Source organism: Martinezella miluonensis (assembly GCF_900094545.1).
Taxonomy (GTDB): Bacteria; Pseudomonadota; Alphaproteobacteria; order Rhizobiales; family Rhizobiaceae; genus Rhizobium; species Rhizobium miluonense.
In genome coordinates, this window is record NZ_FMAH01000013.1 from 1 (window position 1) to 57,259 (window position 57,259).

The window sequence follows — 57,259 nt, forward strand, 5'->3', positions numbered from 1 at the left end:
CCCGATCAGTCCCTGAAATGTATCCCATGAAAATGGCCGCATCGTTTCCAATGCGGCCACCTTAATTGATTTGCCGGACTTCTCACACAGGCTGGTTTCGCCGGCCTTTTTCGCTTGTGGGCCTAAGATTTCGTTGATTCCAAAGAGCCTTGACGGCTCTCGCATCCGCTGCAGATGCGAGGACTGATCTTAGAGGCTATCCAGCTTGCTCTGCATGGCGCGGAGCTGTTCCTTCAGTTCGTCGATGTCCTTAGCTTCGGCCTTGCGGCTTTCTTTGGCCGGCGGCTTCATGAAGGGTGAGAACATCTGCATGGCTTGCTGGAACATCTCGGTGTTGCGGCGAACCTGTTCCTCGACCATCTGCATCGGCAGTTGCAGGTTCTTGCCGAGCGGCGTTTCACCGAAGGCGCGGTTCATCTGCTCGCGCATCTGTGTTTGCTGCTCGGTGAAGGCGCGCATGGAATGTTCCAAGAAGCTAGGCACGACCATCTGCATCTGATCGCCGTAATAGCCGATCAACTGCCGAAGGAAGGAAATCGGCAGTAGCGTGTTACCGGTCTTCGATTCCTGTTCGAAAATGATCTGCGTCAGGACCGAATGCGTAATATCCTCGCCGCTTTTGGCATCCTGGACGGTAAATTCCTCGCCCTTCTTCACCATCTCCGCCAGGTCGTCCAGCGTCACGTAAGTGCTGGTGCCGGTATTGTATAGGCGGCGATTGGCGTATTTCTTGATTACGATCTGGCCGTCATTCTTCGCCATTATCAGTCTCCTGGCCCCGTCTGATTGTATGGAATACTCCTCCACCGCTGAGTGTAGACGCAAAAGAAGCTTGGTGACAATCGGTTTGTGCGATGCGGCAAGCCCTTTCCTTTGATTGGATTTTTGTGAGCGATGACGGCTTCATGAAATCTGCGCACCGGAAATTCTTGCAGTTTGACTCTGGCGCAAAGCTTTGACAGTTTCGACTTATATACACGTTCGTTCAGTGAGGAGGCTTTCATGACCAGTTCATCTATCGTCGTCGCCAGCGCGGCTCGCACCGCCGTCGGCTCCTTCAACGGCGCGTTTGCGACCGTCCCGGCTCATGAGCTTGGAGCCGTCGCCATCAAGGGCGCGCTGGAGCGTGCTGGCGTCGATGCCAAGGAAGTCGACGAAGTGATCCTCGGCCAGGTCCTGCAGGCCGGCGAAGGGCAAAACCCGGCTCGCCAGGCTGCGATGAAGGCCGGCATTCCACAGGAAGCGACCGCATGGGGCGTGAACCAGCTTTGCGGCTCCGGCCTGCGCGCCGTCGCACTTGGCATGCAGCAGATCGCGACCGGCGATGCGAAGATCATCGTCGCCGGCGGCCAGGAATCCATGTCGATGGCCCCGCACGCCGCGCATCTTCGTGGCGGCACAAAGATGGGCGACATGAAGATGATCGACACCATGATCAAGGACGGCCTGACTGATGCCTTCTATGGCTATCACATGGGCATCACGGCGGAAAATGTCGCGCGGCAGTGGCAGCTTTCGCGCGACGATCAGGACCAGTTTGCCGTGTCCTCGCAGAACAAGGCCGAGGCTGCGCAGAAGGCCGGGCGTTTCAAGGACGAGATCGTTCCTTTCACGATCCAGTCACGCAAGGGCGACGTGATCGTCGATGCCGACGAATATATCCGCCACGGCGCGACGCTGGACGGCATGGTCAGGCTGAGGCCTGCCTTCGACAAGGAAGGTACAGTGACCGCCGGTAACGCTTCCGGCCTCAATGACGGCGCTGCCGCCGCCGTTCTGATGACCGAGGCTGAAGCCTCGCGCCGTGGCATCCAGCCGCTTGCCCGCATCGTCTCCTGGGCGACTGCCGGCGTCGATCCGCAGGTCATGGGCACAGGCCCCATTCCGGCCTCCCGCAGGGCGTTGGAGAAAGCCGGCTGGTCCGTCGGCGATCTCGATCTCGTCGAGGCCAATGAAGCCTTTGCAGCCCAGGCTTGCGCCGTCAACAAGGACCTCGGCTGGGATACGTCGATCGTCAACGTCAATGGTGGCGCGATCGCCATCGGTCACCCCATCGGCGCCTCCGGCGCCCGTATTCTCAACACGCTGCTGTTCGAAATGAAGCGCCGTGGCGCCCGCAAGGGGCTTGCTACGCTCTGCATCGGCGGCGGTATGGGTGTCGCAATGTGCTTCGAGGCGCTCTGAGCGTCTCAAGCGAGAATTCCTGAAGACGTGGTGAAAGTGGAGAGGGCGCTCGATGTAGGAGCGTCCCGTCTCCGCAGCAACAAAAGGGGAGTGGCACATGAGCAGAGTGGCATTGGTAACCGGAGGGACGCGCGGCATTGGAGCGGCTATTTCGATGGCGCTGCACAATGCGGGCTATAAGGTGGCGGCAACCTATGCCGGCAATGACGAAAAAGCCCGGGCTTTCCACGATGTGACTGGCATCTCCGTCCACAAGTGGGATGTGACCGACTATGAGTCCTGCGGCAAGGGCATCGCCAAGATCGAGCACGATCTCGGCCACGTCGAAGTCCTGGTCAACAATGCCGGTATTACTCGCGATGCCATGTTCCACAAGATGACGCCGCAGCAGTGGCACGAGGTCATCAATACCAACCTCACCGGCCTGTTCAACATGACGCACCATGTCTGGCAGGGGATGCGCGAGCGCAGCTTTGGCCGAATCATCAACATCTCTTCGATCAATGGTCAGAAGGGGCAGATGGGGCAGGCGAACTACTCTGCCGCCAAGGCTGGCGATCTCGGCTTCACCAAGGCGCTTGCCCAGGAAGGGGCCAACAAGAACATCACCGTCAACGCCATTTGCCCAGGCTATATCGGCACGGAAATGGTGCTTGCGGTGCCGGAAAAGGTGCTGAACGAGCGGATTATCCCGCAGATCCCCGTGGGACGCCTCGGCGAACCGGAGGAAATCGCCCGCGTCGTGGTCTTCCTTGCCAGTGACGATGCCGGTTTCATCACGGGATCGACCATATCAGCCAATGGCGGACAGTTCTTCGTCTGAGCGGATTTCTATATCTAGAGCGTTTCCGCTTTTCTTCGTTCGAATCGCGAAAATGCTCTATCTTCTTGTTTCGTTACGCATCCGGACGGAAAACTGCTGTGCGCTTTTTCTGGAAATGCTCTCAGGGATTGCCGGGTAAGCCCGGCAATCATCCCCGGCCCGAGCCGGCCGATTGCCGTTGTCGCGGCTTGAATTCCAGGATGACGGCTTCCGGCGCCATGCGCTGTTTTTCCTTGTTGCAGGCCCTGACCGCGCAGCCGAGCGCGTAAAAGGTCGTGCCGACGAGTGCGAATGCTGCAATGCTTGCGATAATTGCGGCCATGACGCCGGTCCTTTCTCAAAACACTGCTTCATCCCCGCAAACAGGCTGGTGCGGGAAAGGAATCGTCTCTCAAATTGCCGCTTCAAGCGTCCGGTGTGCCAAGCTTGAATGTCATGACCGGCCGACAAGTCGGCCGGTCATGAAACTTGGTCTTAGCGGCAACGAGCCTCATAGCGGTTGCCATAGCGGTCGCGGTAGATGCAGTAGCCGCGGCGTTCATGCGACTGGCCGATGAGGTTGCCTACGAGGCCGCCGGCGACTGCGCCAACAGCTGCGCCACCCCAGCTATGAGTGGCAACGCCGCCGATCAGAGCGCCGGTGCCAGCGCCGATGGCTGTGCCTTTTTCCGTTGCCGTGCACGACGCCAGTGCGCCGACGATGGCGATCGCGACGATGATCTTCTTCATGATGTTAGCTCCTGGTGCTTCGAAGTTTTCAACAATGATCTGCGGATCAGATCCGCCCCATCAATAGCAGAATAAGAACAATGACGAGAACAAGCCCGAGACCACCCGACGGGCCATACCCCCAAGCGCGACTGTAGCCCCAACTCGGAAGTGCGCCAATCAGCAGCAGAATCAGTATCACAAGCAATACTGTACCAAGCATGATATGTCTCCTCCATGTCCGTGCCCGAATATTCCCAACGCCTTGAGCCATCCAGCGACACGCTTCAGAACCTCTACCGTGACCGCTCGCGATGCGCGCAGACGGTGTTCCCAGCACTTCTGCCTTAGAAACTTGCGTGGCATAAAATTGTTCCGGCTAAGAAATAAAAATCCCGACGCCGAGGGCATTCATGGTCTGCGAAATCTTAACGCGGTGGCGCGAGCCGGCAGGAACCGCGGGTAAGGCGAGACTTAATCTTATGGTTAAAATATAATTAAAATACAATAGGTTGCGGTGAACAAAACGGGAAAAAGCCCATGTCTGCGATTCGTCGACGATTCGTTCTGCATTTGAGCCTTGGTTAATATGGAAGCCGCTGGAGCACGATGGCGATCCCTCCGGACGAAGGGAACAGCGGGAAGCCGCCATGGGCGGAGGCCGCCAATAGTCGCCGAAAAGTAGCGTTTGGGAGGGCTCGATCGGTTAACGCAAGGGTGTTTGCGGAGGAGTTCGCGAACATGCTGGTTCTTCATGTCGCGATGTCGCCCCATCCGCGCCACCATATATAGCCGTGAATAAATGAAATACATGCATGAATCAGCGATTCGTCGCCGAATCGTTCGAGCTTTGATCGAAGCGTTAATGTCTGCAATCTATGAATGTAAATATCGATTTTTATATTTGCGCTCGCCGAAAGACTGATCGCAATCCACGATTCGGCTCGAATCGCGACTTCAACCATCGAGAGTCCAGTATGAATCGCTGGCGAAGACGCTACATATTGTGGGGAACAAAGGTAGAATCGGCCGAAATCAGCGATTCGTCGCCGATTCGTTCCGGCTTTGACCCGAATCTTAACAAGGCGGCTGGAATCGGAAAAATAGTTATCCTTTACAAATGATTAACCATGGTCGCTTGCGAAAAGCGGCTTCGTTCGGATTCATCACTTGACTCGTTTTCACATGGAGAGGCCGGTGAAATCGCGATTCAGTATCTGGTGGGAATCTATGATTCGAATTCCATATGTAGTAGCGAACACATGGGGAACACTATCGAGTCAGCGATTCGTCGCCGATTCGTTCTCAGGCTGTTCCGGAATCCGCTGGACTCGTATGGGATGTAGGGGCAATGTATCTTCCAGTTGAAACGACCCATTGCGAAATCGATTGTTCCGGCTACTGTTTTTTCATTCAGGTCTTGCCTTTGTCACATATGGTCGTCATCTCTTCCTTTCTTCCAAGAGGAGCTTGCTGATCGGAAGACGGTAGTTTCTCGCCCATACACGGACCAATGACTAAAATCTCGCAGCCTATGATCCTGAGCGGACGCGGCGTAACCGCGGTGCTCGGACCGACCAATACCGGCAAGACCCATTATGCCATCGAGCGTATGGTGGCGCACGGCAGCGGCGTTATCGGCCTGCCGCTGCGGCTGCTGGCGCGCGAGGTCTATACTCGCGTGGTCGAAAAGGTCGGGGCTCAGAATGTCGCCCTCGTCACCGGCGAGGAAAAGATATCGCCGCCCAATGCGCGCTATTCGGTCTGTACGGTCGAGGCCATGCCGCGAGAGACGCGGGCCTCTTTCGTCGCCATCGATGAGGTGCAGTTGGCTGGCGACCTCGAGCGCGGCCATATCTTCACGGACCGCATTTTGCATTTGCGCGGCCGGGATGAGACGCTGCTGCTCGGTGCCGGCACGATGCGGCCGATTCTCGAGCAGCTTCTGCCCGGCATTACCGTTCTCGAGCGGCCGCGGCTTTCGCATCTCTTTTATGCCGGTCAGAAAAAGATCACGCGACTGCCGCAGCGCACCGCGATTGTCGCCTTCTCTGCCGACGAGGTCTATGCCATCGCCGAGCTCATCCGTCGCCAGCGCGGCGGCGCCGCCGTCGTGCTCGGGGCGCTCAGCCCGCGGACCCGCAATGCGCAGGTCGCACTCTATCAGGCCGGCGATGTGGAGTATCTGGTCGCGACCGATGCGATCGGCATGGGTCTCAATCTCGATGTCGATCACGTGGCCTTCGCTCAGGACCGCAAATTCGACGGTTACCAGTTCCGCAATCTCAATCCGGCCGAACTCGGGCAGGTCGCGGGTCGGGCCGGGCGCCATCTTAAGGATGGCACTTTCGGCGTAACGGGCCAGGTCGATCCCTTCGACGACGAACTGGTGCGGCGGATCGAGGGACACGAGTTCGATACGGTGAAAGTGCTGCAATGGCGCACCAAGGATTTCGATTTCTCCTCTATCGCCGCGCTGCGCGCCAGTTTAGAAGACGCGCCACGCGTGCAGGGCTTGACGCGGGCGCTGCCTGCGGTAGACCAGCAGGCGTTGGAATATTTGTCACGCGACCTGGAGATTGTCGATCTTGCCAGCAACCCGGCCCGGGTTGAGAAATTATGGGAAGCTTGTGCGCTTCCGGACTATCGGCGCATAACGCCCACACAGCACGCCGATCTCATTGCTACCCTCTTTTCCGATCTTGTGCGCTATGGCACGGTGAAAGAGGACTTTCTTGCCGAACAGGTGCATCGCGCCGATCGGACAGATGGCGAGATCGACACGCTTTCGGCACGAATCGCGCAGATAAGGACTTGGACCTATGTATCGAATCGGCCCGGCTGGCTTGCCGATCCGACACACTGGCAAGAAAAGACGCGGGAAATCGAAGATCGATTGTCCGACGCGTTACATGAGAGGTTGACGAAACGCTTTGTTGATCGCAGGACATCTGTGCTCATGAAGCGCCTGAGAGAGAATGCGATGCTGGAAGCTGAAATCAGTGTAAATGGGGATGTCTTCGTTGAGGGGCATCATGTGGGACAGTTGACCGGATTCCGGTTCACGCCTATCTCGGGAACCGAGGGGCCGGACGCCAAGGCTGTCCATGCTGCCTCGCTGAAGGCGCTCGCGCTGGAATTCGAGGCGCGTGCCGCCCGCATGCATGCGGCCGGCAATGGAGATCTTGCGATCAGCGCCGATGGTCTGGTGCGCTGGCTGGGCGATCCCGTGGCGCGCCTGTCGGGCAGCGAGCATATAATGCGGCCGCGTGTCATCCTGCTCGCCGACGAGCAGCTGACGGGCAATGCGCGCGATCATGTCGCCGCCCGTATCGAGCGCTTTGTGAATCATCACATCAGCACAATCCTGAAGCCGCTGGACGACCTGTCGCGCGCCGAGGATCTGCAGGGGCTTGCCAAGGGGCTGGCCTTCCAGCTGGTGGAAAATCTCGGCGTTCTGTTCCGCCGCGACGTTACCGAAGAGGTGAAGTCGCTGGATCAGGATGGACGCGCCTCCATGCGCCGCTACGGCGTCCGCTTCGGCGCCTATCATATTTTCGTGCCCGCACTGTTGAAGCCGGCTCCGGCCGAACTCATCACCCTGCTCTGGGCATTGAAAAATGATGGCCTCGACAAGCCGGGCTATGGCGATCTGATCCCCGTGCTCGCCGCCGGCCGTACGTCTGTTGTCACCGATCCAAGCTATGAGCGCATGTTCTACAAGCTTGCAGGCTTCCGGTTCCTCGGCAAGCGTGCGGTGCGTATCGACATTCTCGAGCGTTTGGCGGATTTGATCCGTCCGCTTCTGCAGTGGAAGCCGGGCCAGGCTTCGCGTCCCGAAGGTGCGTATGATGGCCGCCGGTTCACGACGACGACGGCGATGCTCTCCATCCTCGGCGCGACGCTGGAGGACATGGAGGAAATCCTCAAGGGTCTCGGCTATCGCGCCGATTCCGTAAAGCCGGAGGAGGCTTCAGCCTTCCTCGCTCAGCAGGATACGAATGCCGCACCGGCGCCGGCTGCTGAAGCCGCTGCCGAAAAGGCGGATCACGACGATGCCGACGCCGCTGGCGAAGAGCCGGCTAAGGAAACGGAAGCCGCTGCGCAAGAGGCAGCTCCGGCTGCCGAGGTTGCGGCAGTTGAAGTTGCCGCAGTCACGGAAGCAGCACCAGATGCCGTTGCCGCCGAACCTGTTGAGCCAAAGCCGGTTCTGCTTTGGCGTCTTGGCGGCCGCAGCGATCAGCAGCAGCGTCAGGGCGGCCGTGGTCATCATGGCGATCGCCGTGGCCAGCAGGGTGAGGGCCGCGGTCAGCAAGGCAATCGTCGCGGTGGCGGCGAGCAGGCAAGCGGGGAAGGTAATCGCGAAGGCCGCGATCGTCGTGACGGGCGTGAAGCTCGTGGCGGAGACAAGGGCCCGCGCGGCAACAATCGCGAGGGCGGACGTCCGCAGCAGCAGGGCGGCCGTGGCGAGCGCAACGACCGTCAGGAGCGTGGCGACCGGAACGACCGCAACAATCGGAACGACCGCAACAACCGCGGCGCGTCGCAGCCTTTGCGCTTCGAAGCCAAGCCGCCGCGCAAGGAAAAGCCGATCGATCCGGATTCTCCTTTCGCAAAGCTCGCTGCCCTGAAGGAGCAGATGAAGAAATAAGCCATGAAGGACGAGAAGCAGCCATTTTCCGGTTCGCGCCAGCGCATCGACAAATGGCTCTTCTTCGCCCGCATGGTGAAATCCCGCTCGCTGGCCCAAGTTTATGTGCAGAACGGCAACGTGCGAGTCAATGGCGAGCGGGTTGTGCAGCCAAGCTACAACCTCAAGGCCGGCGATCGAATAGAGCTTTCTCTCGAACGCCGCGATGTCATTCTCATCGTGCGGGCAACCGGCGACCGCAGAGGCCCCTTCGAGGAAGCCAAGCTGCTCTACGAAGACCTGACGCCGCCGCCGAGTGAGACAAAACACCTCACCGCTTTAGAGCAGGCTCAGCGAGCGCCGGGCAGCGGCAGGCCGACAAAGCGCGACCGGCGCGCAATCGATCGCCTGATCTCGGATGATGATTAGAAAACTCTGTCTTTCGTTCGTTGTTTTGAAGATTGTTTGTCCTTGAAATTGGGCAGCAAAGTCGATACCTCACGATCAACCTGCCGGTAACCAGCCGAGCGGCGAGTCTGCGCGTGGCGCATTCGTCTGTTCGTTCGGCTCCGTGGAAGGGTGCGACGTTCCAGGTTGCACAGCCGCGGAAGCTAGAGTCATTCCTGGAGTGCTTCATGACATATGTCGTGACCGATAATTGCATCCGCTGCAAGTATACCGATTGCGTAGAAGTCTGCCCCGTCGACTGCTTCTACGAAGGCGAGAATTTCCTCGTTATCCATCCTGACGAATGCATCGATTGCGGCGTCTGCGAGCCGGAATGTCCCGCCGAGGCGATCAAGCCCGATACGGAGCCGGGCCTCGACAAGTGGCTGAAGATCAATGCCGAATATGCATCCATCTGGCCGAACATCACCGTCAAGCGCGATGAGCTGCCGGAAGCCAAGGAAATGGATGGAGAGCAGGGCAAGTTCGAGAAATACTTCTCGACGAAGCCCGGCGCGGGCGATTGATCTGAGGCGGTGACAGGCCGCCCATAAAGGTGTAGTCGATATCGTACGGAGCGAATCACCTCGCTTGAGCCGCAAGGCTGTCAACGTGGCCTTTTTGGCGTGCGTGAAGCAAATTATTGATTTCCTCAGATTTTTGTGATACCTTGCTCACACTGATCCACAGCGGCATTTCGCATGCCCAAAACCATCACGAAAGCAAATCACCAATCCGTACGCGGTTTCCCTGACATATCAACGTTTTGTGTGTCGGGTCTAAGGTCGCGATGGGCGGGTTTCTTTTTGCATGAGTCTGGCTGGACCAGAATTGAAGTCACTTGACGGTACTCCGTCTCATCCGGGCCTGACTGACCCGGCCCCGGCCCTTGACGGGCGCGTAACAGGGAGTTTTTGAAAAGAATGACGATCCAGCAGAAAAAACCTTCAGCAGCACGCCATGGCTTCAAGACTGGTGAAGCGATCGTTTATCCGGCCCACGGTGTCGGCACGATCACCGCAATTGAAGAACAAGAAGTCGCGGGCATGAAGCTCGAGCTGTTCGTAATCGACTTTGAGAAAGACAAGATGCGTCTGAAGGTGCCGGTGGCCAAGGCCATGAGCATCGGCATGCGCAAGCTTTCCGAAACGGATTTCGTCGATCGGGCGTTGAAGGTCGTGCAGGGCAAGGCTCGCGTGAAGCGCACCATGTGGTCGCGTCGCGCCCAGGAATACGATGCCAAGATCAATTCCGGCGATCTGATCTCGATCGCAGAAGTGGTTCGCGATCTCTATCGCGCCGAGAACCAGCCCGAGCAGTCCTACTCCGAACGTCAGCTTTATGAAGCTGCGCTCGACCGCATGGCGCGCGAAATTGCCGCAGTCAACAAGATGTCGGAAACCGAGGCCGTTCGCCTTGTCGAAACCAATCTCAACAAAGGCCCGAAGCGCGGCAAGATCGTCGAGGACGACGATTCCCAGGACGAAGCCGCATAAAGCCAAGGCATAAGCTACTGCTTTCAAAAACCCGGCCATCGCGCCGGGTTTTTTCTTTGGAACCTTTTTCGTCCTGCCGCGTTTAAAGCTTCGTGTTGGCGGTCCGTGTGGGTGCACTCCGGTGGGAGAGTTTTCCAAACAGGCCGTTTATGGACATTCACGAGGACCGGCCTATGCGTTGTCATTCGAAGCCCCCCGGCGATCTGAAGATGCTTCAATCGTCAGACCCATTCGCTGAGATCGAACTAGACTAGTCATCGATCATCCGGCGAACCGGATATCGGTCTCCAATTTGAAATTTCATTCATTGATTTCCATCCGAACAGCGATGTTCGGAAACGATGCTTGTTGCCCTTTTCGTCGACCGCGGCATTAGAGACGATTTGAGGCCGAACCTAGGAGATACATATGACGAATATGTCTGCAGATCGGCGTATGATCAAAGTTGCGATGGCTGCTCCCTATCTCGATCGCGACGAGGAACATGACCTTGCCATCCGCTGGAAGGATCATGACGATCGTGGCGCGCGCAATCAAATTGCCACTGCCCACATGCGCCTTGTCATTTCGATGGCAGGCAAGTTTCGCAATTTCGGACTGCCGATGAGCGATCTCGTGCAGGAAGGATATGTGGGCCTGCTGGAAGCAGCTGCCCGCTTCGAGCCGGAGCGCGAAGTGCGCTTCTCGACCTATGCCAGCTGGTGGATCCGTGCCTCGATTCAGGACTATATATTGCGTAACTGGTCGATCGTACGCGGTGGCACGAGTTCGGCGCAGAAGGCGCTGTTCTTCAATCTCCGCCGCCTTCGCGCCAAGCTCGCCCGCAGCAATTCCGGCGTCACCGTCCAGTCCATTCACGAAGAAATTGCAGTAACGCTTGGCGTCAGCCTTGCCGACGTGCAGACCATGGATGCGCGCCTTTCGGGTAGCGACACCTCGCTGCAGGCCCCTTCGATCGCGGGCGATTCCGAAAGTGCCGAGCGCATCGATTTCCTCATTAGCGCCGAGCCGCTTCCCGATGAGCAGGTGTCCGACATGATCGACGGCGAACGCCGTCGCGTGTGGCTGGCATCGGCGTTGAAGCATCTCAACGAACGGGAAATGAAGATCATTCGTGCCCGCCGCCTTGTCGAAGATGGGGCGACGCTTGAGGAGCTCGGTGCCGATCTCGGCATTTCCAAGGAGCGCGTGCGGCAGATCGAAAGCCGCGCCATGGACAAGCTCCGCATCGCGCTGGTCGATGCCGATCCGGGCATGGCAAGCTACGCCTGAAAGCAACCTTCTCCCGCTCGGGAGAAGGCAAAGGTTCTTAATCAGCTATAATCTTGACCTTGTCGCCCACGGCAATGCTCGCACCGGTCGGCATTGCATTGATCAGCTTGAATAGGTCGAGCTTGCGGTCTGTACCCATCATGCGGGCGGCAAGCGTGGTGATCGTGTCGCCCGGCTTGACGGTGACGACGCGGACGCGCAGCGGCTTCAGAGATGCTGCCTCTTCCGGCGTCATGTGACGGAAGCTCGAGCGCAGCACATTGGCCGTCTGATTGAGCTGGGCGATATTTCCCTTCGGAACGGCCGTTAGGAAACGGAAGATCTGCGTACGGTCACGGATGACAGTGACGTCGAAATCCCAGCGATCGGCGGAGGCGCGCGCGGTGGCTGCCGGCATGCCGTTGACGGTGATCGATTTGATCGACGAGGGGTCTAGGCCGGTCACCCAGCCGCTGGAAATATAGTTCGTCAAATTCTGGTTCTGGGTATCGGCAACGCCGTCGAAGCGGATGGCGATGTCGCCTGGACCGGTCGCCATGACGGCCTCGACCTTGTTGTCGATGCGGAAGTCGGGCGGCACGTCGAAGCGGATGCCGAGGCCGCCATGCAGGAAGGTCTGGCCGCGCACATAGCCTTCCTCGGGGCTGTCGCCATAAAGCAGGCCGTCGATGCCGTTCAGATAATAGTCCCGACCGCTGTCGCCGACCTTGCGTTCTTCGCCGAATTCGCGGGCATGGGCCTTGGCGAGATCGATACGCTGCGGGGTACTCGGGTGGCTCGAAAGGAAGTCCAGGCTCTGGTCGGCGTCGGAATTGGCCGACATGAAGCGGCTGTAGTCTTCCATGGCGTTCAGGAAGCGCGCAGCCGCATAGGGGTCGTAGCCGGCCTGGCCGAGCGTGCGGATGCCGATCTCGTCGGCCTGCAGCTCCTGCTGGCGCGAGAAGGCGGCGAGGCGCAGCTTGCCGCGCGCGAGCGCCTGCTTGCCGGCAAGATCGCTCGATAGGACTTCGGCAACGACGCGGCTGGCGATAACTTCCGCCTCTTCGCGCTTCTGCCGTTCGATGCCGTGATTGGCTGTCACGTGCGCCATTTCGTGCGATAAGACGGCAGCGACTTCCGAGGCGTCGTTGGCCAATGCCAGCAGGCCGCGCGTCACGTAGAGATAGCCGCCCGGCAGTGCGAAAGCGTTGATCGACGGCGAATTGAGAATGGTGATGCGGTAGGACTGCTGCGGATTTTCCGACACGCTGGTCAAGGCGCCGGCGATACGGGCCACCAGGCGCTCGGTCTTTGCGTCCTTATATTCACCGCCATAGCTCGCGAGAATGCGCGGATGCTCGCGAGCGCCCATTTGCGCGCGCGGATCGTTCTTCTGCACCTCGGATACGATCTGCGGATTTGCCGATGGCGAGACGCTCGGCTGATAGGACTGATCCATCACAGACTGGCAGCTGTTCAGGATCGTCGCGGCGACAAAAAGCGGGGCCAGGTGACGCAAACGGGCTGCGGCGGTCACCCTGATCCTTCGTTCTGCTCGTTCGCTGTGCTTCTTTACCAGTGTCTCGCTCATTTCGCTGCCATGCCGGCTCGGCGCCAAATCCGGTTGATCGTTACCGGGCAGGTCGATCATCGCCGCGTGCCGATAAAGCTTGCCTTTATCCCGGCGATCCGCATTTGCCCGGACGGTCTCTACCCCTTGCTGTAGCCGATTTTGGCACCGGTTGCATAGCGAGACTCCGTTTAAATGTGGCAGCGTTGTATTTTAGCAAGCATTTCCCTGGACTTTCAGCCGCTCGGCGCGACGAAATTAAGGCAAAGCCGACAGCAAGATGCTGCGCCGCACTCAATGTTGTAGGAATGTGGCCAATGCAGGGATACCTGCGGCTTTCAGGAAGGTTTCGATAGGCGCCGAAAGCTCGATTCTGCCGCCATCGATGAAAGCGGCGTGATCGGCAAGGCGCCGCACTTCGGCCGGATCGTGCGAGACGATGAGGACCGTGTTGCCGGTTTCATGGTGCAGGGTTTTCAACAGCTCGACCATGCCGGAGCGCAGGCCGGGATCGAGCGCGGCAAAGGGCTCGTCGAGAAGCAGGATCGGCTTGTCGCGCACCAGCGCTCTGGCGAAGGCGGCGCGCTGGCGTTCGCCGCCGGACAGCGTTCCCGGCTTGCGCTTTTCGAAGCCGGAGAGCCCGACACGCGCCAACGCCTCCGAGACCCTTTGCCGATCTTGCTTAGAGAGCTTCAGCGAAGGGCTGATGCCGAGGCCGACATTGGTGAAGAGATCGAGATGGGTAAAGAGGTTGTTGTCCTGGAAGACGAGCGACACTGGCCGCTCGGCGGGATGCTTGCCGGTCACATCCTGTCCGGCGAGCAGGACACGGCCGCGATCGGGCCGTTCGAAGCCGGCGACGAGATTGAGGAAGGTCGACTTGCCCGAGCCGGAAGGGCCGGCGACGGCAATGATCCTGCCCTGCGGCAAGGCGCACTCGAAGCGGAAATCATGCGTTCCGAGCCGCAATTCGACGCCGGTCATAACGATGCTGCGTCCGATCATGTTGCTGCCGTCAGTCATTTTGCTTGCCTTCGCCGTCGCGGGTGCCTTGGCCCGCAGTGCCGGCGATGGTGAGGAGAAAGCATACCAAGCCGAGGATCAAGGCGAATCCATTGGCGTCGTTGGTGCGGTAGCTGCCGAGCTTGCTATAGACCAGCCATGGCAGGGTCATCAGACTGTCGGAGCCGAAAAGAGCCACGGCGCCGAGATCGCCGAGCGAAAGGGCCATGGCGAAGGAGAGCGACGTGAAGAGCGGCTTGCGAAGGCCGGGCCAATCGATCAATCGTAGGCGGGAGATCCCCTGAAGGCCGAGGCTTGCGGCCAGTCGCTCTGTGCGGCGTCGGTGGACGGCATAGGCCGGTTCTAGGACGCGGATGACGAAGGGAAGCGCCATCAGGGCATTGATAACGACAATCAGGCCTGCGGCAAATCGGCTGGGGTCGCCGAGCGGCCTCAGCGCCAGGAACCAGCCGGTTGCCAGCACGATCGGCGGAACCAGCAGGATGAGGGAGGAGGTTCCGGTCAGGGCCGCTGCCAGGCCGCGCAGGCTCGATGTCTTCTTGCGATCGGCTGAGATGACCGAGCGAGCGTGAATGATGGCGAAAGAAATCGCGACGGCCAGAAGGCCAGCGGCGAAGGCGATTGCTAGGCTTGTCACGGCCGCATGCTGGAAGATCGCCTGACCGGCGAGCTTGAGAAGATCGGCTTCGAGACCGGAGAGGATGACGGATGCGAGCGGCAGGCCGATGAAGAGGGCGGCGGCGAGCAGCAAAGCTGCATCGACCCATCGCGCGGCGCGAAGCTGTCCGTCGATACGCAGCAGAGCACGGCCGCTCGTCAGCCCGTGATCGTCCGGCGATGGAAACAGCGTCATCGCCCCGAGGATTACGGCTGTGACGACGATCTGCAGCAGCGACAGCATCACGGCGCGACCGGGATCGAAGTCGAAGCGCAGCGCCTGGTAGATCGCGACCTCCAGCGTCGTTGCGGCCGGGCCGCCGCCAAGGGTCAGCACCAGCGTGAAGCTGGTGGCACAGAGCATGAAAATCAGGCCGGCAATGCCTGGAATGAGGCCACGCAGCACCGGCCACTCGATGAAGCGGAAGACCGAGGCAGGCTTCATGCCGAGGCCACCGGCCACGAGCCAATATTCCGCCGGCACGCGCTCCAGCCCGGCCAGCATCAGCCGGCAGGCGAGAGGCATGTTGAAGAAGACATGTGCCAGCAGAATGCCGACAAGGCCGTAGATGCTGACGGGCTGCGCGTAGCCGAGTGCCGCCAGCGCCTGGTTGAGCAATCCCCGCTGTCCCCATATGCCGAGTAGGCCGAGCGCGCCGATCAGCACCGGCAGGCCCATGGGCACGGCCATCAGCCGGATCAGCCACAGCCGACCGGGAAAGCGTGGCTGGCGCGCTAAGGCGCGGGCGACCGGTATGGCAAGCACGATGGAGAGCAGCGTCGACAAGATCGCCTGCAGCAGCGTGAAGCGCAGCACGCGCAGCAGATAGGGATCGGTAAGCGGGTTGTCGCCGCCGGACCCGATACCGGCGACAAGCAGGATTACGACGGCGATCCCGACAAAAGACGCGATGCCTGCAAGGCTGAGCGCCCCACCGGAAATGGCGCGTCTTCTTTCGGATGCCGTAAGCATGGGCGAGATATCAGTTGCCGCTGGTGGCGGCGAGCCATTCGTCGATCCAGGCCTTGCGGTTCTTTTCGACCACGTCCGGGCTCATCAGAAAGGTCTTCGTCGGGCTCACGAGCTTGCCGAAGGCGTCCGGCAGCGGCGCCGATGTGGCCGAGACCGGCATCATCCAGTTGCTGGTGGGGATGATGTCCTGGAAGCCGGGCGAGATCATGAATTTCAGGAAGTCGCGGGCGAGATCCTTGTTCGGTGAGGATTTGACGAGGCCGGCGACCTCGATCTGGATGTAATGTCCTTCCGAGAAGGCGGCCGCCTGGTAGCGGTCGGTCTTTTCCTCGATCACATGATAGGCCGGTGACGTCGTGTAGGAGAGCACCATCGGCGCTTCGCCCTTGGTGAAGAGGCCGTAGGCTTCCGACCAGCCAGGCGTTACCGTCAGGATCCTGCCCTTGAGCTTCGTCCAGGCATCGGCTGATTTGTCGCCGTAGATCGATTTGATCCAGAGCAGCAGGCCGAGACCCGGTGTCGAGGTGCGCGGATCCTCGATGACGATCTTCTGCGAGGGGTCGCCCTCGATGAGATCCTTCATGCTCTTGGGCGGATTCTTGACGGTCTGGGTGTCATAGATGACGGCGAAATGGCCGTAATCATAGGGCACGAAGGCATCGTCCTTGAAATCGCCGGGGACCTTGAGTGCCGATGTGTTGACGCCGCTGGCATCGAACAGGCCTGTATCCTTTGCCTCGTCGACGAGATTGGTATCGAGACCGAGGACAACATCGGCCTTGGTGCCGGCGCCTTCGAGCTTCAGGCGGGACAGAAGCGCGACGCCATCGGTGACGCTAACGTAATTGACCGTGCAGCCGCAGGTCTTTTCGAAGGCGGCCTTGACCTTGGGGCCAGGACCCCAGTCGGAGGTGAAGCTCTCATAGGTATAGATGGTCAGCGTCTTCTCGGCCGCTGCGGCAGGCTGGGCGGCGAAAAACGTTGTTCCGGCAGCAAGCGCCAGGCCGGTGAAGAGTGACAATAGCGAACGGTCGTGCATGGCAGCGCCTCCTCTTAGGTTTCGTCTTGAAGGGGAAAAGGGCGCTATGATTTCGTCACGCGTCTAATCCCTCCGCCGGTGTTAGCCGGATCAGGTTCCGCGGGTTGGCCGGTAAAAGCCTCTCAGCCACATGTCCGATAGGACGTGAGGCACCCCGTTAGAGCGTCGGCAGATTTAGCCCTGTGACGAAGGGATGACAAGGGAAATGATTCCCTTGTCGATTGCAGCATGTGCGATCTACTCGGCAGCTTGAGCGGCAGGCGCGCTTTCGAATTTCTTCGTTGCGCCGGGAAGCTGCACGTTCTTCAGCGTCAGCGAGGTCAGGAGGCCGAACAGGCAGATGCCGGCGGCCGTCATGAACAGCGGACCGAAGGCGCCTGCATAGGCGTTGGCGACGGCTTCGCGGGTTGCTGCCGGCAAGGCGGCCATCATCTTCGGCGTCAATTCCTCGATGTCGGCGACGCCGGCGATGGAAGCGCCGACATTGCCGAGTTTGGCGGCGATGATCGCGCCGTAGATTGAGATGGCGATCGAGGCGCCGCCCATGCGCGATAGGGTGACCGCGCCGGTGGCGGCACCGACGTCACGGCTTCCGGCGGCGTTCTGCACGCCGATGACGGGCACCTGTTGGGCAAGGCCGATGCCGATGCCATGCAGAAGCATCAGGCCGCCGATCAAGACGATGGGCGTGCCGGCATGAACAAAGGCGAGCGAGGTGAACGCAATGGTGCTGCAGGCGGCGCTGGCGACGGCAAAAGGCTTATAACGGCCCTTTGCGGCGATCAACCGGCCTGCCGACAGCGAACCGCAGACGATGCCGCCGGTCAGGAGGATGAACAGCAGCCCGGCCATCGAGGGGGACAGGCCCGTCGTCGTCTGCAGAAAGAGTGCGAAGTAGTTGACCATGCCGATGGCGACGGCGCCGCTGGTGATCGAGATCATCAGGAGCAGGCCGAATGTCGGATTGCGGAACAGCGTCATCGGCACGATTGGCTCGGGCGCGCGCCGCTCGATGAAGACCCAGGTCACGGCGCAGATCATGCCGAAGGCGATGATGCCGAGGCATTGCGGCGATAGCAGCGATCCGAAGAGTTCGGTGCCATCGGCGGCGAGCACGATGCTTGTCGTCGTCAAGGCAAGAACGATCGCACCTGCATAGTCGATCTTCGGCCGGCGGGCTGGCTTGCGGTAGGGCAGCATGAGCGCGAGGCCAGTCAAGACGACGAAGCCGATCGGCACGTTGACGAGGAAGATCGAGCGCCAGCCGAACAGATCGCTCATCGTCCCGCCGAGAACGGGTCCGATGGCGCCCGACGCCATCAGCACGAGGCTCGAATAGCTTTGATAGCGGGCGCGCTCACGCGGCTCGAAGAGGTCGGCGTTGACTGCGAAGATCGATACCATGATGCCGCCGCCGCCGAAGCCCTGCAGCACGCGAGCGGCGATCAGCGTGTTCATCGAAACGGCAAGGCCGCAGACCGCGGAGCCGATGGTGAAGATCGCGATCGCCGTCATCATCACATATTTGCGGCCGAAGAGATCGCCGAGCTTGCCATAGACGGGCATGACGGCTGACAGCGAGAGAAGATAGGCCGATCCGATCCAGCCGAAGCGTTCCAGATGCCCAAACTCGCCGACGATGGTGGGGAGCGCTGTCGATACGATCTGGTTGTCGAGCGTCGCCATGAACATGGCGGTCATCAGGAACAGGAAGAGAATAAGCCGCCGTTTATGATCCGCCACGAGCGGCTTGAACGTTGTCTGCATATCCATGGAGCAAGAAATCCGAGCTTGGCCGAGACGTTGCGCTATCGAGCGAATGCGCGGGACGCCCAGTCTTCATGGGTGGAACATATGTGCTATTAGCATATAATTGTCAATGGCAAGTGAATGCCATTTGCATGTTTTGTTTCTTCTCGACCTCTGCTATGGTGGAGGGATGACATCTGCGACGAATACACGTGACGTTGAAGCTCCGACGCCGGCCGAAGACGAGAAGTTCCTGCGCATCGGTCAGGCGATGATGCGCATGCGCCTGCTGACGGGCCGTCGCATGATCGGCAGGCTTGCCATTCAGAATGTTGCCCCCGGGCTCGAGCTTTCGCATCTCGATGTGCTCGACGTGGTGCGGCGGGCGGAGGGCACGGGCGAAGTGACCGTCGGCACGATCGCCGAGTTGCTGCGTATCGATCCGTCGCGGGCGAGCCGCATCGCTGCCGACATGGTGGCCCGCGGGGTGTTGCGTCGCAAGGCATCGCAGGCCGATGCACGGCGTATCGTCGTGGTGCTCACCGCGCTCGGGCAGCGCTTGCTGTCGGAAATCCAGGTGCAGAAGTATGCCGTTATCGGAAGCATCTTTGCCGATTGGTCGCCCGAGGATATCGAGAGCTTCTCGTTTCTGTTCGATCGCTATGTCAGCGGTTATGAACGCGTTTTCCAGGCGAACATGAAGGAAACGACCGACTGACCGGCCCGCGGGGGCTGTTCTGGCGAACGGCGCTCTTCCCTATGGATACGACTTTGCGCTATGGGCTTGGCCCATGAACCAGTCCACCACCTTCACCATTCTTCTCGGCGGCGAGCTTCGTCTGACGGACCGGCTGCGTGCTGCGGTTTCCGGCAGCCGTTTTATCGCAGCCGATGGCGGCATGCGCCATGCCATCGCCCTTGGAGCCGAGCCAGAGCTATGGGTCGGTGATTTCGATTCTACGCCCGCGGATCTGCTTGGAGCATTTCCCGAGGTCCCGAAGCAGCCCTATCCGGCGGCGAAAGCGGCGACCGACGGCGAGATTGCCGTATCGGAGGCGATCGATCGCGGCGCCGTCAGGCTGATCCTGGCCGGCGCCATGGGCGGCGAGCGCTCGGATCATGCAATCCAGCATCTGCTCTATGGTCTCCAGCTCGCCGAGAAGGGCTTCGATGTGCTGTTGACTTCGGGCGATGAAGAGGCCGTGCCGCTCCCGCCGGGAAAACTGGAGCTGGATCTTCCGGCCGGCTCGCTGTTTTCGGTTCTTGGTTTCAGCGATCTGACGGGTCTTTTCATCGATAACGCCCGTTATCCGTTGCGCGACTTCCATCTGCCCTTCGGCGCGTCGCGGACAATTTCCAATGTGGCGGAAGGCCCGGTGCGCTTTTCGCTCGGCAGCGGCAAGGCGATCGTTCTTGCCCGCCCTTATGATCTTAGTGGAGTCTGATCTTGGCCCCTCCCATTCTGAAACTCGACGATATCTTCCTGAGCTTCGGCGGCGCGCCCCTTCTGGCCGGTGCCGGACTGCAGGTAGAGCCGGGTGACAAGATCTGCCTGGTCGGGCGTAACGGCTCCGGCAAGTCGACGCTTCTGAAGATCGCTGCCGGCATGGTCGAGGCGCAGTCCGGTGAAGTGTTCCGCCATCCCTCGTCGACCGTGCGCTATCTCGAACAGGCGCCCGATTTCGCGGGTTACAAGACGGTGGCCGCCTATGCCGAAGCCGGCCTCGGACCGGGCGACGATCCCTATCGCGTCACCTATCTTCTCTCGCATCTCGGCCTGACTGGCGAGGAAGACCCGAAGAACCTTTCGGGCGGCGAGGCGCGTCGCGCGGCTCTGGCCCGCGTCATGGCGCCGGAGCCGGATATCCTCCTGCTCGACGAGCCGACGAACCATCTGGATCTCCCGACCATCGAATGGCTGGAAGGCGAGCTGCAGAAGAGCCGCAGCGCGCTCGTGCTGATTTCGCACGACCGTCGTTTCCTTGAGAAAGTCTCGACGGCGACGGTGTGGCTCGATCGCGGCACCTCGCGCCGGCTGGACAGGGGCTTTGGCCATTTCGAAGCCTGGCGCGATCAGGTGCTGGAAGCCGAGGAGCTGGAGCAGCACAAGCTCGGCAAGGCAATCGAGCGCGAGGAGCATTGGCTGCGTTATGGCGTGACCGCCCGGCGCAAGCGCAACATGCGCCGGCTTGGCGAATTGCAGGATATGCGCTCGCGCCATCGCGGCCACAAGGGTGCTCTGGGCACGGTGCAGGCGGCTGCGTCCGATGCGCAGGAAAGCGGCAAGCTGGTGATCGAGGCGGACAAGATCACCAAGACCTATGGTGACCGCGCCATCGTCGCACCGTTTTCGATGCGCGTGCATCGCGGTGATTGCATCGGTCTCGTTGGCCCGAACGGGGCCGGCAAGACCACGCTTTTGAAGATGTTGACCGGCCAACTTGCACCCGACACCGGTACGGTAAAGCTCGGTACCAACCTGGAAATCGCAACGCTCGACCAGAAGCGCGAGGAACTCAATCCGGAAGAGACCCTCGCCAACTACCTGACCGACGGACGCGGCGAGAACCTGCTCGTCAATGGTGAGCAGCGGCATGTGACCGGCTACATGAAGGAATTCCTGTTCCAGCCGGAGCAGGCGCGCACGCCGATCAAGAATCTCTCCGGTGGCGAGCGCGCTCGCCTGATGCTGGCGCGTATTTTGTCGCGGCCGACAAACCTCCTGATCCTCGACGAGCCCACCAACGACCTTGATATCGAGACGCTGGATCTGCTGCAGGAAATCGTTTCCGGGTTTTCCGGCACGGTCATCCTCGTCAGCCACGACCGCGATTTTCTCGACCGCACCGTGAGCTCGACGATCGCGCCCGCCAATCCGGAGGAGCCTGACGGGCGCTGGATCGAATATGCCGGCGGCTATTCCGATATGCTCGCCCAGCGCAAGGGTGCCATCGAGGAGCGCAAACGAGCGGAAAAGGCAGCCGAGAAGCCCAAATCAACCGAAGCTGCGGCACCGGCTGCCGAGGGTTCGAAGGGTAAGGGCAAGCTTTCCTACAAGCAGAAGTTCGCTCTGGAAAACCTGCCGAAGGAAATGGCCAGGGCCGAAGCTGAAATTGCCGCCCGCGAGCAGAAAATGGCCGATCCGAACCTCTTCTCCAAGGATCCTGCAACCTTCAATCGTCTCGCTGCAGAGATGGAAACGCTGCGGGAAAGCCTGATCAAAATGGAAGAAGAGTGGCTTGAGCTCGAGATGCTGCGCGAGGAGCTGGAGGGCTGAAGAGCCCTGCCAACTCATCTTATAGGCGTCTTTCCAGATAATGAAAACAATCGGTTGCGTTCGCGCGCACCCGCGTCATTCTCTGTTGTCGAATCCGATAAACCGTTTATACATGAACATGTGGTGCCGGCCCTCTGGCTGGATGATACCCGGGTCGGTGCGGCCTGTGGCGCATGTTGGGAAGTCCGAAGTGACCTGATTGCATTGCGTCCGACGGCGCCAGGCTCTTCGTGGAAAGTTGCAGGCAAATTTCGTGAGCGCTTACCGTGATAACGGCGCTTTTGCCGTACGCGGTTTTTCGAGGGGGGCTTCATGCCTATGCTGCCGCGTACCGTTTTATTTAGCTGTGTTTTTGCCGTTTTCTCAGGTAGCCAAGTGCTTGCGCAGGGCGCTCCACCGGCTGTGCCCGTTACTGTGGCCAAGCCCGTCATTCGTGACGTCATAGACAGCGATGAGTTCATCGGCCGCTTTCAGGCGGTCGACGAGGTGTCCGTGCGCTCGCGCGTCGGCGGTTATCTTCAGGAAGTGCATTTCAAGGACGGCGCCATAGTCAAGCAGGGGGACCTGCTGTTTGTTATCGACCAGCGGCCCTTTATCACGACGCTGAACGAGGCGACGGCCTCGCTGGAGGTAGCGAAATCGTCGCTGACGCTCGCCGATGCGCAGTATAAGCGCGCAGAATCCTTGTCGACAACAGGCAGCCAGTCGGCATCGACCCTCGATGATCGTCGCCGCGATCTCATTTCCGCTCAAGCGAATGTGCGCGGCGCGGAAGCGACGGTCGACCGCGCCAATCTCGATATGGATTTCACCAGGATCACAGCGCCGCTCAGCGGCCGGATCGACCGGCGGCTGATCTCGGTCGGCAACCTCGTGCAGGCCGATCAGACCGCGCTGACGACCATTGTGTCCCTTGATCCCATCGACTTCTATTTCGATGTCGACGAGCGCCGGCTGCTTTCTTATGCCGATGAAGCCCGCAAGAACGGCAGCGCCCTGCAGCAGGGCGGCGGCGGGCTCGATGTCACTGTGACGATCGCCGATCCCAAGCAGAAGCCGTTCAAGGGCAAACTCGACTTTGCCGAAAACCGCGTCGACAACGAATCTGGCACGATCCGCGTCCGTGCCAGGTTCCCGAATCCCAATCTGGTTCTACAGCCTGGCCTGTTCGGGCGTATCCAGGTAAGGGGGTCCAACAGCTACAAGGCGATCCTTGTTCCAGACGAAGCCATTGGCTCGGACCAGAACCAGCGCGTCGTCTATGTCGCCGATACCGCTGGCAATATTACGCCGAAGCCCGTGCGCGTCGGGCCGAAGCTCTATGGCTACCGCGTCATTCGCGACGGCATGACCGGCGACGAGACGATCGTCGTCAACGGGCTGATGCGCATCCGGCCGGGCGTCAAAGTGACGCCTCAGCTGATCGAATTGCCGCAGCAGGCGACGAATGACGAGCCGCCGGCGCAGGCCGATATACAGGGGACGGACCAATGAGGTTTTCCCACTTTTTCGTCGACCGGCCGATTTTCGCGTCGGTTCTTTCCATCGTGCTGCTGATCGTCGGCGGCATCGCCTATTTCCAGCTGCCGGTGGCGCAATATCCCGAGGTCGCACCTCCGACAATCGTAATTCGCACCTCTTATCCCGGCGCCGACGCGCAGACCATTGCCGATACGGTGGCGACGCCGATCGAGCAGGAAATCAACGGCGTCGAGGACATGCTCTACATGTCTTCCTATTCCAGCGCCGACGGCTCCATGGCACTGACGATCACGTTCAAGCTCGGCACCGATCTCGACAAAGCACAGGTGCTGGTGCAAAACCGCGTCGCCATTGCCGAGCCGCGCCTGCCTGACGATGTCCGCCGCATTGGCATCACGACGGTCAAGAGCTCGCCCGACCTGATGATGGTCGTGCATCTCCTGTCGCCGAACAATCGCTACGACCAGCTCTACATCTCCAACTATGCCCGCACGCGTATCCGCGACGTCCTCGTCCGGCTGGATGGCGTCGGCGACGTGCAGCTCTTCGGCGAGCGGCAATATTCGCTGCGCATCTGGCTCGATCCGCAAAAGCTCGCCGGCTACGGCATGACGGCAGGCGACATCGTTCAGGCGCTTCGGGATCAGAACGTGCAGGTTTCCGGCGGCACGATCGGCGGACCACCCGTCTCGGGCACCAACGCCTTCCAATATACAGTGACGACGCAAGGGCGCTTTTCCGATGCGCGGCAATTCCGCTACGTCATCGTCAAGGCGACCGGCAATGGCCGCCTCGTGCAGCTGCAGGATGTCGCGCGCATCGAACTCGGCGCGCAGGATTATGTCACCAACAGCTACCTGAACGGCAGCCCTGCGGTCGCGCTGGGCGTCTTCGCCCGGCCAGGCACCAATGCGCTTGCCGCCGCCGCCGATATTCAGAAGACCATGCAGGATCTGTCACGGGATTTCCCGCAGGGCCTCGAATATCGCATCATCTATAATCCGACCGAGTTCATCGCCGAATCGATCCATGAGGTCTACAAGACCATCTTCGAAGCGGCCATTCTCGTCGCCATCGTCGTGCTGGTCTTCCTGCAATCGTGGCGAACGGCGATCATTCCGATCGTTGCCATCCCGGTTTCGCTGATCGGCACCTTTGCCTTCCTCTTGGCCTTCGGCTTCTCGCTGAATATGCTGACGCTGTTCGGCCTGGTGCTCGCCATCGGTATCGTCGTCGACGATGCGATCGTGGTGGTCGAGAATGTCGAGCGCAATCTCGCGCTCGGCATGACGCCGAAAGAGGCGTCGCATGTCACGATGAACGAGGTGGGCACTGCCGTTCTGGCGATCTCGCTGGTCCTCATCGCGGTCTTCGTGCCAACGGCGTTCATTCCGGGTATCTCTGGGCAGTTCTACAGGCAGTTCGCGGTGACGATTTCGGTCGCGACGGCGATTTCCTGCCTGAACTCGCTGACCCTGTCGCCGGCGATTGCCGCGATCGTTTTGCGCCCGCATAGCCACAAGAAATCCAACAATATCTTTGCGCGGTTCGGCCGTGCTTTGGGTGATGGATTCAATCGCGGCTTCGAGCGGATGAGCAGCGGTTATTCCTGGATCGTGCGCCACCTCGTCACGACCTGGACGGCACTCGCCTGCGCGCTTCTCGTCTTTGCCGCGCTCCTGGCCGGCACTTGGTACATGGGCAGGATCGTCCCGCAGGGCTTCGTTCCCACAATGGACCAGGGCTATGCCATTGTCGTCGTGCAGCTGCCAGACGGCGCTTCGCTGGCGCGCACGAATGCGGTCATCCAGAAGGCGACTGAAATCATCAAGAAGACGCCGGGCATCGAGAACGCCGTCGCCTTCGCCGGCTTTAACGGTGCGACCTTTACCAACGCCTCGAACTCGGGTGTCATCTTCACGCCGTTCAAGCCCTTCGAGGAGCGGTTGAAGTCCGGAGATTCGGCCACCAAGATCATCGGCCAGCTCTATGGCAGCCTCCAGGGCATCCAGGAAGCCTTCATCATCGCCATTCCGCCGCCCTCGATCCGCGGCGTCGGCAATTCCGGCGGCTTCAAGATGCAGATCATGGACCGGGAAAATGCTGATATGCGCCGCATCCTGCCGCTCGCCTATCAAATGATGGGCGCCGCCGCGCAGAACAAGGGCGTCAGCGGTGTCTTCACGACCTTCTCCGCCAATAGCCCGCAATACTTCCTGGCGATCGACCGCGACAAGGCGCGCGCACTAAACGTGCCGATCCCGAATATCTTCGAGACGCTGTCGATCAACCTCGGCACGTCATACGTCAACGACTTCAATGCCTTCGGCCGCGTCTACCAGGTGCGGGCGCAGGCCGATCAGCAATATCGCATGGATCGCGACGATATTCTCGCGCTGAAGGTTCGCTCGGCGACCGGGGCGCTGGTGCCGCTCGGGACGCTGGTCGATATTCGCGACACGACCGGACCGGCGCTCGTGCAGCGCTACAATATGTATGTCTCAGTTCCTCTCCAGGGCAATCCGGGGCCGGGTGTCTCCACGGGCACGGCTCTGGACACTATGGAGGGGCTAGCAAAGAACCTGTTGCCAGCGGGCACGACTTTCGAATGGACGGAACTCGCCTATCAGGAGAGGCATACCGGCAATACGGCAATCTACATCTTTGCCCTGTCGGTCATCTTCGTCTTCCTGGCGCTCTCGGCGCAGTATGAAAGCTGGGTCCTGCCGCTCGCCATCATCCTCATCGTGCCGCTGGCGGTTCTGGCGGCACTGATCGGCGTGCATCTCAGAGGTATGGACAACAACATCCTCACGCAGATCGGGCTCATCGTGCTGATCGGCCTTGCGGCCAAGAACGCGATCCTGATCGTCGAGTTCGCCCGGCAGGCGCAGGCTGAGGGAAAAAGCGCGGTCGAAGCGGCGATCGAGGCTAGCCATCTGCGTCTGCGCCCGATCCTGATGACGGCCTTCGCCTTCATCTTCGGCGTCGTGCCGCTGATGATCGCCACCGGCCCGGGCGCGGAAATGCGCCAGTCGCTCGGCACGGCCGTCTTCTCCGGCATGCTCGGCGTGACGCTGTTCGGCCTGTTCCTGACGCCGGTCTTCTACGTCGTTCTGCGCCGGCGGCGCAGACAGGCCGAAGCTGCCGCTCAGGAGCCATCGGCTATCGACACCGCGGCACAGTGATATGGATTAAGGGGTTGAGCGTTTCACGGAAGCGCTCAACCCCCTATTCGTTTGTTTTTCGCGCTGTTGCGCAAGAGAAACTGCTCGGCAGTTTTCCGGAATTAGGTGGCAAATGCCACAAGGTTGGTGTTTGAAATAGCCATCAACCTGCGGGCACATATAACCATATCTCTCGACCTCGTCGGGTTGGCGATCCTTCGGCGCGTGAACCACAGCCTGGCGTACCAGACCGAGGATGGCACCGACACGAACAGGATCGAGAGCTTCTTCGCCCGCGCCGAGCGCGCGCATGTCGGCATTCATCACCGCTTCTCGGTCAAGTACCTGGACTGGTAGATGGCGATGGTCGCCTGGAAGGAGGACACTCGCTACATGGGGTTGCGTTGGCAGCTCGCCGACGTGCTGCACACCGTCACCCATCGCACGACGTCGGAGAACCTCTGCGGCTACTGGCAGGGTGCGGCAGAGCGCATCGAGGACCAGGTGTGGGCCGAGAAGTCCAACGCGTACTGACAGTTCCACCAGGGCGCTATTGACACTTTTACCAGGGTCCTATTGACACTTTCACCAGATTTCTATTGACGCTTTTACCGATACGCTATTACAACTTTCGCCATATCGGTTTACTGAGAAAAAGAAGTGTCATGGACGAGAGCCTTCTCCCGCGTCATCTGCAGCCCCAACTTAGAGCCGCACTTACATCAGCGCGCGTGGTAAACATTATTGGACCGCGTCAGGTCGGGAAGACGACACTGGTACGCGATCTATTGACCGTTGGAAAATTTATCACCTTAGATGAAGAAGGTGTGCTTGCAGCTATTGAGGCTGATCCAAAAGGACAGATGGATGCCCTTTTGGCTGAGACGAAAGCAGGCCCCCTCATTATCGATGAAGCCCAACGATCAACGAAATTAGCTTTGGCGTTGAAGAGAATCGTCGACGAAAACCGAGCAATGGGTCAGTTCGTCCTGACAGGCTCATCCAACGTTTTCATTTCCGCGCACGTGGCGGACTCGTTGGCGGGGCGGGTTCATACAATGACGATGCTTCCAATGAGTGTCGCTGAAACAAAGCGCATGGGGCCCGCGAAAATTCTCGATTGGGCATCGGCGAAGGACCGTCCCGATCCGCTAGACCTGCCTAAACCAGAAACGTTGTCCAGGGTACAATACATCGACTTGATAGTCGCAGGCGGTTTCCCCGAGATACGAACTCTAGAAGAGCGCTGGAGGCAAAATCGATACACAGACTACGTTGACAGTGTCGTGGAGCGCGACGTTGCGTACATCTTAAAAATAAGAAAATCAGACGCCATGAGGCGAATGATCGATCAACTAGCGACGCGTGTCGGAAACGAGCTGAATATAGACGAACTATGTTCAAACATCAGCTTACAAAGGAATACCACCGAGACCTACCTCGATATTCTAACCAAGCTCTCTCTGTTGCGACGATTGCCTGCGTGGACCTCCGGAGAGTCCAAGCGCGACATACGCCAACCAAAAATCCATCTTGTGGATACTGGGATCGTCGCGGCTTTGAGGAGTATGAACGCCCAGAGCTTCAATATTGGCGCGAATCCCACAGCACTCGGTGGCCTGTTCGAAAATTTCGTTTTCAATGAAATGTGGAAATCCCTCCCTCATCAGATGCGCCAGTGGCGGCTTTATCATTGGAGGCAGAGAGGGCGCGAGATAGACATCCTTGCTGAGTCAGACAGAACGATTATCGGCTTCGAGATGAAGGCATCGACTACGGTTGAAGCAAAGGATTTTCAACATCTGCGGTGGTTTCGAGAAGAAGGCCCAGGTATGAACCGTCCCTTCGTCGGCATCGTTATCTATATGGGGGAGCGCGTGCTCAGTTTCGGCGAAAACATATTCGCGCTCCCTCTGTCGATATTTTGGTCATTCAATGACAGTTAGCCGAGTTGGCGGGCCCAGTTTGACCCTCGGACGCTTACCTGGCGATCTCCCACAATTTAGACGACCATCGGAAGCACCTGACGAGCGAACCAGCCCTGTCTGCTCCATACGTTCGAGGAGGCCCGAAAATCGACCGGCAAGGTTCGGACTAATCCCGTCGATCTCGGACCCGAAGCCTTCTCGTTCAGCAAACTGTTTCGACAGATCACCTGCCAAGATCGGCTCTTCCGCGTCTCGGAGGATTTCAAGCACACTGCGGCGGACATCACGGCCTCTGAGAAGGTCGGTCACACGGCGACCAGGTGTAGATCGATCCTTCCTCTTGGGCGGCTGAGGAGCCGCAGATGCCGCGCTGGATCAAAGACCTTGATCACGGTTACGAACGCCGCCTTCTGCGATTCCAAGGCGAGCGCTTCGGCCTCTATCTCCTCAAGCCTGGCATCCAGCTCGGCCAGCTTGCCCTTCAATTCCTCGACGATCGACACCATACAATCCAACTCCATCGGAAGAGCTAGAGGTAACAATTTCAGTGTCTGGAATCTTGTGGCATTTGCTACCTAATTCCGCAGTTTTCCTGTCATTACCCTAAAGATGCGGATTACGCGGACGGTACTTCTTGACCAGCCGCTGATTGGTTTCCTTGGCGCCGGGCATGTTGGCGCTGAGGTAGACGGGCGGATCGCCATCCTTGCAAAGTTCGGCGGCGACATCGGCAAAGATGGCGTTCAGCACAGTGGCCCCAACGGCGGTCGAGGCCGGGCCGACCTTCAGGCCGGTGCCCGGCAGGTCGATCATGGCGTCGCCGGGCGGCAGACCGTTGTCCAGCACGATATCGGCGACATCGGCAAGCTTCCTGCGGCCGTTGGCAATGGCGGCCGAATAGGCAAGCGAGGTGATGGCGATGACCGTGGCGCCGATCTCGCGGCCGTAATCCGCCGCCTCAAGCGGCGCTGCATTGACGCCGGAATTGGAGGCGATGATCAGTACATCGCCCGGCTGCATGCCGTAGCGCTCGAAGATCGGGCGAATGAGGCCTTCGGTGCGCTCATAGACCGAGCTGATGACGGCACCTTCATGCAGCATGGCCGAGCCGACCAGCACCGGGACGGTGAAGGCGAGGCCGCCAGCACGATAATGCACCTCTTCCGCCAGCATATGCGAATGGCCGGTGCCGAAGACGTAGACGCGACGATCGGCGCGTGCGGCCGCGCAAATAGCGGCGGAAGCCCTCGACATGGGCTCGGCAAGCGCTTCGCGCAGGGTTTCCAACCGGCCGATAAGGCCGGAGAAATAGCGGTCCGTGACTGCGGTCATGCCGAGCTTCCTTTTCGAGTGTCTCAGGCTGAAGGCTGGCCCGAGATCCATGTTTCGGTAACTTCGATACCGTCGTTGATGTGAACGAGGTCGGCGCGGGTTCCCGGCGTCAGGTGGCCGCGATCGGCAAGCCGCAGGAAGCGGGCGGGATAGGAGGTCGCCATGCGCAAGGCTTCCGCCAGCGGCAGCTCGAGCACGTTGACACCGTAGCGGATGGTCGAGGCCATATCGACGTCGGAGCCGGCCAGCGTGCCATCGTCCAACGTCAGTTTCGAGCAGTAGCCACCCTTGGTGCGGTAGACCGTGCGGCCGTTCAGCGTGAAGCTCGGAAGATCGGTGCCGACGAGCGACATGGCATCGGTGACGAAAAACAGCCGGCCTTCGCCGCGCTTGGCGCGCAGCGCGACCCTGAGTGCCGTCGGCTCGACGTGATGGCCATCAGCGATGATGCCGCACCAGGGGGCGGGGTGGTCGATCGCGGCGCCGACGAGGCCGGGCGCGCGATGGCCCATCTGGCTCATGGCGTTGAAAAGGTGGGTGACGCCACGGGCGCCGGCATCGAAGCGCGCATTGGCGGCTTCCGTCGTGCAATCGCTGTGGCCGATGCTGACGATGACGCCGCCTTCGGCGAGCGCCTGTACCTGCCGCTCCGTCACCTGCTCCGCGGCCATGGTGACCAGCAGCGTGCCGATCGCCTCGCGGGCGCGGATAAAGGTTCTGACGTCGTTATCCTCGACCGGACGCATCAGCTCGGCCAGGTGCGCGCCCTTGCGGGCCGGCGCCAGATGCGGGCCTTCCAGATGCAGGCCGGCGACGCCGCGATTGGCTTTCACGGCTTCGACGGCAGCTTCGATGGATGCAGTCGTGGCAGCCGCGACATCGGTGATGAGGGTCGGCAGGAGCGAGGTCGTGCCGTAGGGGCGGTGCCCCTCGGCGATCATATACATGGATTCCGGCGACGGTTCGTCGTTCAGCATGCGGCCGCCGCCGCCGTTCACCTGCGCGTCGATGAAGCCCGGCGACAGGACGCCGCCCTTCAGCTGGATGGTTTCGGCGTTGTCGGGCACGTCGTTGACGCTGGTGATGGCATGGATGCGGCCGTTGCCGATCACGAGTGCGCTGTCCTCGTGAAAACGGTCGCCATCGAAGATGCGGGCGCCTGTAAGGACCTTGTAATCCATCACATGGTCTCCGTTACCTTGAGGAGATTAGCCGGCTTATCAGGGTCGAAGCCCTTGCGGCGCGTCACTGCCTCGATCAGGCGATAGTAGCAGAGCAGCGAAACCAGCGGGTCGAGCAGGCCGTTGCCGGTGCTGGGCATGTGAAGGTTGATGCCGGCGAGCGGAGCCGTCGAGAAGGAGACGGCGGTGGCGCCGAGCTTCTGCAGGCGCTCCAGTGCCTGTGCATTGTTGGGGAAGGCGGCATCGTCAGGCGAGAAGGCGACGATCGGGAAGCCCGGCTGTACGAGGCGCATTGGACCATGCATGAGCTCCGCCAGCGAGAAGGCTTCCGCGTGCAGGCCTGCGGTTTCCTTGGCCTTCAATGCTGCTTCGAGCGCGATGGCGAAGGCCGGACCGCGTCCGCCCGTATAGAGCGAGGAGGCGTTGAAGAGCACGTCTTCGGCGGCCTTGCCGTCGATGCCCGAGGTTGCGGCCAGTGCTTCCGGCAGTCTTGCGAGGCCGTCAGTCAGCGCCTTGTCCTGCGAGATCGCAGCCGTGACGCCGGCAAGCGCGACGGCGGCGGCGATGAAGGACTTGGTGGCGGCAACGCTCTGTTCTTTACCGGCATTGAGGCCGAGCACGATGTCCGCTTCCTTGGCGAGCGGGCTATCGGTGACGTTGACGACGGCGATCGTCGTGGCACCGCCCTTCTTGGCGGCGGCCTGCAGCGCAATGATATCCGGGCTGCCGCCGGACTGCGATACCGTGAAGTGGATGCCGCCCTTCAGATGCAGCGGCGCGCCATAGACGGAGGCGATCGACGGGCCGACAGAGGCGACCGGGATGCCGCGGGAGATTTCGAACAGATATTTGAAGAAGGTGGCGGCGTGGTCGGAGGAACCGCGCGCTGCCGTGGTGATCAGTGACGGGTTGGTCGATGAGAAAAGCTTCGCGATTTCGGCAAAGGCTGGCTTTTCCTTTTCAAGCAGCGTTGCAACTACCTCCGGCGACTGGCCGGCTTCCGTCAGCATCAGGGATTGGGTCTTGCTCATAGGTCATCTCCAATTCTCAATTCGGTAACAAAATCATAGGCATCGCCGCGATAGTGCGAGCGGGTATATTCAACGACACGCTGGTCCGCGAGGCGGGAGACGCGCTCGATCAAGAGTGCCGGTGCTCCGGCCTTGACGGTCAGGATCGATGCGGAAGTGGGGTCCAGCGTCACGGCCGTCAGTCTCTGTTGCGCGCGCACGGGCTTGAAGCCCCTGGCGGCCAGCGCATCGTAGAGCGACCCCTCGGATATGGCGTCTTCGCCCAGGAATTTCATGGGAACGACGGCGCGCTCGATGGCGAGCGGCTGACCGTCCGCCAGGCGCAGGCGGTCGAGCCGCAGCACGGGTTCGTCAAGACCGAGGCCGAGGAGGAAGGTTTCCTCCGGCGCCGGCGGGCTGATGGTGCGCTGGAGGATGCGGGCTGCCGGCTCGCGGCCGCGCGAACGCATGTCGGCGGAGAAGGAGGAGAGGCGCCAGAGCGGCTGCTCGATGCGCTCGACATGCTGCGAGACGAAAGTCCCGCTGCCGTGGCGCGATTCAATGACGCCCGAAGCAAGCAGGTCGCGATAGGCGGTTCTGACCGTCACCCGGCCGATCTGCAGGGCGCCGGCAAGATCGCGCTCGCCTGGCAGCGCCGTCCCCGACTTCAGCAGCCCTTCCTGGATAAGGCCCGTCAATGCCAGTGCCAGGCGCTTATAGAGAGGCCCGCTCCCGGTCCCCTCGCCGAGACCGCGATTGTTCAATTCAGCGATCAAACTGGTTCTATCCATGGCGGCTATTTAGAACCTATTTAGAACCAATTCACAAGGTGAATCTATCCCTCGACCCAAAAAGAATCGGCCGGGCGCTTTGGACGCCCGGCCGATTATTGTGAGAACAGGGCATGCCCGGTTCAGTTCTTGGTAAAGATGTAGTCCGTTTCCTGCCGCAATACCTCGCCCGGGCGGAGCACGGCATTGGGGAAGCCTTCGTGATTGATGGCATCCGGCCACACCTGGGTTTCCAGGCAGAAACCGGCGAACGGGCCGATCTTGCGTCCGTCATGACCGGGAACCGGGACGTTGAGCTTGAAGGCGGTGTAGAATTGAACGCCGGGCTCGGTCGTGCGTACTTCCAGCGACACGCCGGAATTGACGCTGCGGGCGAGCACGACGGAACGCTTGGCGGTGCGCTCGCCGGAGAGGCAGAAATTGTGGTCGTAAAGTGCCTGCTCTGATCCCTCGAAACGCTTCATCGGCGACATCTCGCGGAAATCGAACACGGTGCCTTCCACCGAGCGGATTTCCCCTGTCGGTACCTGCTTATCGTCGGTCGGGGTGTATTGATCGGCGGCGATCATGATGTCGTGGCCAAGCGTGTCGTCGCGGCCGTCGAGGTTGAAATAGGCGTGCTGGCAGACATTGGCGAGGGTCGGCTGGTCGGTGGTCGATTCGTAGGTGACAGACAGCTCGCCGTTGCCATGCACCCGGTAGGTCGCCTGGATCGTGCAGTTGCCGGGATAGCCGGCGCGGCCATCGGGATCGACGATCTTCAGCACGACACGGTCGGTATCGTGCTCAACAATGGTCCAGTTGCGCTTGGCGATATTGTCCTTGCCGCCGTGCAGATGCGTGACGCCCTTCTCGTTGAGCTCGAGCTGGTACTGCTTACCGTCCAGCGTGAAGCGGCCGGCGCCGATGCGGTTGGCGCAGCGGCCCGGCGTCGCGCCGAAATAGGAAGAATGGGCGGGATAATCGGGGAAATTGTCGAAGCCGAGCAGCAAGGCAGGCTGGTGGCCCTCAAGCCTCAGGTCCTGGATGACGGCGCCCCATGAGATAACATGCGCGGTCAATCCGCCGCCGACGATCTTGACGCGATAGACGGTATCCCCATCGGCCGTTGTTCCAAAAACTTCCCGCTGCAAAGTATTTTCCGTCATATCAGCTCATCCATGGCTATCGAAAAGGCGAGGCCAGACCCTGCCCCCATTCGCATCGTTCCGCAACCGGTCCGAAGGTGAAATCTAGGGGCGGTCGATGGTGGATCAAGCCTCAATTTGGCTTTCTCTCATCGCTCCGGAATGCCAACCTGCGCCGCAAATGTGCAGCGCGTACGACAGGCGAGTGTATCGGTGCCTGTTTTGGCTCGTGTGGTCGGCCCCAACGGTCATCCGTTGAATACTTCCGCCTGGCGGTTCTCTAACTATGCGGCGTCAGCAGCTTGGCGATTTGGGGGGTGACGATTGCGGTGAACAGTCCGCGATTGCCGAAAGCCCTCGCAGAAAGCATTGCCCCATGAACGGACGCCATCAGCATTTGGGCCTCCTCTTCCGGCTGCTTGGCCAATCGGAACAGGTTCTGCTCCGCTCCAGCTTCCAGCACCGAGGTAAGCCATTGTGCGAGACTATTGAAATGGGCGCGGACGCGGGATGCGACCTCTTCCGGCAACATCTGCATCTCGCAAGCGAGCATCGCACAGACGCAGAAGGGCAACGAGGCATCGCGAATGCACGCCTGCCAGAAATTCACATAGGACTGTAATTGTTCAGCAGGGCTTGGGAACTGCTCACGAAGAGAATTCAGCCCCACTTCCGCCTGCTGCCGGTAGCGATCCACCAGCACCGAGACCAGCTCGGCCTTCGTCGGAAAATGATGGTGGATACTGGCCTTTCTGATGCCGATCGCGGCCGAGATATCAGCATAGCTGAACCCGTTGTAGCCTCCGGCGACGATGAGAGACTGCGCGGTGTCGAGAATTTTTTCGGAAGTGGAAGTCGTTGATTTCATGTCGCTGCCTACCTTCTGATAGGTCGTTTGTCAAGGTGTCACGGCACTTCCGATCCCTCACAAAGAGGTGTTCAATCGTCGGGTTGACTTTGTCAATTTTATCTCCCTACTAGTAGGTAGATTTCAAAATGGAGCCTACCGATGTCAAGCAATTCTTTGAGTCAGTCCAGCTGGCTGCGATCCTATTATTTCGTACGTGCGCTTTTCTCCGTCGCATGGATTGCCGCCGCCATTCTTCTGCGCGGGCAGCCTGGTGCCATCGCGTTTTTGCTTGTGATCTACCCGGCGTGGGACGCCCTCGCCAATCTGGTTGACGCACGGGTAAACGGCGGTCTGAAAGCCAACTCTTCCCAAGCGTTGAATGTCGTCGTCAGCACGATCACCGCGCTTGCCGTGATCGCGGCGGTCAGCGACAGCACCTATGCTGTTCTGGCGGTGTTCGGGATTTGGGCGATCTTTTCTGGTCTGCTGCAGCTGTACACGGCGGTAAGGCGTTGGCGCCATTATGGCGCACAATGGGTGATGATCCTGAGTGGCGCCCAATCGGCCCTTGCCGGTGGATTCATGATCAGCCGATCGCTTGGCACGGCAGCGCCGACGATCCTGGACATCACCCCCTATGTGGCGTTCGGCGCATTCTACTTCCTGCTTTCGGCAATCTGGCTCTTCGTTGCAGCCTATCGCAAGGCAGATGCATAGACATTCCCTGGTGCGGCGGCGGCAACGCTAAAGTCATCGAGCAAAGGCAATGCTCAGCGCGACAATTCCCGCGTCGCTTTTTCCAGGCCGCCGAGGGTCAAAGGATACATGCGGTCGCTCATCAGGCGGCGGATGATGGAGATGGAGGTGGTATGGCCCCAATAGTTTTCCGGCACGGGATTGAGCCAGATGCATTTGCGGAAATGGCCGGTCATGCGGGCGAGCCAGGCCTCACCGGATTCCTTGTTCCAGTGTTCAACCGAGCCGCCCGGATGGTTGATTTCGTAGGGGCTCATCGATGCATCGCCGACGAAGACGACGCGATAATCGGAGCCGAAGGTGCGGATGAGATCGGTCGTTGCGGTGATATCGACGCGACGGCGGCGATTGTCCTTCCACACGCCTTCGTAGAGGCAGTTGTGGAAGTAGAAATATTCCATGTGGCGAAACTCTGATCGGGCGGCGGAAAACAGCTCTTCGACCACGCGGATGTGGTCGTCCATCGAGCCGCCAACATCGAAGAACATTAGGAGTTTGACGGCGTTGCGGCGTTCCGACCGCGTCTGGACGTCGAGATAGCCATGCTCGGCGGTGGAGCGGATGGTGCCGGAGAGATCCAGTTCTTCGGCGGCACCCTCGCGCACCCAGCGGCGCAGGCGCTTCAGCGCCACCTTGATGTTGCGGGTGCCGAGCTCGACGCTATCGTCGAGATTCTGGAAGTCGCGGCGATCCCAGACCTTGACCGCGCGCCGATGGCGGGATGTTTCCTGGCCGATGCGCACGCCTTCCGGGTTATAGCCGTAGGCGCCGAAGGGCGAGGTGCCTGCCGTGCCGATCCATTTCGAGCCGCCCTGATGCCGGCCCTTCTGCTCGGCCAGCCGCTCGCGCAGCGTCTCCATCAGCTTGTCGAAGCCGCCGAGCGCCTCGATTTCCTTTCTCTCCCCGTCGGTCAGATGCCGTTCGGCGAGCTTGCGCAGCCATTCTTCGGGAATTTCGGTCGCTTCGACCATATCGGCATTGCCGCCGATCGCCTCGACGCCCCGGAAATAGTCGGCAAAGATCTGGTCGAAGCGATCGATGAAGCGCTCGTCCTTGATCAGCGTCGTGCGCGCCAGATAGTAGAAGGCCTCGACGTCATAGTCGGCAATTCCTTCTTCCATTCCCTCAAGCAGCGACAGGAACTCCCGGAGCGTTACCGGAACCTTCGCTTCCTTCAGCTTCAGGAAGAAGGGAATGAACAAGCCTCAAGTCCTTTCCTGGCCGATCTCCTCCACATCATACGGCGTGGTTTGGTAGATCTCGTTGATCCAGTTGCCGAAGAACAGGTGTGCGTGGCTGCGCCACCGGTTCTGGGGGGGAATCTCCGGGTCGTTGTGCGGGAAGTAGTTGTGCGGCATCTTGATCGGCACACCCGCATTCACATCGCGGAAATACTCATCCGCCAGCGAGGTGGAATCATACTCCACGTGATTGAACATGTAGAGCCGGTTGCAGGCCTGTTCGTGGACGAGGCAGACGCCCATCTCGCTCGAATCCATCAGGATCTGCAGGCCAGGCACCTTCTCGATGTCGGCGCGCTTTACCTCCGTCCAGCGCGAGACCGGCACGGCGAAATCGTCGGAAAAGCCGTTGAGATAGACGGAGGAGGGCTTCAGGTTCTGGTGGCGGTACACCCCGAACGCCTTTTCCTTCAGCGTATATTTCGGCACCTTGTGGAAGTGATAGATCGCCGCCATTGCGCCCCAGCAGACGTTGAGCGTCGAATGGACGTTGGTGGCCGTCCACTCGAAGATCTGCTGCATTTCTTCCCAGTAGGTCACATCTTCGTATTCGAGCAGCTCGATCGGCGCGCCGGTGATGATGAAACCGTCGAACTTGCGGTGCTTCACCTCGTCCCAGGTCTGGTAGAAGGAGAGCAGATGCTCCTCGGAGGTGTTCTTGGCCTTGTGCGCGCCGATGCGCACCAGCGAAAACTCCACCTGCAGCGGCGATGCGCCGACTAGGCGCGCCATCTGGACCTCGGTCTTGATCTTGTTCGGCATGAGGTTGAGGAGCCCGATCTGAAGGGGGCGGATATCCTGACGGAACGCCACCGTTTCGGTCATCACCCGCACACCCTCGTTCTGGAGGGTTTCAAACGCGGGCAGCGTATCGGGAATCTTGATGGGCATTGTTTCCACTCGACCAAATACAAAAAAACCGGCCGCGATAAGAATCGCTACCGGTCCGCACGCGGCCCTTTAGCGACTTATTTAACGTGGCTGCAAGCCGGCCGGCCAAATCACCACGAGGAGAAATGCATAAACCTGCTGTTCCGACTGGTCAATGGGCTAACTCCAAGCCCGGGAGACTGCCTCGCTCTTCGAGGCCTTGGCGCTTGCGCTGACGCTTCAACGCCAAGGCACCCCAGGGTGGGGCAGAGAGGTTTTTTGTCCAGCCGCAGAAGATCAGTCCTCGCCCTGAGGCGCGGAGGTTGAAAGCTGTAGCCTCGAAAGGCGATGGTAGGTGATCCTGCACCTTCCTTTTTTTCGAGAGAGACGACGCTTGCAGATTTATATTCAGGAAATACTGCGATTTGCTCTACTTCCCCTGCCCCCGCGCCATGAAGGCCAGCCGCTCGAAAAGGTGGACGTCCTGCTCATTCTTCAGCAATGCGCCATGCAGCTTCGGTAGCGCATTCTTCGCATCGGCGCGCAGAGTGCCGGGATCGACATCGTCGGCGACCAGCAGGCGGATCCAATCAAGGGCTTCGGAGGTCGAGGGTTTTTTCTTCAGGCCCGCCACGTCGCGGATTTCGAAGAATTGCGTCAGGGCCGCGTGGACGAGTGTCTGCTTGATGCCGGGATAGTGAACCTCGACGATGCGCGCCAGCGTCTCCATGTCGGGGAAGCGGATATAGTGGAAGAAGCAGCGGCGCAGAAAGGCGTCCGGAAGTTCCTTCTCGTTGTTCGAGGTGATGATGACGATCGGACGGATGGCGGCCTGGATGGTTTCGCCCGTCTCGTAGACATGGAACTCCATGCGATCGAGTTCCTGCAGCAGATCGTTTGGAAACTCGATGTCGGCCTTGTCGATCTCGTCGATCAGCAGCACGCATTTCTTCTGTGAGGTAAAGGCCTGCCAAAGCTTGCCCCGTCTGATATAGTTGCGGACATCGTGAACTCTGATGTCGCCGAGCTGGCTGTCGCGCAGACGCGAAACGGCATCATATTCGTAGAGCCCCTGCTGGGCCTTCGTCGTCGATTTGACGTTCCATTCGATGAGTTCGAGCCCGAGTGCTGCCGCGACCTGGCGGGCGAGTTCGGTCTTGCCCGTGCCGGGTTCGCCTTTGACGAGGAGCGGGCGCTCCAGCCGGATGGCGGCATTGACGGCAACCATTAGATCCTTGTCGGCAATGTAGTCCGCAGTTCCCTGAAATTGCATTGGTGGGCTTTCTCAATCTTTCAGCTGCAAGCTAATTGCTGACCTAATTCGGTTCAAGACGCGAAAACGTGTATATAGGAACGTGATCGCACACCGGTCTGCCACGAGGATGGACATGAGGGTGGGTCATGATTAATTGAGGGGATGTGCGTCGCAGGGAAGTGCTGATGGCAGTTGAAGCGCAAGCCAAGCCGAATATGCAAGGCAACGAGCAGGTCGGGTACGATTTCAGCCTTTTCTTTCGGCTGCGGATGATGTTCTCGGCGTTCTGGAATTCGCCGGTCCGCATCAAGATCATTTCGCTTACCGTTGCGCTCTTCGCAATTATCATGGTCACCGCCTACGTTCAGGTGCTGCTGAACAGCTGGAACGCTCCCTTCTACGATTCGTTGGCGCGGCGCGATATCTCCGCCTTCTTCCACCAGCTCGGCGTCTTCGGCATGATCGCCGGCTCGCTTCTGGTTCTCAACGTCATCCAGGCCTGGCTGAACCAGATGACGGCGCTCTACATGCGCGAGGGACTGGCGAGAGATCTGGTGAACCAGTGGCTGCAGGCCAAGCGCGCGCTTCGCCTTGCTTCCTCCGGTCTGATCGGCGTCAATCCCGACCAGCGTCTGCACGAGGATGCCCGCAATCTCGCAGAGAGCACGACCGGCCTCGCTATCGGTCTGGTACAGGCGACAATCCTGCTTTTGAGCTTCATCGGCGTGCTCTGGGAGCTGTCGAGCGGCATGGTCTTCCATTTCAAGGGCGCGAGCTTCTCCATCCCGGGCTATATGGTTTGGGCGGCGATCCTCTATGCCGGCTCGGCATCCTTCCTTAGTCAATTCGTCGGCCGTCGCCTGGTGCGGCTGAATGCCGACCGCTATTCCAAGGAAGCCGAGCTGCGCTTCGCGCTCATGCATGCCAACGAGCATATGCCGGCGATCACCATTGCCGGGGGCGAGGAGAACGAGCGCCGGCGGATCAATCTCGATATTTCCGCCGTGCTTGCCGTCATCCGCCAGCTCGCCATCGCCAATACCAACCTCACCTGGGTTTCCGCCGGCTATGGTTGGCTGGTGCTGATCATCCCGATCCTGGTGGCGGCACCCGCCTATTTCTCCGGCGGGCTCACCTTCGGCCAGCTCATGGTGGCGGTCGGCGCATTCAACCAAGTCAATTCGGCCCTGCGCTGGTATGTTGCTAATTTCGGCCCGATCGCGGAATGGCGTGCGACGTTGATGCGCGTCACCGACTTTCGGCAGGCCCTGACGGAGATGGACGACAAGACTCCGATGCCGCATACCCTCCTCTTCGACAAGGCGGCCCCCGGTACCATGGTGTGGACCGACCTGGAGGTATCGACGAAGACAAGTGACGAGGCCACCGAGAATGGCTTCCGGATTGCCGAGGGCACGGTCACGATCAATGCCGGCGAGCACATCATGATCAACGGCGACCATGGCGTGAACCGGAGATTGCTGTTCGAGGTGTTGGCGCATCAATGGTATAGCGGTGCCGGAACGGTCAGCCTGCCGCCGATGGAAGACATGCTGTTCGTGCCGCACACGCCCTATGTGCCGACCGGTACACTCAGGGAGGCAATCTGTTTCCCGGACGATACGGATGCCTATGATGATGCGGCCGTCGATGCCGTCATGGACAAAGTGGGCCTCGGCCGCTTGAAGAGCCGCCTCGACACGCAAGCCCGCTGGGACCGCTTGCTGGATACCGAGGAACAGAAGGCCGTCGGCTTTGCGCATCTGCTGCTGGCGAAGCCGAAATGGATCATCCTTGATGATGCCTTTGAAGGGCTGGAAGCCGAAGTTCAAGCGCAGGCCTGCGCCATGCTGGCCGACCTCGCCGATGTGACTATGATCTATATCGGCCGTTCCGATGCTTATATGCACGCGCTGTCGCCGCGCCTCCTGCATATGCAGGCTCTGGCCCCGCAGGAGCACAGTATCGCCATAGATACACCTTCCGAAGCCGCCGATGCGGGCCCGAAGAACGAGAAGAAAGCCAATACGCGATAGCGCGATCTTCTAGGCGTTGGCGACGCTGGTGTGGCTTCAATTCGCTCAAAACGAAAAACGCCCCGTCCAAGAACGAGGCGTTTTCATGCAAGCAAGAGGTTAAGGCTCAGTCCTTGGCGCGTTCGACGTAGGAATTGTCTTCCGTGGCGATGACGACGCGGGTGCCGGCGTTGATGTGCGGCGGTACCATGGTGCGTACGCCGTTCGACAGCATCGCAGGCTTGTAGGAAGAGGAGGCCGTCTGGCCCTTGACGACCGGTTCGGTCTCGGTGATCTCCAGCGTGACGTGGCGCGGCAGTTCGAGTGCCAGCGGAATGCCTTCGTGGATCGACAGGATGCAGGTCATGCCTTCCTGCAGGTAGGCCTTCTGGTCGCCCATGGTTTCCACGTCGACGACGACCTGGTCGTAGTTGGCGGGGTTCATGAAGTGGAAGCCTTCGCCATCTTCATAAAGGTACTGGAAGTTCACGTCTTCGACGAAGGCGCGCTCGACCTGCTCGGTGGTGCGCCAGCGCTCGGAGACCTTCACGCCGTCGACGATGCGGCGCATGTCGACCTGGGTGACCGGCGTACCCTTACCCGGATGAAAGTTCGCGGCGGTGAGAACGACGTAGAGCTTGCCGTCGACGTCGAGAACGTTGCCCTTGCGGACCGAAGAGGCGATGACCTTGACCATAAGACTTCCTTGTAACGCTGCGTTTTGCGTCGTAGAGGGACTGTCGAAATGCTCTCCGAGACGCAGCAATTGTTTGCTTGGGGGCGCAACTACCCTAAATCAATGGAAATTGCCACCCCCAACGCGGCTTGCGCCCCGAAGAAAGCTAGGAATGAAGCCAACGACGAGCAAAGCGTCCCCCTGGTGGACCCGCAATGTGCACGCGGATCGGCGGCCGTTCCTCATTGGGCGCAACGCGATCCAGGCGGCGATACGCATGTTCTTTGCGAGCAACGATTTCATCGAGGTCGATACGGCGACGCTGCAGGTATCGCCCGGCAACGAGGCGCATCTGCATGCTTTCGAGACCGAGGCGCTGACGACGGACGGCAGAGTATTGCCTCTCTATCTTCATACGTCGCCCGAATTCGCCTGCAAGAAACTGCTTGCGGCCGGCGAAGAGCGCATCGCCTGCTTTGCCCATGTCTACCGCAACCGTGAGCGCGGGCCGCTGCATCATCCGGAATTCACCATGCTGGAATGGTACCGGGCCGACGAGAGCTATGAGATTCTGATGGCCGATTGTGCCGCGCTACTGGGACTTGCGGCTGAGACGGTGGGGGCGAAGAAATTCAGCTATCGAGGCGCCGAGGTCGATCCGTTCCTGCTGCCCGAGCGCATCAGCGTGGCAGCCGCCTTCGAGCGTTATGCCGGCATCGACCTCTTCGCATCCATCGGTTTCGATGGATCGACGGATCGCGAGCGCCTGGCAGCGGACATGCGCCAGGCGGGCATTCGCGTTGCCGACGACGATCTTTGGCCTGATCTTTTCAGCCGGGTGCTGGTCGAGAAGGTCGAACCTAATCTTGGCTTCGGCCGCGCCACGATCCTCGACGAATATCCTGTCTCCGAGGCGGCACTGGCCCGGCCATCGGCTGGAGATCATCGCGTTGCCGAGCGTTTCGAGCTCTATGCCTGCGGCGTCGAGCTTGCCAATGCCTTTGGCGAACTCACCAATGCCAAGGAGCAGCGCCGCCGGTTCGAGATCGAAATGGCGGAAAAGCAGCGCGTCTATGGCGAGACCTATCCGCTGGATGAGGATTTTTTGGCGGCGCTTGCCGTCATGCCGGCGGCGAGTGGCATCGCGCTCGGCTTTGACCGGCTCGTTATGCTGGCAACCGGTGCCTCACGGATCGAACAGGTGCTGTGGGCGCCGGTCGCGGAGTACGACCCATGAATTCGATGCGTCCGATCCGCAACATCAGCGAACTGGAGCGCGCCGGCCTGATCGATGCCGATCAGGCGATCGAGCTGGAGGCTGTGGCCGAGCGCTATGCGGTGGCTCTGACACCGACCGTCATGCGCTTGATCGACCCAGCCGATCCGGCCGATCCCATCGCCCGGCAGTTCGTGCCCGATGCGGCCGAGTTGTTTGTCACCCCCGAGGAACGCGCCGATCCGATCGGCGATCACGCACATAGCCCGGTCGAAGGCATCGTCCATCGCTATCCCGATCGCGTGCTTCTGAAGGCCGTGCATGTCTGCCCGGTCTATTGCCGCTTTTGTTTCCGCCGCGAGATGGTCGGGCCGCAGGGGCTCGGAACGCTGGATGGCGATGCGCTGGACGGCGCCTTTGCCTATATCCGCGATCACGACGAGATCTGGGAGGTCATCCTCACTGGCGGCGATCCGCTGGTTCTCTCACCGCGGCGGCTGGAAGAAATCCTGGGACAGCTCGCCAGTATCGACCATGTGAAGATCGTTCGCTTCCATACGCGCGTTCCTGTCGTCGATCCGGCGAAGATCGACGCGGCGTTGATCGCGGCGCTGAAGGCGAGCGGCAAGACCGTTTATGTAGCCCTCCATGCCAACCACCCTCGGGAGCTGACGGATGAGGCGCGGGCTGCCTGCGCCCAGCTGGTTGATGCCGGGATCGTGCTGGTCAGCCAGTCGGTGTTGCTGAAGGGCGTCAACGACAATCCCGACGTGCTGGCGGCTTTGATGAAGGCTTTCGTCGAGACGCGGGTGAAGCCGTACTATCTGCATCATCCCGATCTTGCGCCCGGTACCAGCCATTTTCGTATGACGATCGCGGAGGGTCAGGCGATCGTTGCAGCTCTGCGCGGGCGCATCTCTGGCCTTTGCCAGCCGACTTACATACTCGATATTCCAGGCGGCTATGGCAAGGCGGATATCGGCGCAAGTTCGGTTCGCCAGCTGAGCGAAGGCTGCTATTCGGTTTTGGATTATCGCGGCGACGATCATATCTATCCGCTCGAGGCCTAGATTCGGCCCTTTTACCCTACGCTTGCACTGACGCTAAGATTGTTATGAGATTTTTCGAATAAAACGTAGTGGCGAGTTGGCGCGTTAACCTTATTGCGGGCAACGCCCTCTCACAGAGCTACCGGAACAAAATATTAGAAATCATGAATATTCGTGCGCAAACGGCAAGTTGCATGCTTTACGTGTGGTAAACTCCAATCGGATAAGTGTCGAATATAGACTTTTCCTACGAAGTATAAGTCAGTTGCATTTACCACGTCGATTAGCGGAATGTTCTATTTTGCCTGTTACTTCTTGGCGAAGAATAAGACTGCGTAACTGCGGTTATGCTTGCAATTGCCAGAAGGGACTAGACTATGAACAAGACGATTCGCGATTTGCTGGCCAAGTTCGGTGCACTTCCCGTTGCTATCGATCAGATTGAAGACGATGCCGATCTCTACGCGACGGGATTGTCCTCGTTCGCCTCCGTACAATTGATGCTTGGCATCGAAGAGGCATTCGACATCGAGTTTCCCGACAATCTGTTGAACCGCAAGTCCTTCGCCAGCATCGCCGCGATCGAAAGAACCGTCGGCTTGATCCTGGACGGCAGAAAGGTCGCCTGATGACTGCGGCGGTCGCTCTAATTGAGGTTGGGACGGGCGAGGGAGCGGCAGTGCGCGCCGCACGCGTCGCAGCGATCGCCAGCCAACACGCCGATGCCGTCGATGCCGAGGGCCGGTTCCCGCGGGAAGCTGTCGACGCGATGCGCGCCGAGAAGCTGCTTTCTATCCAGATCCCCACCGCACTTGGCGGCGAGGGTGCTTCGATCACCGAGATCGCCGAGCTGTGCTCGATCCTCGGTCAGGTATGTGCGGCGAGCGCCATGGTTTTTGCCATGCATCACATCAAGCTTTCGAGCCTGGTCGAGCACGGCGCCGATAGTGAATGGCACCGGGACTTCATGCGCCGTATCGCAAGCGAGCAGCTGCTGCTGGCCTCGGCGACGACTGAAGGCGGGATCGGCGGCAATCTGCGCAACAGCATTTGCGCCATCAAGGTCGAGGGCGATGCCTGCTATCTCGAAAAGGACGCGACCGTCATCTCCTATGGCGCCCATGCCGACGCCATTCTGATCACCTCGCGCAGCCATGCCGACGCTGCGTCTTCGGATCAGGTGCTGACCTGCTTCCTGAAGGACCAGTACGACATCAAACGTACGGTCGAGTGGAACACGCTCGGCATGCGCGGAACCTGCTCCGACGGCTTCCTGTTCAAGGGCGAGGCGCCGGCCGCACAGATTCTGCCGAAGCCGTTTGCCGAGATTGCCGCGCAATCGATGCTGGCGAGCTCGCATCTGCTTTGGAGTGGCGTCTGGTACGGCATAGCCGCCGATGCGGTTTCCCGCGCGCAGGCCTTCGTGCGCGCCGCTGCCCGCAAGTCTCCCGGCGCGCCGCCACCCGGCGCGCTGCGTCTGGCCGAAGCCTCCAGCATGCTGCAGATGGTGAAGTCCAATGTGGTCGCGGGGCTAAAAGCCTATGAAGAGGCGAAGCTCGATGCCGATCGCCTGTCGTCGATGGCTTTTGCCGTGGCGATGAACAACGTCAAGATCGCGTCGTCGGAGATGATCCTGCCGATCATCAACCATGCCATGCTGATCTGCGGCATCATGGGCTACAAGAACGGTACGCCCTACAGCCTCGGCCGCCATCTGCGCGACGCGCACTCAGCTCAATTGATGATCTCGAACGACCGCATCCTCGGCAATACGTCGACCATGCTGCTCGTCCACAAACAAGACACCAGCCTGTTGGGGTAACCGTCATGGATATGCAAACCTCGTTTCTCGATCGCCTTTTCGAATCCGGCCTTCTCATCGACACCGGCGTAGACGGTCTCTACGGCCGCAGCGGCCAGTTCGAAGACGTCATTTCCGCTTTCGAGCGTCTGATCAACAAGTTTGGCGGTGCCGATGGCGCCGAAGCCATCCGCTTTCCGCCCGGCATGAACCGCGCTTTCTTCGAAACGAGCGGCTACATGAAGAGCTTCCCGCAGCTTGCCGGCACGGTACACAGCTTCTGCGGCAACGAGCTCGACCATATGAGCCTGTTGAAGTGCATGGAAGTCGGCGACGACTGGACGAAGGACCAGCAGGCGACCGACATCGTGCTGACGCCGGCGGCCTGCTACCCGCTCTATCCCACAGTCGCCAAGCGTGGCGCCATTCCGGAAAACGGCGCGCTCTACGACCTGCAGTCCTATTGCTTCCGCCATGAGCCCTCCAAGGATCCGGCCCGCCAGCAGCTGTTCCGCATGCGCGAATATGTCTGCATGGGCAGCGAAAAGCATGTGACGGATTTCCGCCAGAGCTGGATGGACCGCGGCGTCGAGATGATGAAGGCCGTCGGTCTCGACGTGACAATCGACGTCGCTAACGACCCCTTCTTCGGCCGCGCCGGCAAGATGCTCGCCAACAACCAGCGCGATCAGAACCTGAAGTTCGAACTGCTGATCCCGATCACCTCTGTCGCCAAGCCAACCGCCTGCATGAGCTTCAACTACCATCAGGATGCCTTCGGAACGAAGTGGGGCCTGAACTTCGCGGATGGCAGCGTCGTGCACACGGCTTGCGTCGGCTTCGGTCTGGAGCGCATTGCGCTGGCGCTGTTCCACACCCACGGTCTCGACGTCAAGGAATGGCCCGAGAGCGTGCGCAAGGCGCTGTGGGGCTGATCGCTTTCATGGCTGCCGTATTTCAGGGACTGGACCCTACCGCCTACAAGCCGCATGCGTTGCACGATAGCGAGCGCATGTGGCCCGAGACGAACTGCTACATCGATCTCTGGATCGAGGTGCTTTCAACCTCGAACCTGCCACCGGAAGCCATGCTCGGCTTCACGGTGACACAGGATTTCGAGGGCGACCAGTTCACCTTCTTCAAGGTGCCGCTCGAAGATCTGGAAGCGCTCTATGGCGTGCGTTGCACCGAGCTTGCGATCTACGATAAGGTGCAGAACCATGTCGCCGAGCAGATCGGCCGCGGCCGGCTCTGCCTGGTGGAGATGGATTCCTTTTTCATGCCCGATACGCAGGGCATCGGCTATCGCCGCGAACACGGCAAGACGACGGTGGCGATCAATCGGCTTGATATGGCGGGCCGCACGCTCGAGTATTTCCACAATGGCGGGTTCTTCCAGCTGTCGGGCGAGGATTTCGACGGGCTGTTCCAGTTGCATCTGACGGATGAGGATCTGCCCTTCCTGCCTTACACGGAATTTGCGAAATTCCCCGAGAAGGCACCGGGCGAGGCTGCGATCCGTCAGACCGCACAGCAGCTCCTGTCCTTTCATTTCCGCCGTCGCCCGCAGGCCAACCCGATCCGTGCTTTTGCAGAGGTGTTCCCCGTGCAGGTGGAAGGGGTCGCCGAACGGCCTTTCGGCTTCTTCCATAAATATGCCTTCAACACGCTGCGTCAGCTCGGCGCCAATTTCGAGCTTGCCGGCAGCCACTTCGATTGGCTCTCGGCAGATTTGTCCGATGCGGCCGGAGAGGCGCGGAAAATTTCCGAGACGGCGAAGTCGGTGCAGTTCCAGCTTGCCCGCGCCATCACGCGCAAGAAATTCGAGCCGCTGCGGACAGCCCTTGATCCTGCTGCAGATGCATGGGATGCCATGATGGGCGAGCTCGAACGGAGGCTTTGACCGGCTTCCGTTCGATCGCGATACGGCTGGGTCATTTCTGAAAATATTGGGGCGGGGACATTCCCCGGAAGATGTCATGGGCGGGCGCTTGGCGGATCTCGGCGGCGGAATGCGGCTGAGCGAAGGTTGGAATCTGGTGTTGACGGATGCGGGCACCTGCGACTCGCCTTCCGGTGTGCCGCTGACGTCTGGCTTCATTCCTGCACCGGTGCCAGGCACGGTGGCAGAAGCCTTGGAAAAGGCCGGGCGTTTGGACCGGACGAAGCCTGAGCCTCTTCATGATCGCGATGCCTGGTATATCTGCCGTCTGGTGGATGCCGAGGCCGGCGAGGCGGTCCTGCGGCTGGAAGGGCTGGCGACGCTTTGCGAAGTCTTCCTGAACGGCCAGAAAATCCTCGTTTCCGAAAGCATGTTCGAGGCCCATGACGTCGATGTCACCCTGCTTGGTGGCGACGAGCTGGTGCTCTGCTTCCGTGCCTTGGAGCCGAAGCTCTCCGCGCCGGGACCTCGCGCCCGCTGGAGGCCACAGATGATCACGCCGCAAGGCCTGCGGACGGTGCGCACGACGCTGCTCGGCCATATGCCAGGCTGGTGCCCGGAGGTTCAGGCAGTTGGCCCGTGGCGGCCGATTTCGCTGCTGCGGCCGAGCGCCCCTGTCGTCCGTGATCTCTCTCTGCGGCCGGACCTGCTCGAGAACGGCGAGGGCAGGCTCTATGCTTCGCTTTCGGTTGAGGGCGATGTCGAGGATCTGGTGCTGCGGTGCGGAGAGGCCGAACAGGCTTTCGAGAAAGACGGAGCAGACCGCTATACGGCAATCCTGAAAATTCCCTATGTGGCGCCTTGGTGGCCGCATACGCATGGTGTGCCGCAGCTTCACGATGTCACGCTCATCGTCGATGGTGTCGAGCACGCGCTCGGGCAAACCGGTTTTCGCCGGCTGTCGGTCGATCGTGGCGCCGAAGGCCAGGATTTCGCGCTCATCGTCAATGGCGAGCGGATTTTCTGCCGGGGCGCGGTGTGGACCACGGCCGATATCGTGCGCTTGCCCGGTGGTCGCGAGGATTACGAACCCTGGCTGCGGCTGGCGGCTGAGGCCGGCATGAACATGATCCGCATCGGCGGCACCATGGCCTATGAGACGCCGGATTTCTTCCGCCTCTGCGACGAACTTGGCCTGCTGGTCTGGCAGGATTTCATGTTCGCCAATTTCGACTATCCGAAGAACGACAAGGTCTTCAATGCCCATGTCGAAGCGGAGGTTTCGCAGCTGCTGGGCCGCACGCGGCTGTCGCCTTCGCTGGCGGTGCTTTGCGGCGGCAGCGAGATTCACCAGCAGGCCGCCATGATGGGCCTGCCCGAACAGTTCTGGAAGAGCCCGATCGTCGAGGAGATCATCCCACCGCTGGCGCAATCGCTGCGGCCCGATGTGCCCTATGTCGTCAATTCGCCCTCCGGCGGCGCCATGCCTTTTTCGCCGAATGCCGGCGTCACGCATTATTATGGCGTCGGTGCCTATATGCGGCCGCTCGACGATGCGCGCCGTGCCGATGTCCGCTTTGCAGCCGAAAGCCTGGCTTTCGCGCATGTGCCGCAGTCAAGAACGCTCGGGCGGCATCTGCCGGTTCCCGCTGTCCATAGCCCGCTATGGAAGGAGCGCGTGCCGCGCGATCGTGGCGCATCCTGGGATTTCGAGGATGTGCGCGATCATTATCTTCAGGAGCTTTACGGCTTCGAGCCCAACCGTTTGCGGCGGGAAGATCCCGATCTCTATCTCAACCTTTCTCGGGCTGTGACCGGCGAAGTCGCCGAGGAGACCTATGCCGAGTGGCGGCGGCACGGATCCGGCTGCAACGGAGCGCTCGTCTGGACGCTGCATGATCTGCTTCCCGGCGCCGGCTGGGGTGTGATCGATTCGACCGGCGAGCCGAAGCCGGTCTGGTATGGGCTGCGCCGCGCCTTCAGGCCGGTTCAAGTGTTGTTGATGGACGAGGGCACCAATGGTCTCGACGTGCACATCATCAACGAAAGCGATGCCGCGCTCGATCTGACGCTCGAGGTCTCCTGCCTGCGTGATGGCCGTCAGGTCGTCGTGGGTGGGGGGCGTGATCTGGTGGTCGAAGCGCGCAGCAAACAAAAGATAGCCTGCACTGATCTTTTCGGCGCTTTCTTCGATACGACCCACGCTTTCCGCTTCGGGCCGCCGTCGCATGATGTCACCGTGGTGCGTCTGACGGCGCCGGCGACCGGCGCGGTGATCGCCCAGGCCTTTTACTTCCCGCGTGGACGCACCAAAGCGTTTCACGATGCCGAGATCACGGCATTGGCGGTTCAGGAGGGTGAAGACTGGTTCCTCGATCTGAGCGCTGATCGGCTGGCGCAATCGGTGCAGATCGATTTGGAAGCCTACCGGGCTGAGGATGACTGGTTCCATCTCGCGCCCGGCAGCAGACGCCTTCGGCTGCACCGGCGGGACGGCATCTCGGCCGATGCCATTCCAACGGGCCAGATCCGCACGATCGGCAGCCGGCGGATCGTTGAAATCTGATCAAGGTGCGGCGAGCGCTGATTTATCTCGCCCTCGGCTGGCGAGATAGGCCCCATCCGCGTCAACAATCCTCCTACAGCGTCACCCCATCCGGCCCGAACAGATGGCAGCGCTCGGGATCGATATGGATACTGACCGTTTCTCCGGCGCGGATCGCCTGCTGATCTTCCAACGCGATCGTCAGCGCCTGGCCGCCATGCAGGGTGACATAGAGGATCGTCTGGCCGCCCAGATGCTCGACGAGATCGACACGGGCATTGCCGAGCGACAGACCGCGATCGCCGACATTCAGATGTTCCGGGCGGGCGCCGAGGGTGACGGGCTGCCCCGGCTGGAGACCGCCCAGCCGTCGCGGCAGGCGCACCGTCTGGCCGGCAAGATCGATGACGGCGGAGCCATCGTCGGAGGCAACGATCTTCGCGTCGAGGAAGTTCATCTTCGGTGAGCCGATGAAGCCGGCGACGAACTTGTTCTTCGGCTTGTTGTAGAGGTCGAGCGGTGCGCCCACCTGTTCGATCTTGCCGCCGTTGAGCACCACGATCTTGTCGGCCATGGTCATGGCCTCGGTCTGGTCGTGGGTCACGTAGATCATGGTGTTGCCGAGGCGCTGGTGCAGGCGGGCGATCTCGACGCGCATCTGCACGCGCAGTTCCGCATCGAGGTTCGAGAGTGGCTCGTCGAAGAGGAAGATATTCGGCTCGCGCACGATGGCACGGCCGATGGCGACGCGCTGGCGCTGACCGCCGGAAAGCTGCTTCGGCTTGCGCTGCAGCAGCTGCGTGATCTGCAGAACCTCGGCCGCCTTTTCGACGCGCGGCTGGATCTCATGCTTCTTCATGCCGGCGGTTTCGAGGCCGAAGGCAAGGTTCTTGTAGACGCTCATATGCGGGTAGAGCGCATAGGACTGGAACACCATGGCGATGCCGCGCTTGGAGGCGGGGACATCGTTCATGCGGCTGCCGTCGAGATAGAGCCCGCCGCCGGAAATCGGCTCCAGCCCGGCGATCATGCGCAGCAGCGTGGACTTGCCGCAGCCGGACGGGCCGACGAAGACGGTAAATTCGCCCGGCTCGATTTCCAGGTCGATCCCGTGAACCACCTGAAGCTCGCCATAGCGCTTGATAACCTTCTGCAGCGATACGCTTGTCGCCATGGGCGCTTCCTCCTTGTTGGTTCTGATGGCTCGCGGGGCAACACTCATGTCGGCCTCCAGCTCTTGTATTTTGCGCTTTCCGGGCCGACTGGGAAGCGGACTTCGGTGCGCGTTTCCGACGATTCGTAAAATGCCGCCACCAGTTCCAAGGCCTGGCGGGCATCGACTGTCGTCACCGGCAACGGTCCGCCCGATACCAGCGCTTCGTGGAACAGCTTCATCTGCGTGTTGAAGCGGATCGGGATCGGCGACCAGCTGGCCAGCAGCGCATCGATCTTGGCCGCAATTTCGTCATTGGCCGGAACGATCTTCCAGGGATCCTGGCCCGGGCTGTAGGGCTCGTGATTGCTCTCGATCAAGACGTTTTCGAAGCAGAGGCGTAGGCGGCTGATCTGTTCCTGCGAGCCGAGTGTGGCGCTGATGGTGGCGAGCGCGCCGTTTTCCATCAGCAGGCTGGCGCTGGCGCAATCCTCCACCTCGATGTCGTTGACGAGGGTGGCGACGCGGCCGAAGAGACCCGCGATTGGCCCCATCAGATAGGTCAGCATGTCATGCAGATGGATGGAGTGCGTCATCAGCACGCCGCCAAGCTCGGTGTCCCACTTGCCGCGCCAGGGGACCGCATAGTAATCGGCGCCGCGGACCCAGTGCGTTTCCGAAGTCGCGACATAGGGCTTGCCGGCGATGCCGGCGTCGATGATGCGTTTGGCCTTCTGGATGCCGTCGCCGTAGCGATACTGGAAGATCGGCATCAGCCGGCCCTTTGAGGTCTTCTCCGCCGCGATGACGGCGTCGACATCGGCGAGCGAACCGACCAGAGGCTTTTCGCAGACCACATGCTTGCCGGCCGCAAGCGCCTGCATGATGAGCTGGAAATGTGAGCCGGGCGGCGTGCAGATATCGATGATGTCGATATCGGGCATGTTCAGGACTTCGGAGAAGTCCTTGAGGCGCTTGCCGATGCCGAATTCGTCGCCGACCGCGTTGAGGCGCTCCTCGTTCAGATCGCAGAGAGCGGCAACTTCGAAACGATCAGAGTGAGGCAGATAGCCTTCAACGATGTGGGAGCGGCCGATGCCGAGACCGATGATCGCGACTTTCTTGATGTCGGACATGTCGCAATTACCTCTGAATGCTGTTGAGCGATGTTGCCTCGGCGAGCGCCTGCGCCTTCAGCGCCAGCTCCATGGCCTTGAAGCAATGTTCCTGGCCCATCGCCGTTTCGGTGCGGTCTCTTATATCGGCGGCAAGCTGGCGGCCGTAGGGCAGGTCGAAGCCGGTGCAGTCGATATGCTGCATGCCCTTGCGGTCAGTGAGGAAGAGATGATCGGTGCCCGGCCGGCCGGCGACGTCGATATATTTGCGCAGCTCGATCGTGCCTTCGGTGCCGACGATGAAGAGGCGGCCGTCGCCCCAGATGGAAAGACCATCCGGCGTGAACCAGTCGACGCGGACATAGCCGGTGACATCCGGCGTGCGCAGGTGAAAATCGCCATAGTCCTGCAGGCCGGGCGTATCGGGGTTGGCGCGGTTGGACACCGTCGCCGACAGCACCTCGGCTTCCAGCGAGCCGGCAAAGAACAAGAACTGTTCGCATTGATGCGAGGCGATGTCGGTGATGATGCCGCCGTAGCGCTTGCGGTCGAAGAACCATTCCGGCCGGGTCGGCTTGCGCAGCCGGTGTGGGCCGAGGCCCGTCGTGTGGATGACCTTGCCGATGGCGCCGGCCTTCACCAGCTCGCCGGCCTTGACGGTCGATGCCGTCTCGAAATGCTCGGAATAGAGAATGGAGACGATGCGCTTGGTCTCGGCCTGCACCGTTCGAACGTCCGCAAGCTGATCCAGCGTCACCATCCCGGGCTTGTCGAGCATCACATCCTTGCCATGGCGCATGGCCTCGATGGCAAGCCCGGCACGCTCGCTGGAGATCGCAGCGCTGACGATGAGCGCGATGGAGTTATCCTCCAGAATTTCGCGCTTGTCAGCGACGCGTTTCGCCTGCGGAAAGCGCCCGGCGAAGACGGCAGCGAGGTCATCCTCCACCGCATGGAAGGCGACGAGTTCGGCGCCGGCCCGCAGCATGACGTTGACCTGGCCGTAGATGTGATCGTGATTGAGGCCGATGGCGGCAAAGCGCAGCGCGCTCATGCGACATTTCCTTTCAATGGGTTTCCTTGATTGCAATCCCAAATCTCGGGTGCTCGGGACTGCAGAGTTTATAATCAGCGTTTGAGGCCAGCGGTCGCGATGCCGTCGATCAGCAGCCTCTGGAAGAACAGGAAGATCAGGAAGACCGGGATCAGCGACAGGCTCGACATGGCAAACAGGCTGCTCCAATCGGAACTTCCGGTGGAGTCGACGAAGGAGCGCAAGCCGAGCTGTACCGTGTAGGTATTGATGTCGGAGAGATAGATCAGCGGCCCGAAGAAATCGTCCCAGGTCCAGATGAAGGAGAAGATGGCGGCCGTTGCCAAAACCGGCAGCGATAGGGGCAGCATGATGCGCCAGTAGATACGCCACGCGCTGCAGCCATCCATCATGGCAGCCTCGTCCAGTTCGCGGGGAATGCCGCGGAAGAACTGCACCATCAGGAAGATGAAGAAGGCGTCGACCGCAAGGAATTTCGGCACGACGAGCGGCAGCATCGTCTTCACCCAGCCGAGCTTGAGGAAGAGGATATATTGCGGGATCAGCGTGACGTGATAGGGCAGCATCAGCGTGCCCAGCATCAGGGCGAACCAGAAATTCTTGCCCCAGAAATTCAGCCGGGCGAAGGCATAGGCCGCCAGCGAGCAGGAAATCACGTTGCCGATGACCGAAAGCACGGCGATGACGGCGGAATTCCAGACGAATTTGCCGAAGGTGACCTGCCCGCCGAACCAGCCGCGGGCATAGGCGCTGAAATCGAATTGCGACGGGATCAGCGATGCCGTGCCGAAGATCTCGTTCTGGTCCTTGATCGAACCGGAGAGCATCCACAGCAGCGGATAGAGCATCACGATCGATGCGGCGATGAGGGCGATATGGATGAGGACGGAGAGGAACCACGGGCGTTCGCGCGGCGGCTTCATGTCCTCGGCAAAATGGGTGAGCTTCGCGTCAGTCATCGTAGTGGACCCAATAACGAGCGGAGAGGAAGGAGAAGGTGGTGAAGATGGCGATGATGATCACCAAGACCCAGGCGAGTGCTGCGGCATAGCCCATGCGGAAATAACCGAAGGCTTCCTGATAGAGATAGAGCGTATAGAACAGCGTCGAGTCGATCGGGCCGCCGGTGCCGGAGGAAATCACATAGGCCGGCGTGAAGGCCTTGAAGGCGTCGATCGTCTGGACCACGGCGTTGAAGAAGATCACCGGCGTCAAAAGCGGCAGGGTGATTTTGAAGAAGATCCGCACTTTCGAGGCGCCGTCGAGGCTAGCGGCCTCGTAGAGATCGGTCGGGATCTGGCGCAGGCCGGCGAGGAAGATGATCATCGGCGAGCCGAACTGCCAAATGGCAAGGATCACCAGCGTGTAGAGCGAATAATCCGGATTGGAGATCCAGCTCGGGCCGTTGATGCCGAAGACATACCACAGCAGCGTGTTGACGATGCCGTCCGCATCGAAGATCTGTCGCCACAGCACGGCGATGGCGACGCTGGAGCCGAGCAGCGACGGCAGATAGAAGATGGCGCGGTAGACCGGCAGGCCGCGGATGCCGCGATTGAGCAGCAGCGCCACCAGAAGCGCGAAGGCCAGCTTCAGCGGCACGGAACAGACGACGTAGAACAGCGTCACCTTCATCGACGACAGGAATTTGTCGTCTGCCGTCGCGATCCGTACGTAATTGTCGATGCCGACGAGGTTCGGCGACTGGAGCAGATTGTAGTCGGTGAAGGACAGGTAGAGCGAGGCGATGGCCGGCCCAAGGGTCAGTCCGAAGAAGCCGATGAACCACGGCAGAAGGAAGAGATAGCCAGGCGCGTTGCGCGCGAACGCGCTTGGCGCCTTATAGGTGGTTTCCACGCGCAGCGGCGCGGGCGCGCCGACGGCCAAGCCGCCGGCAACGCTCTTGCTGTTTGTACCCACGGTATCAGCCTCGCGTAATGTTTGCTGCTGCCTGTTCGGTGAACTTCGCACCAGCGTCTTGTACGCTGGATTTGCCGAAGGCCGCTTCCTCGGCGATCTTCTTCAGCAGGAATGCATTCTCGCCGGCGCCGTTCGGCGGAGACGGCGGCAGTGCCCCGACATGCGACGTCAGCCGGCCGATATAATCAACGACCTGCTTGCTGACCGCATCCAGATCCGGAGTGAGAAGGTCACGAATCTTCGGCGACGGCGGAACGCCGCGCTCGACACCGAGCGTCTTGGCACCCTCCGGATTTTCTACCAGGTAGTTGACGAAGGCGACGGCGGCGTCCTTGTTCGGGGAGGTTGCCGAAACCGACATCAGCATCGAGGGTTTCAGATATTGTCCCGGTTTACTATCAGCGTTGGCCGGATAGGAGACGAGATCGAGCTTTTCCTTGACCAGGCCCTGAATGGCGACGAACTGGTTGGAATGGGCGTAGCTGACAGCTGCCTTCTTCGTCACGAGCATATCGGTTTCGAGGGTCTGTTGATCGAGTGCCTGCGCATCAGCCGGCACGCAGGCGCCGATCTTGCGCATATGGCCCCAGAAATCGAACCAGTCGGCCGCATCCTTGGCCTCGAAGGCTAGCTTGCCGTCGGCGGTATAAAGCGCCTTGCCGCGCTGGCGCAGCCAGCATTCGAAGGCGGGCTCCAGGCCACTCGCGTCGGCGGTGCCATAGAAGCCGCGCCGCTTCTTGGCTGATGTCACCTTGGCGCAGGCATCGCCTAGCTGTTCCCAGGTCATGCCGTCGTGCGGCTGTTCGACACCGGCTTCCTTCCAGGCCGCGGCATTGACGACGACCATGGAGGAATTCACGCCGAGGCTGACGCCATAGATCTTGTTGTCGACCTTGCCGGAATCGATGTTGGCGGCGCCGAAATCCTCGATCGCCAGGCTCTTGCCGAGATAGGGCGTCATGTCGAGCAGCGCGCCGCGGCGGGCATATTCGAAGATGTAGCGATAATCCATCTGGATGAGGTCGGGGGCGTTGCCGCCGCCGGTCTGGGTGGCGAGACGCGTCCAATAGCTGTCCCAGCCGAAGGATTCACCGGCGATGGTGACATCCGGGTTCTTGGCCTGATAGGCCTTTACCGCCGCAAACGTGCGGTCGCTACGCTCCTTCGATCCCCACCAAAGAAGGCGCATCGCGGTTGCCGCATTGGCGCGGGAAAGTCCGATACTGCTGAAAGCTAGTGTGGCTGCCATGCCGGCAAGCATCTGCCGGCGGTCGATCGTCAACGTCATCCTGGTCTCCTCCCCAGCGAACCGATGATTTACGAACTGCTTTGCATGATATAACTATTTGGTTACAAGTTGGATAGAAACGCGACCGCTGTCAAGCGCCAATCGCATTGCAATCAAAACGGGGCATGCGGGAGCCGTCGGCATCCATCGCAGAGGTACCGGCCGGGAAGGAGATCGTCCATGGCGGGCAGAGCGAGGCAACAGACTGAAAATGCAGCACAAGAGGATGTCGCCGAGGCTGCAGGGAAGCGGCGGAGGAAGGTCTCGCGCAACCCGCAACGCACTCATGCGACGATCCTCGACGCGGCGACGGAAGAATTTGCCGCGCACGGCTTCGGCGGCGCCAGGGTGGATGCGATCGCTGCGCGGGCTCAGACCAACAAGCGTATGCTCTATCACTATTTCGGCGACAAGGAGGGGCTTTATCTCGCCGTGCTGGAAGCGACCTATGCGACGATCCGTAACGCCGAAAAGCAGCTCAATCTTGCGCACCGCCATCCGGAAGAGGGAATGCGGGAGCTTGCTCTCTTCACCTGGCAGCATTTTCTTGCGCATCCGGAGTTTCTGAGCCTGCTTGCCACGGAAAACCTGCACCAGGCGCATTATCTGCGCCGCTCCGAAAAAGTCTCGGTCATGCATTCTCATCTCATCGACGAGCTTTCGGATGTGCTGCGTCGCGGAGAGGCGCTCGGCATTTTCCGGCCGGCCGTCGATCCGATATCCGTCTA

At 60.4% G+C, this 57,259-nt stretch carries 51 protein-coding genes and 2 riboswitches (1 of these 53 cut by a window edge); of the genes, 25 read left to right on the forward strand and 26 right to left on the reverse strand.

Translation table 11 applies throughout. The annotated features are described in order from the left end of the window. Window positions 1-189 precede the first annotated feature (189 nt). Window positions 190-762: a polyhydroxyalkanoate synthesis repressor PhaR gene (phaR, locus tag GA0061102_RS13140; RefSeq protein ID WP_092847967.1), complete on the reverse strand. Its 573-nt coding sequence runs from the start codon at window positions 760-762 to the stop codon at window positions 190-192. Between the two features lie 240 nt (window positions 763-1,002). On the opposite strand from phaR, the gene GA0061102_RS13145 reads away from it, so the two are divergent. Together GA0061102_RS13145 and phbB are read left to right on the forward strand one after the other, a co-directional pair. Further along, complete coding sequence (locus tag GA0061102_RS13145) at window positions 1,003-2,184, forward strand: acetyl-CoA C-acetyltransferase (RefSeq protein WP_092847970.1); 1,182 nt, start codon at window positions 1,003-1,005, stop codon at window positions 2,182-2,184. 97 nt (window positions 2,185-2,281) lie between these two features. Next, entirely contained in the window at window positions 2,282-3,007 is a 726-nt protein-coding gene (gene phbB, locus GA0061102_RS13150; protein WP_092847973.1) for a beta-ketoacyl-ACP reductase, read from the forward strand. Window positions 3,008-3,155: 148 nt separating this feature from the next. Here phbB and GA0061102_RS33155 read toward each other — a convergent pair whose 3' ends face one another. The 3 genes from GA0061102_RS33155 to GA0061102_RS13160 all read right to left on the reverse strand — a co-directional run bounded on the left by GA0061102_RS33155 (window position 3,156) and on the right by GA0061102_RS13160 (window position 3,938). After that, on the reverse strand, window positions 3,156-3,329 hold the full coding sequence (locus GA0061102_RS33155; RefSeq protein WP_167667975.1) for a hypothetical protein: 174 nt from the start codon (window positions 3,327-3,329) through the stop codon (window positions 3,156-3,158). Between the two features lie 152 nt (window positions 3,330-3,481). Then, window positions 3,482-3,739 carry a YMGG-like glycine zipper-containing protein gene (locus tag GA0061102_RS13155; RefSeq protein WP_208858648.1) on the reverse strand — a complete coding sequence of 86 codons (258 nt, stop codon included), beginning with the start codon at window positions 3,737-3,739 and terminating at the stop codon, window positions 3,482-3,484. 43 nt (window positions 3,740-3,782) lie between these two features. Then, entirely contained in the window at window positions 3,783-3,938 is a 156-nt protein-coding gene (locus tag GA0061102_RS13160; RefSeq protein ID WP_075853478.1) for a DUF3309 family protein, read from the reverse strand. A 1,290-nt stretch (window positions 3,939-5,228) separates the two neighbouring features. Between GA0061102_RS13160 and GA0061102_RS13165 the strand changes: the two genes are divergently transcribed. The 5 genes from GA0061102_RS13165 (at window position 5,229) to GA0061102_RS13185 (ending at window position 11,560) form a co-directional block, all read left to right on the forward strand. Then, the gene (locus GA0061102_RS13165; protein ID WP_092847978.1) at window positions 5,229-8,366 is read left to right on the forward strand and encodes a helicase-related protein; all 3,138 of its coding nucleotides are present in this window, start codon (window positions 5,229-5,231) and stop codon (window positions 8,364-8,366) included. Between the two features lie 3 nt (window positions 8,367-8,369). Continuing rightward, entirely contained in the window at window positions 8,370-8,774 is a 405-nt protein-coding gene (locus GA0061102_RS13170) for an RNA-binding S4 domain-containing protein (RefSeq protein WP_092847981.1), read from the forward strand. 206 nt (window positions 8,775-8,980) lie between these two features. After that, window positions 8,981-9,319, forward strand: a complete 339-nt coding sequence (fdxA, locus tag GA0061102_RS13175) for a ferredoxin FdxA (RefSeq protein WP_092847984.1) — start codon at window positions 8,981-8,983, stop codon at window positions 9,317-9,319. 396 nt (window positions 9,320-9,715) lie between these two features. After that, entirely contained in the window at window positions 9,716-10,288 is a 573-nt protein-coding gene (locus GA0061102_RS13180) for a CarD family transcriptional regulator (protein WP_092847987.1), read from the forward strand. A 408-nt stretch (window positions 10,289-10,696) separates the two neighbouring features. Further along, complete coding sequence (locus tag GA0061102_RS13185; RefSeq protein ID WP_092847990.1) at window positions 10,697-11,560, forward strand: RNA polymerase factor sigma-32; 864 nt, start codon at window positions 10,697-10,699, stop codon at window positions 11,558-11,560. A gap of 37 nt (window positions 11,561-11,597) precedes the next feature. On the opposite strand, the gene GA0061102_RS13190 is transcribed toward GA0061102_RS13185, so the two are convergent. The 5 genes from GA0061102_RS13190 to GA0061102_RS13210 form a co-directional block, all read right to left on the reverse strand. Beyond that, window positions 11,598-13,130, reverse strand: coding sequence for a M48 family metalloprotease (locus GA0061102_RS13190; protein WP_458550469.1), 1,533 nt, complete (start codon window positions 13,128-13,130; stop codon window positions 11,598-11,600). Between the two features lie 273 nt (window positions 13,131-13,403). Further along, a complete protein-coding gene (locus GA0061102_RS13195; protein ID WP_092847993.1) occupies window positions 13,404-14,132 on the reverse strand; it encodes a thiamine ABC transporter ATP-binding protein in 729 nt (242 codons plus the stop codon). Continuing rightward, window positions 14,125-15,762, reverse strand: a complete 1,638-nt coding sequence (thiP, locus tag GA0061102_RS13200; RefSeq protein ID WP_092847996.1) for a thiamine/thiamine pyrophosphate ABC transporter permease ThiP — start codon at window positions 15,760-15,762, stop codon at window positions 14,125-14,127. The genes GA0061102_RS13195 and thiP overlap by 8 nt, the downstream gene beginning before the upstream one ends. Before the next feature lie 10 nt (window positions 15,763-15,772). Next, on the reverse strand, window positions 15,773-16,801 hold the full coding sequence (thiB, locus tag GA0061102_RS13205; protein ID WP_092847998.1) for a thiamine ABC transporter substrate binding subunit: 1,029 nt from the start codon (window positions 16,799-16,801) through the stop codon (window positions 15,773-15,775). Window positions 16,802-16,851: 50 nt separating this feature from the next. Continuing rightward, window positions 16,852-16,968, reverse strand: a riboswitch (TPP riboswitch). 70 nt (window positions 16,969-17,038) lie between these two features. Continuing rightward, entirely contained in the window at window positions 17,039-18,574 is a 1,536-nt protein-coding gene (locus GA0061102_RS13210; RefSeq protein ID WP_092848001.1) for an MDR family MFS transporter, read from the reverse strand. Window positions 18,575-18,740: 166 nt separating this feature from the next. On the opposite strand from GA0061102_RS13210, the gene GA0061102_RS13215 reads away from it, so the two are divergent. The 8 genes from GA0061102_RS13215 (at window position 18,741) to GA0061102_RS13245 (ending at window position 28,422) form a co-directional block, all read left to right on the forward strand. Continuing rightward, the gene (locus GA0061102_RS13215; RefSeq protein WP_208858646.1) at window positions 18,741-19,268 is read left to right on the forward strand and encodes a MarR family winged helix-turn-helix transcriptional regulator; all 528 of its coding nucleotides are present in this window, start codon (window positions 18,741-18,743) and stop codon (window positions 19,266-19,268) included. Window positions 19,269-19,341: 73 nt separating this feature from the next. Next, window positions 19,342-19,995: a thiamine diphosphokinase gene (locus GA0061102_RS13220; RefSeq protein WP_092848006.1), complete on the forward strand. Its 654-nt coding sequence runs from the start codon at window positions 19,342-19,344 to the stop codon at window positions 19,993-19,995. 2 nt (window positions 19,996-19,997) lie between these two features. After that, window positions 19,998-21,827: an ABC-F family ATP-binding cassette domain-containing protein gene (locus GA0061102_RS13225; protein ID WP_092848010.1), complete on the forward strand. Its 1,830-nt coding sequence runs from the start codon at window positions 19,998-20,000 to the stop codon at window positions 21,825-21,827. A 318-nt stretch (window positions 21,828-22,145) separates the two neighbouring features. Continuing rightward, window positions 22,146-23,321, forward strand: a complete 1,176-nt coding sequence (locus tag GA0061102_RS13230; protein WP_245298002.1) for an efflux RND transporter periplasmic adaptor subunit — start codon at window positions 22,146-22,148, stop codon at window positions 23,319-23,321. Beyond that, window positions 23,318-26,497 (forward strand): efflux RND transporter permease subunit, encoded by a 3,180-nt coding sequence (locus GA0061102_RS13235; RefSeq protein ID WP_092848015.1) that lies wholly within the window; start codon window positions 23,318-23,320, stop codon window positions 26,495-26,497. Before GA0061102_RS13230 ends, GA0061102_RS13235 begins: the two co-directional genes overlap by 4 nt. A 105-nt stretch (window positions 26,498-26,602) precedes the next feature. Next, entirely contained in the window at window positions 26,603-26,833 is a 231-nt protein-coding gene (locus GA0061102_RS13240) for a transposase (RefSeq protein WP_092848020.1), read from the forward strand. Then, a complete protein-coding gene (locus tag GA0061102_RS33160) occupies window positions 26,834-27,010 on the forward strand; it encodes a hypothetical protein (RefSeq protein ID WP_167667977.1) in 177 nt (58 codons plus the stop codon). 131 nt (window positions 27,011-27,141) lie between these two features. Then, window positions 27,142-28,422 (forward strand): ATP-binding protein, encoded by a 1,281-nt coding sequence (locus GA0061102_RS13245; RefSeq protein ID WP_092848025.1) that lies wholly within the window; start codon window positions 27,142-27,144, stop codon window positions 28,420-28,422. A 287-nt stretch (window positions 28,423-28,709) separates the two neighbouring features. Here GA0061102_RS13245 and GA0061102_RS33165 read toward each other — a convergent pair whose 3' ends face one another. From GA0061102_RS33165 to GA0061102_RS13280, 7 genes are all read right to left on the reverse strand, one after another. Further along, window positions 28,710-28,910: a hypothetical protein gene (locus GA0061102_RS33165; RefSeq protein ID WP_167667978.1), complete on the reverse strand. Its 201-nt coding sequence runs from the start codon at window positions 28,908-28,910 to the stop codon at window positions 28,710-28,712. Between the two features lie 97 nt (window positions 28,911-29,007). Next, a complete protein-coding gene (locus tag GA0061102_RS13255; RefSeq protein WP_092848032.1) occupies window positions 29,008-29,736 on the reverse strand; it encodes an SIS domain-containing protein in 729 nt (242 codons plus the stop codon). A gap of 23 nt (window positions 29,737-29,759) precedes the next feature. After that, the gene (nagA, locus tag GA0061102_RS13260) at window positions 29,760-30,917 is read right to left on the reverse strand and encodes an N-acetylglucosamine-6-phosphate deacetylase (protein ID WP_092848040.1); all 1,158 of its coding nucleotides are present in this window, start codon (window positions 30,915-30,917) and stop codon (window positions 29,760-29,762) included. Next, window positions 30,917-31,948 (reverse strand): SIS domain-containing protein, encoded by a 1,032-nt coding sequence (locus tag GA0061102_RS13265; RefSeq protein ID WP_092848049.1) that lies wholly within the window; start codon window positions 31,946-31,948, stop codon window positions 30,917-30,919. The genes nagA and GA0061102_RS13265 overlap by 1 nt, the downstream gene beginning before the upstream one ends. After that, window positions 31,945-32,718: a GntR family transcriptional regulator gene (locus tag GA0061102_RS13270; protein ID WP_092848055.1), complete on the reverse strand. Its 774-nt coding sequence runs from the start codon at window positions 32,716-32,718 to the stop codon at window positions 31,945-31,947. Before GA0061102_RS13270 ends, GA0061102_RS13265 begins: the two co-directional genes overlap by 4 nt. 122 nt (window positions 32,719-32,840) lie before the next feature. Next, window positions 32,841-33,866 carry an aldose epimerase family protein gene (locus tag GA0061102_RS13275; RefSeq protein ID WP_092848061.1) on the reverse strand — a complete coding sequence of 342 codons (1,026 nt, stop codon included), beginning with the start codon at window positions 33,864-33,866 and terminating at the stop codon, window positions 32,841-32,843. 259 nt (window positions 33,867-34,125) lie between these two features. After that, window positions 34,126-34,713 carry a TetR/AcrR family transcriptional regulator gene (locus GA0061102_RS13280; RefSeq protein WP_092848068.1) on the reverse strand — a complete coding sequence of 196 codons (588 nt, stop codon included), beginning with the start codon at window positions 34,711-34,713 and terminating at the stop codon, window positions 34,126-34,128. Between the two features lie 141 nt (window positions 34,714-34,854). Here GA0061102_RS13280 and GA0061102_RS13285 point away from each other — a divergent pair, with 141 nt between their 5' ends. Continuing rightward, a complete protein-coding gene (locus GA0061102_RS13285) occupies window positions 34,855-35,412 on the forward strand; it encodes a DUF308 domain-containing protein (protein WP_092848070.1) in 558 nt (185 codons plus the stop codon). Window positions 35,413-35,465: 53 nt separating this feature from the next. Here the strand turns inward: GA0061102_RS13285 and GA0061102_RS13290 are convergent, their stop codons facing one another. The 3 genes from GA0061102_RS13290 to GA0061102_RS13300 form a co-directional block, all read right to left on the reverse strand. After that, a complete protein-coding gene (locus GA0061102_RS13290; RefSeq protein ID WP_092848073.1) occupies window positions 35,466-36,653 on the reverse strand; it encodes a vWA domain-containing protein in 1,188 nt (395 codons plus the stop codon). Between the two features lie 3 nt (window positions 36,654-36,656). Beyond that, window positions 36,657-37,583 (reverse strand): homoserine O-acetyltransferase MetA, encoded by a 927-nt coding sequence (gene metA, locus GA0061102_RS13295; protein ID WP_092848074.1) that lies wholly within the window; start codon window positions 37,581-37,583, stop codon window positions 36,657-36,659. A gap of 49 nt (window positions 37,584-37,632) precedes the next feature. Next, window positions 37,633-37,710: riboswitch (SAM riboswitch) on the reverse strand. 282 nt (window positions 37,711-37,992) lie between these two features. Beyond that, a complete protein-coding gene (locus tag GA0061102_RS13300) occupies window positions 37,993-38,835 on the reverse strand; it encodes an AAA family ATPase (RefSeq protein WP_092848077.1) in 843 nt (280 codons plus the stop codon). 167 nt (window positions 38,836-39,002) lie between these two features. Between GA0061102_RS13300 and GA0061102_RS13305 the strand changes: the two genes are divergently transcribed. Next, window positions 39,003-40,853, forward strand: a complete 1,851-nt coding sequence (locus GA0061102_RS13305; protein WP_092848080.1) for an ABC transporter ATP-binding protein/permease — start codon at window positions 39,003-39,005, stop codon at window positions 40,851-40,853. Between the two features lie 106 nt (window positions 40,854-40,959). Here GA0061102_RS13305 and efp read toward each other — a convergent pair whose 3' ends face one another. Next, on the reverse strand, window positions 40,960-41,529 hold the full coding sequence (gene efp, locus GA0061102_RS13310; RefSeq protein ID WP_092848084.1) for an elongation factor P: 570 nt from the start codon (window positions 41,527-41,529) through the stop codon (window positions 40,960-40,962). A gap of 151 nt (window positions 41,530-41,680) precedes the next feature. Between efp and epmA the strand changes: the two genes are divergently transcribed. The 7 genes from epmA (at window position 41,681) to GA0061102_RS13345 (ending at window position 50,022) form a co-directional block, all read left to right on the forward strand. Continuing rightward, window positions 41,681-42,745: an EF-P lysine aminoacylase EpmA gene (epmA, locus tag GA0061102_RS13315; RefSeq protein WP_092848089.1), complete on the forward strand. Its 1,065-nt coding sequence runs from the start codon at window positions 41,681-41,683 to the stop codon at window positions 42,743-42,745. Next, a complete protein-coding gene (locus tag GA0061102_RS13320; RefSeq protein ID WP_092848093.1) occupies window positions 42,742-43,794 on the forward strand; it encodes a lysine-2,3-aminomutase-like protein in 1,053 nt (350 codons plus the stop codon). Before epmA ends, GA0061102_RS13320 begins: the two co-directional genes overlap by 4 nt. A 356-nt stretch (window positions 43,795-44,150) precedes the next feature. Continuing rightward, window positions 44,151-44,402: an acyl carrier protein gene (locus GA0061102_RS13325; protein WP_092848096.1), complete on the forward strand. Its 252-nt coding sequence runs from the start codon at window positions 44,151-44,153 to the stop codon at window positions 44,400-44,402. Then, on the forward strand, window positions 44,402-45,595 hold the full coding sequence (locus GA0061102_RS13330) for an acyl-CoA dehydrogenase family protein (RefSeq protein WP_092848099.1): 1,194 nt from the start codon (window positions 44,402-44,404) through the stop codon (window positions 45,593-45,595). The genes GA0061102_RS13325 and GA0061102_RS13330 overlap by 1 nt, the downstream gene beginning before the upstream one ends. A 5-nt stretch (window positions 45,596-45,600) precedes the next feature. Then, complete coding sequence (locus GA0061102_RS13335) at window positions 45,601-46,509, forward strand: amino acid--[acyl-carrier-protein] ligase (protein WP_092848102.1); 909 nt, start codon at window positions 45,601-45,603, stop codon at window positions 46,507-46,509. Window positions 46,510-46,517: 8 nt separating this feature from the next. Then, window positions 46,518-47,477: a DUF1839 family protein gene (locus GA0061102_RS13340; protein ID WP_092848324.1), complete on the forward strand. Its 960-nt coding sequence runs from the start codon at window positions 46,518-46,520 to the stop codon at window positions 47,475-47,477. A 76-nt stretch (window positions 47,478-47,553) separates the two neighbouring features. Continuing rightward, window positions 47,554-50,022 (forward strand): glycoside hydrolase family 2 protein, encoded by a 2,469-nt coding sequence (locus GA0061102_RS13345; protein ID WP_092848105.1) that lies wholly within the window; start codon window positions 47,554-47,556, stop codon window positions 50,020-50,022. A gap of 73 nt (window positions 50,023-50,095) precedes the next feature. Here GA0061102_RS13345 and GA0061102_RS13350 read toward each other — a convergent pair whose 3' ends face one another. From GA0061102_RS13350 to GA0061102_RS13375, 6 genes are all read right to left on the reverse strand, one after another. Next, on the reverse strand, window positions 50,096-51,175 hold the full coding sequence (locus tag GA0061102_RS13350) for an ABC transporter ATP-binding protein (protein ID WP_092848327.1): 1,080 nt from the start codon (window positions 51,173-51,175) through the stop codon (window positions 50,096-50,098). A gap of 44 nt (window positions 51,176-51,219) precedes the next feature. Next, the gene (locus GA0061102_RS13355; RefSeq protein ID WP_092848108.1) at window positions 51,220-52,290 is read right to left on the reverse strand and encodes a Gfo/Idh/MocA family protein; all 1,071 of its coding nucleotides are present in this window, start codon (window positions 52,288-52,290) and stop codon (window positions 51,220-51,222) included. Window positions 52,291-52,297: 7 nt separating this feature from the next. Continuing rightward, window positions 52,298-53,323 carry a Gfo/Idh/MocA family protein gene (locus tag GA0061102_RS13360; RefSeq protein WP_092848111.1) on the reverse strand — a complete coding sequence of 342 codons (1,026 nt, stop codon included), beginning with the start codon at window positions 53,321-53,323 and terminating at the stop codon, window positions 52,298-52,300. Between the two features lie 74 nt (window positions 53,324-53,397). Beyond that, on the reverse strand, window positions 53,398-54,246 hold the full coding sequence (locus GA0061102_RS13365) for a carbohydrate ABC transporter permease (RefSeq protein WP_245298003.1): 849 nt from the start codon (window positions 54,244-54,246) through the stop codon (window positions 53,398-53,400). A gap of 28 nt (window positions 54,247-54,274) precedes the next feature. After that, window positions 54,275-55,186: a carbohydrate ABC transporter permease gene (locus GA0061102_RS13370; protein ID WP_245298004.1), complete on the reverse strand. Its 912-nt coding sequence runs from the start codon at window positions 55,184-55,186 to the stop codon at window positions 54,275-54,277. Between the two features lie 61 nt (window positions 55,187-55,247). Next, window positions 55,248-56,531: an ABC transporter substrate-binding protein gene (locus GA0061102_RS13375; RefSeq protein ID WP_092848126.1), complete on the reverse strand. Its 1,284-nt coding sequence runs from the start codon at window positions 56,529-56,531 to the stop codon at window positions 55,248-55,250. Between the two features lie 180 nt (window positions 56,532-56,711). On the opposite strand from GA0061102_RS13375, the gene GA0061102_RS13380 reads away from it, so the two are divergent. Next, a protein-coding gene (locus GA0061102_RS13380) for a TetR/AcrR family transcriptional regulator (RefSeq protein ID WP_092848129.1) crosses the window boundary here: on the forward strand, window positions 56,712-57,259 show its 5' portion. 148 nt of this gene lie beyond the right edge of the window; only the first 548 of its 696 coding nucleotides appear in the window; the start codon lies at window positions 56,712-56,714; its stop codon lies beyond the right edge, outside the window.

Coding starts and splice junctions, on each gene's coding strand:
- phaR (WP_092847967.1), bottom strand. CDS start 762: ATGGCGAAGAATGACGGCCAGATCGTAATCAAGAAATACGCCAATCGC.
- GA0061102_RS13145 (WP_092847970.1), top strand. CDS start 1,003: ATGACCAGTTCATCTATCGTCGTCGCCAGCGCGGCTCGCACCGCCGTC.
- phbB (WP_092847973.1), top strand. CDS start 2,282: ATGAGCAGAGTGGCATTGGTAACCGGAGGGACGCGCGGCATTGGAGCG.
- GA0061102_RS33155 (WP_167667975.1), bottom strand. CDS start 3,329: ATGGCCGCAATTATCGCAAGCATTGCAGCATTCGCACTCGTCGGCACG.
- GA0061102_RS13160 (WP_075853478.1), bottom strand. CDS start 3,938: ATGCTTGGTACAGTATTGCTTGTGATACTGATTCTGCTGCTGATTGGC.
- GA0061102_RS13165 (WP_092847978.1), top strand. CDS start 5,229: ATGACTAAAATCTCGCAGCCTATGATCCTGAGCGGACGCGGCGTAACC.
- GA0061102_RS13170 (WP_092847981.1), top strand. CDS start 8,370: ATGAAGGACGAGAAGCAGCCATTTTCCGGTTCGCGCCAGCGCATCGAC.
- fdxA (WP_092847984.1), top strand. CDS start 8,981: ATGACATATGTCGTGACCGATAATTGCATCCGCTGCAAGTATACCGAT.
- GA0061102_RS13180 (WP_092847987.1), top strand. CDS start 9,716: ATGACGATCCAGCAGAAAAAACCTTCAGCAGCACGCCATGGCTTCAAG.
- GA0061102_RS13185 (WP_092847990.1), top strand. CDS start 10,697: ATGACGAATATGTCTGCAGATCGGCGTATGATCAAAGTTGCGATGGCT.
- GA0061102_RS13190 (WP_458550469.1), bottom strand. CDS start 13,130: ATGAGCGAGACACTGGTAAAGAAGCACAGCGAACGAGCAGAACGAAGG.
- GA0061102_RS13195 (WP_092847993.1), bottom strand. CDS start 14,132: ATGACTGACGGCAGCAACATGATCGGACGCAGCATCGTTATGACCGGC.
- thiP (WP_092847996.1), bottom strand. CDS start 15,762: ATGCTTACGGCATCCGAAAGAAGACGCGCCATTTCCGGTGGGGCGCTC.
- thiB (WP_092847998.1), bottom strand. CDS start 16,801: ATGCACGACCGTTCGCTATTGTCACTCTTCACCGGCCTGGCGCTTGCT.
- GA0061102_RS13210 (WP_092848001.1), bottom strand. CDS start 18,574: ATGGATATGCAGACAACGTTCAAGCCGCTCGTGGCGGATCATAAACGG.
- GA0061102_RS13215 (WP_208858646.1), top strand. CDS start 18,741: ATGACATCTGCGACGAATACACGTGACGTTGAAGCTCCGACGCCGGCC.
- GA0061102_RS13220 (WP_092848006.1), top strand. CDS start 19,342: ATGAACCAGTCCACCACCTTCACCATTCTTCTCGGCGGCGAGCTTCGT.
- GA0061102_RS13230 (WP_245298002.1), top strand. CDS start 22,146: ATGCTGCCGCGTACCGTTTTATTTAGCTGTGTTTTTGCCGTTTTCTCA.
- GA0061102_RS13235 (WP_092848015.1), top strand. CDS start 23,318: ATGAGGTTTTCCCACTTTTTCGTCGACCGGCCGATTTTCGCGTCGGTT.
- GA0061102_RS33160 (WP_167667977.1), top strand. CDS start 26,834: ATGGCGATGGTCGCCTGGAAGGAGGACACTCGCTACATGGGGTTGCGT.
- GA0061102_RS13245 (WP_092848025.1), top strand. CDS start 27,142: ATGGACGAGAGCCTTCTCCCGCGTCATCTGCAGCCCCAACTTAGAGCC.
- GA0061102_RS33165 (WP_167667978.1), bottom strand. CDS start 28,910: ATGGTGTCGATCGTCGAGGAATTGAAGGGCAAGCTGGCCGAGCTGGAT.
- GA0061102_RS13255 (WP_092848032.1), bottom strand. CDS start 29,736: ATGACCGCAGTCACGGACCGCTATTTCTCCGGCCTTATCGGCCGGTTG.
- nagA (WP_092848040.1), bottom strand. CDS start 30,917: ATGGATTACAAGGTCCTTACAGGCGCCCGCATCTTCGATGGCGACCGT.
- GA0061102_RS13265 (WP_092848049.1), bottom strand. CDS start 31,948: ATGAGCAAGACCCAATCCCTGATGCTGACGGAAGCCGGCCAGTCGCCG.
- GA0061102_RS13270 (WP_092848055.1), bottom strand. CDS start 32,718: ATGGATAGAACCAGTTTGATCGCTGAATTGAACAATCGCGGTCTCGGC.
- GA0061102_RS13275 (WP_092848061.1), bottom strand. CDS start 33,866: ATGACGGAAAATACTTTGCAGCGGGAAGTTTTTGGAACAACGGCCGAT.
- GA0061102_RS13280 (WP_092848068.1), bottom strand. CDS start 34,713: ATGAAATCAACGACTTCCACTTCCGAAAAAATTCTCGACACCGCGCAG.
- GA0061102_RS13285 (WP_092848070.1), top strand. CDS start 34,855: ATGTCAAGCAATTCTTTGAGTCAGTCCAGCTGGCTGCGATCCTATTAT.
- metA (WP_092848074.1), bottom strand. CDS start 37,583: ATGCCCATCAAGATTCCCGATACGCTGCCCGCGTTTGAAACCCTCCAG.
- GA0061102_RS13300 (WP_092848077.1), bottom strand. CDS start 38,835: ATGCAATTTCAGGGAACTGCGGACTACATTGCCGACAAGGATCTAATG.
- GA0061102_RS13305 (WP_092848080.1), top strand. CDS start 39,003: ATGGCAGTTGAAGCGCAAGCCAAGCCGAATATGCAAGGCAACGAGCAG.
- efp (WP_092848084.1), bottom strand. CDS start 41,529: ATGGTCAAGGTCATCGCCTCTTCGGTCCGCAAGGGCAACGTTCTCGAC.
- epmA (WP_092848089.1), top strand. CDS start 41,681: ATGAAGCCAACGACGAGCAAAGCGTCCCCCTGGTGGACCCGCAATGTG.
- GA0061102_RS13320 (WP_092848093.1), top strand. CDS start 42,742: ATGAATTCGATGCGTCCGATCCGCAACATCAGCGAACTGGAGCGCGCC.
- GA0061102_RS13325 (WP_092848096.1), top strand. CDS start 44,151: ATGAACAAGACGATTCGCGATTTGCTGGCCAAGTTCGGTGCACTTCCC.
- GA0061102_RS13330 (WP_092848099.1), top strand. CDS start 44,402: ATGACTGCGGCGGTCGCTCTAATTGAGGTTGGGACGGGCGAGGGAGCG.
- GA0061102_RS13335 (WP_092848102.1), top strand. CDS start 45,601: ATGGATATGCAAACCTCGTTTCTCGATCGCCTTTTCGAATCCGGCCTT.
- GA0061102_RS13340 (WP_092848324.1), top strand. CDS start 46,518: ATGGCTGCCGTATTTCAGGGACTGGACCCTACCGCCTACAAGCCGCAT.
- GA0061102_RS13345 (WP_092848105.1), top strand. CDS start 47,554: ATGGGCGGGCGCTTGGCGGATCTCGGCGGCGGAATGCGGCTGAGCGAA.
- GA0061102_RS13350 (WP_092848327.1), bottom strand. CDS start 51,175: ATGGCGACAAGCGTATCGCTGCAGAAGGTTATCAAGCGCTATGGCGAG.
- GA0061102_RS13355 (WP_092848108.1), bottom strand. CDS start 52,290: ATGTCCGACATCAAGAAAGTCGCGATCATCGGTCTCGGCATCGGCCGC.
- GA0061102_RS13360 (WP_092848111.1), bottom strand. CDS start 53,323: ATGAGCGCGCTGCGCTTTGCCGCCATCGGCCTCAATCACGATCACATC.
- GA0061102_RS13365 (WP_245298003.1), bottom strand. CDS start 54,246: ATGAAGCCGCCGCGCGAACGCCCGTGGTTCCTCTCCGTCCTCATCCAT.
- GA0061102_RS13375 (WP_092848126.1), bottom strand. CDS start 56,531: ATGACGTTGACGATCGACCGCCGGCAGATGCTTGCCGGCATGGCAGCC.